This window comes from Streptomyces sp. NPDC025721 (assembly GCF_055558595.1).
In genome coordinates this window covers 201,105-250,177 of the sequence record NZ_JBVHMF010000010.1, presented here as the reverse complement: position 1 = coordinate 250,177, position 49,073 = coordinate 201,105, and the positions used below count along the sequence as shown (strand labels likewise).

Sequence of the window (49,073 nt, the reverse complement as noted above, 5' to 3'; positions counted from 1 at the left end):
TCTCCCTCCCCCCGCCGCCCCCCCCCCCCCCCCCCCCACAACCACCCCCCCCCCCCCCCCCCCCCCCCCCCCCCCCCCCCCCCCCCCCCCGCCCCGGTGGAACCGACGGACGTCACTCAGTGGGAGTGACCGTGCCCACCGTGCCCCGCGTCAGCGGGCTCCTCTTCCTTCTTCTCCACGACCAGCGTCTCCGTCGTCAGCAGCAGCGACGCGATCGAGGCCGCGTTCTCCAGCGCGGAGCGCGTGACCTTGACCGGGTCGATGACGCCGGCCTTGACGAGGTCGCCGTACTCACCGGAGGCGGCGTTGAAGCCGTGGTTCTTCTCCAGCTCGGCCACCTTGGCGGTGATGACGTAGCCCTCGAGACCGGCGTTCTCGGCGATCCAGCGCAGCGGCTCGACGGCGGCGCGGCGGACGACGGCGACACCGGTCGCCTCGTCGCCGGTCTTGCCGAGGTTGCCCTCCAGGACCTTGACGGCGTGGACGAGCGCGGAGCCGCCGCCGGAGACGATGCCTTCCTCGACCGCGGCGCGGGTCGCGGAGATGGCGTCCTCCAGACGGTGCTTCTTCTCCTTGAGCTCGACCTCGGTGGCCGCGCCGACCTTGATGACGCAGACGCCGCCGGCGAGCTTGGCCAGGCGCTCCTGGAGCTTCTCGCGGTCCCAGTCCGAGTCGGTGGTGCCGATCTCGGCCTTGATCTGGTTGACGCGGCCCTCGATCTCGGCCTTGTCACCGGCGCCGTCGACGATCGTGGTGTCGTCCTTGGTGACGGTGATGCGGCGGGCGGTGCCGAGCAGGTCGAGACCGGCCTGGTCGAGCTTGAGGCCGACCTCCTCGGCGATGACCGTGGCGCCGGTCAGCGTCGCGATGTCGCCCAGCATGGCCTTGCGGCGGTCACCGAAGCCGGGCGCCTTGACGGCGACGGCGTTGAACGTGCCGCGGATCTTGTTGACCACCAGGGTCGACAGGGCCTCGCCCTCGACGTCCTCGGCGATGATCAGCAGCGGCTTGGACGCGCCGGACTGGATGACCTTCTCCAGCAGCGGCAGCAGGTCCTGGATCGAGGAGATCTTGCCCTGGTGGATGAGGACGTAGGGGTCGTCGAGGACCGCTTCCATCCGCTCCTGGTCGGTGACGAAGTACGGCGACAGGTAGCCCTTGTCGAACGCCATGCCCTCGGTGAAGTCCAGCTCCAGGCCGAAGGTGTTGGACTCCTCGACGGTGATGACACCGTCCTTGCCGACCTTGTCCATCGCCTCGGCGATCAGGTCGCCGACCTGCTTGTCCTGCGCGGACAGCGCGGCGACGGCGGCGATGTCCTCCTTGCCCTCGATCGCGCGGGCGGTGGCGAGCAGCTCCTCGGACACGGCCTTGACGGCGGCGTCGATGCCCTTCTTCAGGGCGGCCGGGGAGGCGCCCGCGGCCACGTTGCGCAGGCCCTCGCGGACCAGGGCCTGGGCCAGCACGGTCGCGGTGGTGGTGCCGTCACCCGCGATGTCGTTGGTCTTGGTCGCCACCTCCTTGACGAGCTGGGCGCCCAGGTTCTCGTAGGCGTCCTCCAGCTCCACCTCACGGGCGATGGTCACGCCGTCGTTGGTGATGGTGGGGGCGCCGAACTTCTTGTCGATGACGACGTTGCGGCCCTTGGGACCGATCGTCACCTTCACGGTGTCGGCGAGCTTGTTGACGCCGCGCTCAAGGGCGCGACGGGCGTCCTCGTCGAACTTCAGGGTCTTGGCCATGCCTGTGAACTACCTCGTCTACTCGTCAAATCACGTCGTCAAGGACGGCAGGAGCAGGCAACGAAACCACCCCGGGCGCCCGGTCCGTAGGACGCGGAAACCCGGGGTGGTTTCACTGCTGCGGTAAAAGCGGTGCTTACTTCTCGACGATCGCGAGGACGTCGCGAGCCGAGAGGACGAGGTACTCCTCGCCGTTGTACTTCACCTCGGTGCCGCCGTACTTGCTGTAGAGCACGACGTCGCCCACGGAGACGTCGAGCGGCAGGCGGTTGCCGTCCTCGAAGCGGCCCGGACCGACGGCCAGGACGACGCCCTCCTGGGGCTTCTCCTTGGCGGTGTCCGGGATGACCAGGCCGGAGGCCGTGGTCTGCTCGGCATCCAGCGGCTGGACCACGATGCGGTCCTCGAGCGGCTTGATGGCAACCTTGGTGCTGGCGGTCGTCACGATCCGACCTCCCCCTTCAAAGGGCTCACGGAAGAGTGTCTGTCTGGGTCGGCGACCTGGTAGGCCCGTCGTCGCGGGTGCCGGACCTGCCCGTCGCTGAGTGCTGGCACTCAGCGGTGCCGAGTGCCAGAACCGAGACTAGGACGCGCTTAGCACTCGGTCAAGCGGAGTGCCAGGCGACGCCCTCCAAAGGGGTACCCCTCGGGGGTACCAGGCCCCGTCGTCCGGCGCATGGCGGGCGGGGACAATGGCCGGGTGGACCTCCAAGGATTTGCCGGGCTGCTGTCCGGCGACGGACAGGCGCTGCTCGCGGAGTTGCGGGAGCACAGCCCCGCCGACGAGCTGGCGGCGGCCACCCGGCTGCGGCGCACGTACGACGCCGGGCTGGTGTCGGCGGCGCTGGGGCAGGCGCGGCTGCGGCAGCGGGCCGTGGCGAAATTCGGCGAGGAGGACGCGTACCGGATGTACTTCACGCCGAACGGCGTGGAGCAGTCCACCCGGAAGAGTGTCGCGACGCACCGCGCGGAGCGCTTCAGGGCGCTCGGCGTGCGGCGGCTGGCGGACCTGTGCGGGGGCATCGGCGGGGACGCCCTCGCGCTGGCGCGGGCCGGGATCGAGGTGCTGGCCGTGGACCGGGACCCGCTGGCGTGCGCGGCGGCGCGGGCGAACGCGGCGGCGCTGGGCCTGGCCGACCTGATCGAGGTGCGCTGCGCGGACGTGACGGAGGTGGACACCGCCGGGTTCGACGCGGTGTTCGTGGACCCGGCGCGCCGGACCGGCGGACCGGGCGGGGCCGCGCGCGGCACGTCGATGAGGGGTGGCGGCCGGGCGACGGGCGGGCGGACCTTCGACCCCGAGGCGTACGCGCCGCCGCTGTCCTGGGCGTTGGCCGCGGCCCGTGCGGTGCCGTTCGCCGCGGTGAAGGTCGCGCCCGGCATTCCGCACGAGGCGGTGCCGCCGGAGGCCGAGGCGGAGTGGGTCTCGGACCGCGGTGACGTGAAGGAGGCGGCGCTGTGGTTCGGCACCGAGCCCGGCGCCGTACGCGCCACGCTGCTGCCCGGCGGGGCCAGTCTGCGCACGGCGGCGCCGCTGCCCGACCCGGAGGTCCGCCCGGTCGGCCGGTATCTGTACGAGCCGGACGGCGCGGTGATCCGCGCGCATCTGGTGGCGGAGGCGGCGGCCCCGCTGAACGGCGGCCTGATCGACGAGACCATCGCGTACGTGACGGCGGACGAGCTGCGGCCGACGCCGTACGCGACGGCGTACGAGATCGGCGATGTGCTGCCGTTCGGGCTGAAGCGGCTCAAGGCGCTGCTGCGGGAGCGCGAGGTCGGCGTGCTGACGGTGAAGAAGCGCGGGTCGGCGGTGGAGCCCGAGGAGGTGCGGCGCCGGGTCAAGCCGCGGGGGCCGCACGCGGCGACCGTGTTCCTGACCCGGGTGGCGGGCGCGCCCTCGATGCTGCTCGGGCGGCCGGTGACCGGGACCTCTCAGACGTAGTCCTCCAACCGGGCCACGGTGAAGCCCTGTTGGGCGATCTGCCGGAGCATGTTCGCGGTCATCTTCGTCATCGACTCGCCCTTGAGCTCACTGGGCCCGCGGAAGTGCGCCAGGATGATGTCGCCGGGGTGGAACGTGTGGTCGGGCCGCTGGAACTGCACCTTCTTGATCTGCATCGACTCGCGCCACAGGATGATCGCGCGCAGGCCACCGCAGGACCGCACCGCCTCCTTGGTGGCGGCGTTGTGGTTGCCGTAGGGCGGGCGGAAGAGGCCGGGCGCGGTGCCGTACTCGTGGGTGAGTTTCGTCTGCTGGCCGCAGATCTCGTGCTTCTGCGCGGCGAGCGACTCGGTGTTCAGGTTGGGGTGGGTCAGGGTGTGGTTCTCGATCGAGTTGCCCAGCGCCTGGAGCGGTTTGAAGAAGCCGTAGTCGTTCTGGATGATCGCGTTCGTCAGGAACATGGTGAAGGGGATCTTCAGGTCCTGCATCATCCGCACGAACTTCGGGTCCTTCTCCGCGCCGTCGTCGAAGGTGACGAAGACGATCTTCCGCGTCGTCGGGACGTCGCTGACCACCGGCAACAGCCCCTTGCCGGTCTTGACCGGCTTCACCGCGGGCGGCGGGGGCGGGTCCGCGAGCACGGGTATGCCCCACTTGCGGAAGGCGGCGGCGCGCTCGGCCTGCGCGGAGCCGGCCGGCGTGGTGGGCTTCCCGGTGCCGCCCGCGCTCGTGGCCGTGCCCGTCGGCGCGGACGGGCCGGGCGTCGAGGCGGACGTCGAGGTGCTGCCCGAGCAGCCCGCGACGAGCAGCAGGCAGGCCGCCGCCAGCAGCGGGAGAGCGGCCCTGCTGCCGGTACGGCCCGGGCGACCGCCGGGGCGGCGACGGGCGCGGGTGGGGACGGGGGTCAGGGGATCGTGGTGCACACCCTGGCTGATGCGACTTTCAGGCGCCGGGTTCCACCGACACCGAGGTGAAGCGCCAGCGGTGCACCTGGCGGCGCACCAACGTCCCGTCCGGGTCGGGCAGTTCCGGCAGTACGGCGTCGTAGGGCGCGTCCCACCACGTGAGGATGAGCACCCGGTCGTCGGGCGCGGTGAGGAATTCGCGGCGGGTCGGCGTGCCGGGGAGCGTACGGGCCTGCTTCCTGGCCCAGTCGAGGAGGTCGGGGCCGCGGCCTTCTGCGGCGGCGGCCTCCCACATCAGCGTGACGGTCATCCGTACAGGTTGTCCTTGCTCAGCTCGTGCACATGGTCGTGGTCGTGCGCGTGGCCCGGCCCGTGGTCGTGTGCGTGCGGGTGCGCGTGGCCCGGCCCGTGGCCGTGCGGGCCGGGGTGGGTGTGGCCGGGCACCGACACCTCCGTGACCGGCAGCGAGGAGTCGGCGGGCAGGTCGAGGGTGGAGGAGGCCCGGCCGCGCGCGACCATCTCGGCGCCGAGGGCCGCGACCATCGCGCCGTTGTCGGTGCACAGGCCGGGGCGCGGCACCCGCAGCCGGATGCCCGCGTCCTCGCAGCGCTCCAACGCCAGTGACCGCAGGCGGGAGTTGGCGGCGACACCGCCGCCGATCATCAGGTGGTCGACGCCGTTGTCCCGGCAGGCGCGGATCGCCTTGCGGGTCAGCACGTCCACCACGGCCTCCTGGAAGGACGCGGCCACATCGGCGATCGGCACGTCCTGGCCGTCCCTGCGCCGGGCCTCGACCCAGCGCGCCACGGCGGTCTTCAGGCCGGAGAAGGAGAAGTCGTAGACCGGGTCGCGCCCGCCGGTCAGGCCGCGCGGGAAGGCGATGGCCCCGGGGTCGCCCTCGCGGGCGTGCCGGTCGATCGCCGGGCCGCCGGGGAAGCCGAGCCCCAGCACCCTGGCGACCTTGTCGAACGCCTCGCCCGCCGCGTCGTCGATGGTCGCGCCCAACGGCCGTACGTCGCTGGTGATGTCGGGCGCGAGCAGCAGCGACGAGTGCCCGCCGGACACCAGCAGCGCCATCGTCGGCTCGGGCAGCGCGCCGTGTTCGAGCTGGTCGACGCAGATGTGCGAGGCCAGGTGGTTGACGCCGTACAGCGGCTTGCCGAGCGCGTACGCGTACGCCTTCGCCGCCGACACCCCGACCAGCAGCGCGCCCGCGAGCCCGGGGCCCGCCGTGACCGCGATGCCGTCCAGGTCGCTCGCGGCGACCCCGGCGTCCTTCAGCGCGCGCTGGATGGTGGGGACCATCGCCTCCAGGTGCGCGCGGCTGGCCACTTCGGGGACCACACCGCCGTACCGGGCGTGCTCGTCGACGCTGGAGGCGACCGCGTCGGCCAGCAGCGTGTGGCCGCGCACGATGCCGACGCCGGTCTCGTCGCACGAGGTCTCGATGCCGAGGACAAGGGGTTCGTCAGCCATGGATCTCAGTTTCCTGTACGGGTGGGAGGCGGGGCGGCCGGGTCGGTTTCGTCGGTCTGCGCGAAGGCGGCGGGGGCGACGGGGGTGGCGGCCGGGTCGGCGAGCCGCATGACGAGGGCGTCCACGTTGCCCGGCTGGTAGTAGCCCTTGCGGAAGCCGATCGGCTCGAAGCCGAAGCGCTGGTAGAGCCGCTGGGCGCGGGTGTTGTCGACCCGTACCTCCAGCAGCACCTCGTGGCACTCGGCGTCGGTGGCGGCGCGCAGCAGCGTGCTGAGCAGCCGGGCGCCGAGCCCGGTGCCCCAGTGGTCGCGGGCGGCGGCGATGGTCTGCACATCACCCGTTCCGGCGATGGCGGCGAGCCCCGCGTAGCCGACGAGCCGTCCCCCGGCGTCCTGCGCGACCACGTAGAAGCGGGTCGCGGCCGGGTGCCGGGCGTCGGCCAGCTCCGACCAGAACATCGCGCGCGACCAGGCGTCCTCGGGGAACAGGTCGTGTTCCAGGGCCAGTACGGCGTCCAGGTCCCACCAGCGCATCTCGCGCAGCGTCACGGCGGTGGCGCTCCCGTGAGCGGCCCCGGTCACTTCGGCAGTACCGCCTTGTACCCGGCGGGCACCTGCGCGTCCGGCCGCCGCAGGTACAGCGGCAGCGGCGGGTCGAAGGGCTCGTCGGCGGCCAGCCGGTACGCGGCCAGCGCCGCGAGCGCGCCCGCCGACTGGTCCTCGGTGCCCTGACGGCGGTCGGTGAAGACCTCCGGGTACAGCGCGGCGCCCGCGCCGACCGACGGCAGGCCGCGTACCGCGTCCGCGATGTCGGCCGGGCGGTCCACGGCGGGCTCGGTGGCGCGGTGCCGCGGGTCGTCGTAGCGCGCCCAGTACACCTCTTTGCGGCGGGCGTCGGTGGCCACGGTGAACGGCCCGTCGAGCCCGGCCGCGCCCGCGGCCCAGGCCAGCCCGTCCAGGGTGCACACGCCGTGCACGGGGACGCCCAGCGCGTCCCCGAAGGACGCGGCCGTCACCAGGCCGACCCGCAGCCCGGTGTACGGTCCCGGGCCGACGCCGACCACGACGCCGGTGACGTGGGCGAGCGTACGGTCGGCGGCGACCAGGACCCGGTCGATCGCGGGCATCAGCAACTCGCCGTGCCGGCGCGCGTCGACGACGGTCGACTCGGCGAGGACCCGCTCCCCGTCGTGCAGGGCGGCGGTGACGGCGGGTGTGGCGGTATCGAAGGCAAGCAGCAGCACGTCCCCAAGGGTACGGCGCGCGCCCGTACGGTCGTGGCCGCGGGCGGCGCGGCTGCTACCGTCAACCGGGAGCATGTGCGAACCCCATCCGGAGGACAACCGTGGCGCGGATCAAGTCGAGCACCCTGGTCTCGGGGCTCACTGCGGCTGCCCTGGTCGTCATCGCCGTGCTCGCCGCGCAGGCGGCGGGCTCCGCGCCCGACCAGCCGCCGCAGGCCAGGCCCTCCACCTCGGCCGTGAAGTCGCCCAGCACCAAGCCGACGCCGAAGACGTATCCGCTGCCCGCCGCCTCCGGCACCGGCAGGCGCGTGGTCTACAGCATCTCCGCCAAGCGGGTGTGGCTGGTCGGTGACGCGGAGAAGGTCGACCGCACCTACGCGGTGGTCGCGGGCAATGTGGCGCCGAGCGTGGGGATACACCGCGTCTTCTCGCGGCGCGCCTCCGGCATAGGAGGCGACGGCGCCCAGGTCGAGCACGTGGTGCTCTTCGCGACGACCGACGGGATAAACGTCGGCTTCAGCGCGGCCGCGGACGGGTCGCTGGCGAAGCCTGATCCCTCGAAGCAGACGGCGGCGATCCGCGAGACGCGGCTCGACGGCACGGCGCTGTGGCAGATCGCGACGATCGGCAGCAGTGTTTTCGTCGTGAAGTAGGCGCGCGGTGAAGTAGCCGCGCGGAGTGGCTGCGCCGTGAAGTGGCCGCGTCGTGAAGTAGCCGCGTCGTGAAGTAGCCGCCCTGTGGAGTAGCCGCGCGTCTCACGCGCCGGTTTCTGGCTCCGGCGCGTCCGTCGTCCTGCCCGTCGCCGTGGTGACCGGCGCGTCCGCCGGCGCGGGCTCCTCGCCGTCGTCCGGCGGGGTCGACAGTGTGCGGGCCGCGGCTCCGGCGGCCAGCAGGGCGCCGACGTTGGGCGGCGGGGTGTCCCGCCGCGGGTCCCGCGTGTCCTGGGTCCGGATCTGGGCCGGCATGTGCGCCTCCCCGAAGAGACGTAGTTAGGGCGCCCTAACCAGGTACCCGCAACCAGCAGACCACGCCCGGCCGCCCTCGCGCAACATCTTGCCGACAGCCTGTCGGAACGGAGGGCGGAGCGGGGGCCGAACGGGGGATCGGAGCGAGGGTCAGGCGCGCAGCGCGGTGAGGTCCTGGCCGGTCCAGCGCGGGCCGACGCCGGTGACGGTCACCTCGCGTACGTCGTCGCCCTCGCCGTCCCCGTCCGCCGGGCCGCCGACCGTACGGGCGATGACGACCTGGAGCCGCGCCTCCGACAGTTCCTCGACCTTGCCGTCGCCCCACTCCACGACGACCACGGACTCGGGGAGCGACACGTCGAGGTCCAGGTCCTCCATCTCGTCCAGGCCGCCGCCCAGGCGGTACGCGTCCACGTGCACCAGCGCGGGACCCGCGGTCAGGGAGGGGTGGACGCGGGCGATCACGAAGGTCGGGGAGGTGACGGCGCCGCGTACGCCCAGACCCTCGCCGAGGCCGCGGGCCAGCGTGGTCTTGCCCGCGCCCAGCTCGCCGCTGAGCAGCACCAGGTCGCCGGGGGCGAGCAGCGCGGCCAGGCGGCGGCCCAGGTCGCGCATCAGGTCGGGGGTGGGGACGGTGATCCCCACGGAGCCCGGTTCGTGCGGTGTCGCCCCGCGCCGCACCGCCTCGTGCTCGGCGGCGTTCTGCGCGGCGGTCTCGTGCGGGGGCGTGGCATCGTGCGGTGTGGCCATGAACGCGAATGTTACGCGTCGGCGGCCGTCGTACGGGTCGACGCCCGCGCCGCCGCCAGGTCGCGCAGCACCTGCGGGACCGGTGCGCGCACCGAGTCCGCGGCCTGCGCGATCAGCAGCGCGAGCGCCGCGTTCACCACCTCGGGGCGCTCCATGATGACCAGGTGCCCCGCGCCCTCCACGATCACCAGTTCGGCGTCCGGCAGCTTCTCGGCGATCTCCGTACTGTGCGCGCTCGGCGTCAACAGGTCCTTGTCCCCCGCCAGTACGAGACCGGGCAGCCCGTCGAGCACCGACAGCGCGTCGCCCTTGTCGTGGTCGGTGAACGCCGGATAGAACTCGGCGACCACGTCGATCGGCGTCGACTCGATCAGCCGCTCGGCGAACCGGCCGACCGCCGGGTCCACGTCGGAGCCGAACGAGTACCGCTTGATGATCCCCGCGAACAGGTCGGCGGTGGCCTGCCGCCCCCGCTCGACCAGATCCGCCTGGCTGCCCAGCGCCCGCAGCACCGCGGGCGCCAGCGCCCGGAACGCCCGCGCGCCCGCGGCGGGCAGCCCCAGCGTCACCGCGGCCAGCTTCCCCGCCGACGTCGAGACGAACGCGACGCCGACGACCCGCTCCTCGACGTACTCGGGGAACTGGTCGGCGAACGCCATCACCGTCATCCCGCCCATCGAGTGCCCGACCAGCACCACCGGGCCCTCGGGCACCGCCGCGTCCAGCACCGCCTTCAGGTCGCGGCCCAGCTGGTCGATGGTGGCGGGCCCGCCCGCCACCTGGTCCCGGCCGCGCTCGCTGCGGCCGTGACTGCGCTGGTCCCAGTACACCGCCCGTACGGTGCCGCGCAGCGCCGCCCGCTGGAAGTGCCAGGAGTCCTGGTTCAGGCAGTACCCGTGCGAGAACACCACCGTCACCGGCTGCGGCGCCTCGGCGCGGCGGCGCAGCCAGCCGCGGCTGCGGCGCGAGGGCGGTGTCTGCGGCTCGGGCTCGGGCGGCGCGACGTCCTCGGTCTCGTAGTACAGCTCCGTGCCGTCCTCCGCCGCGACCGTGCCGGGCTGTCCGCGCAGCGTTCCGTACGGGCCCGCCGAGTCCAGCGCCAGCCGGGCGCGGCGGCGCATCCCGCGGCCGACGGTCACCCGCTCGATCGCCACGCCCGCGGCGGCGCCCGCCGCGACCACCCCGATCGCCGCGCCGACCAGCCCTGCCTTCTCCCACTTCACGCCTTCTGGCACGGTGCTCCATCGCTGTCGCCTGCGCCGGGACCGGCGCCTTCCCCCACGTATACCCGCGGGACCCGCGCGCCGATGCGGGTGACGATCTCGTACGCGACCGTGCCGCACGCCCGTGCCCAGTCCTCGGCGGTCGGCTCGCCCTGGTCGCCGGGGCCGAACAGCACCGCCTCGTCGCCGGGCTCGGCCGCGTCGCCGCCGAGGTCCACCACGAACTGGTCCATCGCGACCCGGCCCGCGACCGTCCGCCACTTGCCCGCGACCAGCACCGGGCCCGTGCCCGAGGCGTGCCGCGGCACGCCGTCCGCGTAGCCCAGCGGCACCAGCGCCAACGTCGTCTCGCCCGGCGTCACGTACTTGTGCCCGTAGCTCACCCCGTGCCCGCCCGGCACCCGCTTCACCGATGCCAGGCGGCCGACGACCGTCATCACCGGCCGCAGCCCGAAGTCCGCGGAACCGCCGATCTCGGGCACCGGCGAGATGCCGTACATCGCCACGCCCGGCCGCACCAGGTCGAAGTGCGCCTCCGGCAGCGTCAAGGTGCCCGGCGAATTCGCGAGGTGCCGCACCTCGGGGGTGAGGCCCGCCGCCTCGGCCTGCGCCAGGGCCTCCTTGAAGACGTTCAGCTCCCGCTCGATGGAGGGGTGGCCCGGTTCGTCGGCGCAGCTGAAGTGCGCCCACACTCCTGTCACCCGGATGAGGCCGTCGCGCTCGGCCACGCGGGCCCGTGCGACCAGTTCGGGCCACTGGGCGGGCTGGGCGCCGTTGCGGCCGAGGCCCGCGTCGATCTTGAGCTGCACTCTGGCCGGGCGGCCTGCCGCCTCGGCCGCCGCCGTGGCTTCGCGGAGCGCCCACATCGCGCTCACCGTCACGTCGATGTCGGCTTCGACGCACTCCCGCCAGGGCCCTCCGGGGGTCCACAGCCAGCACAGGGTGCGGGCCTTCAGGCCCGCTGCCCGCAGGGTCAGGGCTTCCTCGGGGGTGGCCACGCCGAGCCAGGTCGCTCCGGCCTCGACGGCCGCCTTGGCGCACGGGACCATTCCGTGGCCGTAGGCGTCGGCCTTCACGACGGCCATGAACGCGGCCGTGGGTGCCTTTGCGCGCAGCGCTCTCACGTTTGCTCGCAGCGCGGTCAGGTCCACTTGTGCCCAGCCGCGCATCCGCTTCTCGTCCATTGCGGTCAGTGTCTCAGGTCGGGTGCTGGGCGTGTCTTTCCCGCCCGCCCGCCCACCCGTGCGGGTGTTTTCTTCGTCTGCGGGTGCCGCTTGTGCCTGGGTCGGTGCCGGTCCGGGGCACCTCCTCGGGCGACGAACGTGCACCCACTTCGAAAACGTCCAGCCCCTGTCTGTTCGTCCCCCTGCGGGGGCACCCCGGCCCGTCCCCTCCCGGTACGTCGGCGTCCGCCTGTCCGGTGGGGGTGGGGGGGGGAGGGGGTGGGTGGGCTCGGGTACGTCAGTGTCCGACGGTGCGCTGTGGTGGCCGGGGAGGGGGTGGGCTCGGGTACGTCGGCGTCCGCCTGTCCGGTGGGGGTTGCCGGGCGGGGCAGGGGCCGCGGGGGCCGTTCGTGATTCGTCGGACAGGCGCTAGGTGGGGCGGCGGAGGCCGTTGTAGAGGAGTGAGGCGATGCGTACGGCGTCGTCCTGCCAGCCTTCGGAGCGCAGGCCGCAGATGCCGCCGAGGGCGCGGAGGAGGAGGAGGCCGCTGACGTCCTCGCGGATGAGGCCGGCGGCGGCGCCGGCGGTGAGGAGGTGGTCCAGGGCACGGGCCATCTCGGCGCGGGTGTCGTCGAAGACGGGCGAGTCGGTCGCCATGATGCTCTCCAGCACTTCGCCCATGCCGCGGCCGACCGCCGCGTGCTCCACGAGCAGCAGGAGGAAGGCGCGCAGGGCTTCGTCGGGGGCGTGCTGGGCGAGCAGCCGGGAGGGGGCCGCGCAGAGGTCGGCGACCTCTTGGCGGTACACGTCGGCGACAAGGGCTTCGCGGGTGTCGAAGTGGCGGTACAGCGTGCCGACGGCCACACCGGCACGGCGGGCGATCTCCTCGACGTGGGCGTCGTCGTCGGAGAGGAGTGCTTCGCGCGCGGCGGCGAGGAGCGCTTCGCGGTTGCGGCGGGCGTCGGCGCGCAACGGGCGTGGTGACGGCAACAGTCCTCCATAAGGTGAATCGGACTCCGCTTGTGTACAGTTTCCGGAGTCGGGTTCACTTTACTGGGGAGAACGTCCGTGACGATCGAGAACGAGGGGCTTGACGGCCTGCGTGTGCTGGTGACCGGCGGCAGCCGAGGGCTCGGGGAGGCGACAGCCCGCCGCTTCGCCGCCGCGGGCGCCACGGTGCTGACGGCCTCGCGCACCGCGCCGCCGGACGACCTGAACGCCGCCTTCATCCCGGCCGACCTGCGGTCCGAGGAGGGGGTGCGGGAGCTGGGGCAGCGCGTGCTGGACAGCGTCGGAGGCGTTGACGTCCTGGTGAACAACGCGGGAGCCGCGACCGGGCCGATGCCGACTCTGGAGCGGTCCGACGCGTCGTGGCTCGCCGACCTGGAGATGAATCTGCTCAGCGCGGTCCGGCTCGACCGGGCGTTGGTTCCGGGGATGGTCGAGCGCGGCTCGGGCGTCGTGGTGCACGTCTCGTCCATCGCCAGCCACCTCCCCCAGCCCGCCGAGGCGTCGTACGCCGCGTCGAAGGCGGCGCTCAACGCCTACAGCCGCGAACTGGCGACGGCGGTGGGCGGCCACGGCGTACGCGTGGTGTGCGTGCTGCCGGGCTTCGTCGTCACCGAGGGAGCCGCCGGCCACCTCCGGCGGATGGCCGACAGTGAGGGCATCGGCGTCGACGACGTCACGCAGCGGATCGTGGAGCACCTGAAGCTGCCGATGGGACGGCCCGGCGAACCCGAGGACGTCGCCGAGATGATCGCGTTCCTCGCGTCCGACCGCGCCAAATGGCTCACCGGCGCCCAGTTCAGGGTCGACGGCGGCATCATCCCCACCGTCTGAGCCCCAGCGATTCCGAGGAGAGACACCGTGACCTTCAGCCTGACGTCACTGATCGTGGACGCCGCGGACCCGGAGAGCGAAGGCGCGTTCTGGCACCGCCTGCTCGGCGGCTCGGTCACCCGGACGGCCACGCACCACTTCCTGCGCAGCGACGGATTCCCCGTGCTCGTGGTCCAGCGGGTTCCGGGGCATGTCATGCCGCGGTGGCCCGACGGGACCTCCCAGCAGATGCACTTCGACCTCGCGACGGACGACATGGAGAGCGCCGACACGCGGGTGCTCGCGGCCGGCGGCCGACGGCTGCGGCCGACCGGCGACGTCGGCCCCGCCGACCGCGAGGGCGCCCGGGTCTACGCCAGTCCGGCCGGGCACCCCTTCTGCGTTCGCCCGGCCTGACCCCCGCGACGGCTACGGGACGACCTCCCGGTCGGCGGCGGCGAGGAGCGTGCGGAGGGGGGCCGTGTCGGGCGTGTCGGCGATGGCCGCGTCGATGGCGTCATCCATGCCGTTCTCCCAGGCCGGGGGGAGAACGAGTCCGGGGCGGCCCGTCCAGGCGATGTCGGGGGCGGCGAGGCCGGACTCGATGAGACGGAGCTGGATGAGACCGGCCAGCCCGTCGAAGACCACGGGCCGGATGAAGTTGCGCGCCGACGCGCCGGTCAGGCGCCCCGCCTGCGGCGGCTTGGGGATACGGTCGGCGACCGCCATCCACAGCAGGCCGTGGTCGAAGGCGTCGAGCACGTCCTCCAGGGTGGGCAGATCGGTGTCCGTCACCGTCTCGGAGGACGCGCGGCGGGACGTACGGGCCGCGCCGTCCTGGTCCGGCGACTCCGCGCGCAGCGCCCTGGCGACCGCGAGCAGCAGCGGTCGGGACCAGCCCTCGGCATCCGCCGAGGCGCGGGCCATGACCAGGTCGTCCCAGGCCAGACGCGGGCGCTCGGCCGCCTCCGGGGGCAGCGTGCGCGCCTCCAGAGCGGCGAACACCTGACCCTGGTCCCGCAGCAGGGACAGCGCGTTCGCCTCCCCCTCAGCTTCATCCGTCGCACCGTCGGCGGGCAGCCGCTCGATCCGGGCTATCCGATCCTGGAGCGGCGGGTGGGAGTCGTACGGGTGCGGCTTCGGCGGACGCCGACCGTCCGCGAGCGCGGCGAGCCTCTCCCCCGGCCGGGCGGCGAGCAGTCGCGAGAATCCGCCGAGGACCTCGCCGACCGGAGGCAGCGCCCCCACGGGGCCGCCCATCCCGGCGTACGTGTCCACGTAGTGGTCGTACGCGGCGTCGATGACCGGCATGGCGCGCAGTGCGCCGACCGTCGCGTCACGGCCCGCGTACCGGGCGGCCGACTCATCGGCGGCGAACTCCTGCTGGCGGGCGACGGACTGCGAGGTCCGCAGGAACATCCGGGCGTAGCCGACGTAGACGGCCCCGACCACGTAATGCATCCGCGTGGTGCCCTCGCTGAACACCTCCACCGTGTGCAGTACGGCCGCCCGGCCGCGCAGGGTGAGGCCGCCGAGCCGGGTGTCGCGATTGCCGTAGTGGCCGAACTCATGCGCCAGAACGGCCCGCAGCCGGGGCACGGTCAGCCCCGCGAGCAGCGGCAGGCCCAGCAGCATACGGCGCCGCCCCGGCAACAGGCCCAGCAGACGGCTCTGTTCCGCCACCCCCGCGTTGACCTCGGAAACCAGGTACAGCTCGTCCGGCGCCCGCTCCCCCGCCACCTCCGCCGCCGCCCGCACCTGCTCCCACAACTCGGGCTGCTCCTGCGCCGTGACCGCCACCCCGCCCGGCTCCGACCCCAGCCGCCCGGCCCGCAGAAACGCCAGCATCCCCCGCACGATCGCCACCGCCACCAACGCCGTGACCATCAAAATCGTGCCCTCGAACCACGCCGCCCCCGCCGCGAACCACCGCGTCACCAGCAGCCAGTCCAGCGCCGCCATCGCCGCCAACAGCACAAACCCCAACAACACGAACCCGACCAGCAACACCAACGCGCGCACAGCACGCAGCCGGAACGTCATCGACAATCCCCCCACAGGACCAGCCCACCCCCACCGGCACACCCCGACAAGGCCCGCAGATCCTACCCCCCACCCCAAGCCCCCCCGATCCCCCGCCTCACCTGCCCCCCCCCGGACCGTCGGCCGCCGACGCACCGGAAGCAGCCGCACCCCCACCCACCCCCTCCGCCCACCCCCACGGACAGGCGGACGCCGACGTACCCAAGCCCACCCACCCCGCCCGGCAACCCCCACCGGACAGGCGAACACCGACGCACCCATGCCCACCCACCCCCCTCCGCCCACCCCCACCGGACCGTCGGACACCGACGCACCCGAGCCCACCCACCCCCCTCCCCGGCCACCCCCACCGGCGGGCGGACGCCGACGTACCGGGAGGGGACGGGCCGGGGTGCCCCCGCAGGGGGACGAACAGACAAGGGCTGGACGTCATCGAAGTGCGGACACGTTCGTCGCCCGAGGAGGTGCCCCGGACCGGCACCGACCCAGGCACAAGCGGCACCCGCAGACGAAGAAAGCACCCGCAGGGGTGGGCGGGCGGGAAAGACAAGCTAAAGGCTGCGCCACGCAGTGGGAACGGCGGCGGCCACATCCAACGCCGCAAGCGGCGCTCCCCCCGACCCCAGCCGCGCAGCGAGCCCATGCAGGTACGCCCCACAAGCAGCCGCGTCCATCGGCGCAAGCCCCGCCGCGAGCAACGACCCCGTAAGCCCGGACAGCACGTCCCCACTCCCCGCCGTCGCCAGCCACGCGACCCCCGTCGGATTGACGCGAACGGCCGCCCGGGGCGACGGCGAAGCCACCAACGTGGTGGCCCCCTTGAGCAGAACGGTGGCACCGAACCGCCCGGCCAGCCCCCGCACGGCGTCGAGGCGCCGCGCCTCGACCTCCTCCCGCGCCCAGCCGAGCAGCGCGGCGGCCTCCCCGGCGTGCGGGGTGAGGACGGTGGGGGCGCTCCGCTCCCGTACGGCGGCGGGCGAGAGGAAGCGCAAGGCGTCGGCGTCGACGAGGACCGGCACCGAGGTGGCGAGCACGTCGGTGACGGCCTGCCGCGCCTCCGGGGAGTCGCCGATGCCGGGCCCGACCACCCAGGACTGAACGCGCCCGGCGCTGTGCGGGGACCCGGTGGACACCAGCACCTCGGGGTGCCGGGCGAGCACGGCGTCGCCGCCGGGCCCGACGTAGCGCACCGCACCGGCGCCGCCCCGCAGCGCGCCGGAGACGGCGAGGACGGCGGCCCCCGGATACCGCCCGGACCCGGCGACGACGCCGACGACACCGCGCCGGTACTTGTCGCTCGACTCCCCCGGCCGCGGCAGCGCGGCGGCGACGTCCGCGTGCTGGAGCGCCTCCAGTTCGGGTTCGCCGAGGTACGGCCCGAGGCCGATGTCGACGAGCCGGGGCGCCCCGGCGAAGGTGGCGGCCGGGTCGACGAGCAGCCCCGGCTTGTACGTACCGAAGGTGACGGTCGCGTCGGCGTGCACGGCGTCCCCGAGGACTTCCCCGGTGTCGGCGTCGACGCCGCTGGGCAGGTCGACGGCGACGACGAGGGCGCGGGAGGCCCCGGCGGCCTCGGCGAGCGGTACGGCGCCGGGCCGCAGCCCGCCCTTGCCGCCGATGCCGACGATCCCGTCGAGCACGAGGTCGGCCCGCCCGATCAGCGCCTCGGCGTCCGCCGCGGCGGCGGCGCGGCCCCCGGCGGCCAGCAGGGCGGCGAGGCCCCCGCGGTGGGCGCGTTCGGGGGCCAGCAGCACGGCGTGCACGGCGGCGCCGCGGCGGGCCAGCCGGGCACCGGCGTACAGCGCGTCACCGCCGTTGTCGCCGCTCCCGGCGAGGACGACGACGCGCGCGCCGTACGTACGCCCGAGCAGGTCCCGGCACGCCGCCGCGAGCCCGGCCGCCGCGCGCTGCATGAGCGCGCCCTCGGGCAGCCGGGCCATCAACTCGCCCTCGGCGGCCCGTACGGTCTCCACCGCGTGCGCGTACCTCATGGAAAGTCCTCCGGCAGGGCTCGACGAAAACAGCCTCAACGGACACTACGCGCCCGGCGCGCACCCAGCCCCCCGACCAGGCGGACCGGCGCACCCAGCCCCCCGACCAGGCGCACCGGACGCGCCCGGCGCATCCGCCCGCGGGTCAGCCCTCCGCGATGACCACCGCGGACGCGACCCCGGCGTCATGGCTGAGGGAGACGTGCCAGCCGCGTACCCCCAGCTCCGCGGCCCGCGCGGCCACGGTCCCGGTGACGGTCAGCCGGGGCCGGCCGGACGGCTCCGTGGTGATCTCGGCGTCGAGCCAGTGCAGCCCGGCGGGGGCGCCCAGGGCTTTGGCGAGCGCTTCCTTGGCCGCGAACCGGGCGGCCAGCGAGGCGACACCGCGCCGCTCGCCGGTCGGCAGCAGCAGTTCGCCGGGGAGGAAGAGCCGGTCGGCCATGCCGGGCGTGCGCTCCAGGGCGGCGGCGAAGCGGTCGATCTCGGCGACGTCGATCCCGACCCCGACGATCACTGGCCATCCCCTTCGCCCGACGTGCCGTTCATGCCGGCCAGCTTAGGCCGTGCCCCCACCCGCCGTGCCCCCGGCCGCACGCCGCACCCCCGGCCGCGCTCCACACCCCGCCCGCGCGCCGCACCCCCCGCCCGCGCTCCGTACACGCACGTCTGGACAATGGGGCCCGTGCCGACGACCCCAGCCGCGACCAGCCCCTATGTCGACCTGACCCGCGAGGAGTGGAGTGCGCTGCGCGAGCGCACGCCGCTGCCGCTGACCGCCGAGGAGGTGGAGCGGCTGCGCGGCCTGGGCGACGTGATCGACCTGGACGAGGTGGTGGACGTCTATCTGCCGCTGTCCCGGCTGCTGAATCTGTACGTGGCCGCGCACAACCGGCTGCGCGGCGCGCTGAACACCTTCCTGGGGGACGCGGTGGGGGCGCCTCCGCCGAAGGCAGGGGGAGGGCACCACGCGCAGCCGGGGACGCCGTTCGTGATCGGGGTGGCGGGCAGTGTGGCGGTGGGCAAGTCGACCACGGCCCGGCTGCTCCAGGCGCTGCTGGCCCGCTGGCCCGAGCACCCGCGGGTCGAACTGGTCACCACCGACGGCTTCCTGCTGCCCAACGCGGAGCTGCACCGGCGCGGCCTGATGTCCCGCAAGGGCTTCCCCGAGTCGTACGACCGCCGCGCGCTGACCCGCTTCGTGGCGGACGTGAAGGCCGGCCGCGACGAGGTCACCGCGCCGGTCTACTCGCACCTGATCTACGACATCGTGCCCGGCGAGACGCTGACGGTGCGCCGCCCGGACATCCTCATCGTGGAGGGCCTGAACGTCCTCCAGCCGGCGCTGCCCGGCAAGGACGGCAGGACGAGGATCGGCCTGGCCGACCACTTCGACTTCAGCGTGTACGTGGACGCGCGCACCGAGGACATCGAGCAGTGGTACCTGGGACGGTTCAGGAAACTGCGCGAGACGGCCTTCCAGGACCCGCACTCGTACTTCCGCAAGTACACCCAGGTCTCGGAGGACGAGGCGCTGGAGTACGCCCGGCTGATGTGGCGCACCGTCAATCAGCCCAACTTGCAGCAGAATGTGCTGCCCACCCGCAGCCGGGCGACGCTGGTGCTCCGCAAGGGACCGGGGCACAAGGTGCAGCGCCTGTCGCTGCGCAAGCTCTGACGCCGGTCACCCGGCGCCGGTCACATGACGCGGCTCGCCCGACGCGGGCCGCCAGATGTCGAGGAAACGGGAGCCCCGCCGTGCTGCACCTGCGGATGATCGTGCCCGCCGACCGCACCGAGGAGGTCGCGCGACTGGTCGGCGCGACCCTCGGCGCCACCCATCTGACGGTGATGCGCGGCGCCGCGTACGACCCGCTCGGCGACGTGCTGACCTGCGACGTGGCACGGGAGGCGGCCGACGGCCTGCTGGTCGGGCTGCGTGAGCTGGGCGTGGCGGAGACCGGTTCGATCGCGGTCGAGAACATCGACCTGACGCTGTCGACGAGCGCGGAGAAGGCCGAGGAGGACGCGCCGGGCGAGGGCGCGGACGCGGTGCTGTGGGAGTCGCTGGTCGAGGAGACCCACGAGGAGTCGACGCTGACGGTCACGTACATCGCGTTCCTGACGGTGGCGACGATGCTGGCCGCGTACGGCGTGATGCTGGACAGCTCGATCCTGATCGTCGGCGCGATGGTGGTCGGGCCGGAGTTCGGGCCACTGGCCGGGATCTGTACGGGGGTGGTGCGGCGTCAGCGCCGCCTGGTGGGGCGGTCGGTGGCGGCGCTGCTGATCGGCTTCCCGGTGGCGATGCTGATCACCGGCGGGTTCAGCGACCTGATGAGCCTGTTCGGGCTGTTCACGCAGGCGCGGTTCGACGCGCCGCACCCGGCGACGGAGTTCATCTGGCAGCCGACGTGGGATTCGTTCGTCGTCGCGTTCCTCGCCGGGATCGCCGGAATCCTCTCCCTGACCTCGTCCAAGTCGGGCGCGCTGGTGGGCGTGGCGATCTCGGTGACGACGGTGCCGGCCGCCGCGAACGCCGCCCTGGGGATCAGCTACGCGGCCTGGGGCGAGGCGTGGGGTTCCACCTTGCAGCTCGTGATCAACCTGGCGGGCATCGCGGTGGCGGGCACGTTGACGCTGCTCGCCCAGAAGTGGCTCTGGGCGAAGCGGCACGTACCCGCCGCCTGACGACGTAGGGTCGGCCCCCGCGCGGGGCGGCTCAGCCCAGGGTGGACTTGACGACGTCGGCCAGCCGCCCGGCGACGGACTGGGCGTGGTCGATGTCGGCGGCCTCGACCATCACGCGCACCAGCGGCTCGGTGCCGGAGGGCCGCAGCAGGACCCGGCCGGTGGTGCCCAGCTCGGTCTCGGCCTCGGCGACGGCGGTCAGCAGCTCGGGCGTGGAGTCGACGCGGCTCTTGTCGACGTCCGGCACATTGACCAGCACCTGCGGCAGCCGCACCATGACCCCGGCCAGGTCGGCCAGGGTGCGCTTGGTGGCGGCGACGCGGGCGGCCAGCAGCAGACCGGTCAGGGTGCCGTCGCCGGTGGTGGCGTGGTCGAGCACGATGACGTGCCCGGACTGCTCGCCGCCGAGCGCGTACCCGTGCTCCTTCATCGCTTCCAGGACGTAGCGGTCGCCGACGGCGGTCTGCACCATCTCGATGCCTTCGCGTTCCATCGCCAGCTTGAAGCCGAGGTTGGACATCACGGTGCCGACGACGGTGTTCTCGCGCAGGGCGCCGCGCTCGCGCAGCGACAGGGCGAGGATCGCGAGGATCTGGTCGCCGTCGACCTCCTCACCGGTGGCGTCGACGGCCAGGCAGCGGTCGGCGTCGCCGTCGTGCGCGATGCCGAAGTCGGCGCCGTGCTCGACCACGGCGGCCTTCAGCAGCTCCAGGTGGGTGGAGCCGCAGCCGTCGTTGATGTTGAGCCCGTCGGGCTGGGCGCCGATGGTGATGATCTCGGCACCGGCGCGCGAGAACGCCTCGGGCGAGACGCGGGAGGCCGCGCCGTGCGCCTCGTCCAGGACGACCTTCAGGCCGTCGAGGCGGTTGGGCAGCACCGCGATGAGGTGGGCCACGTACTGGTCGAAGCCCTCGTCGTAGTCGCGGACCCGGCCGACGCCGCCGCCGGTCGGGCGGTTCCAGGGGGCGCCGGTGCGGTGCTCCTCGTAGATCGCCTCGATCCGCTCCTCCAGCTCGTCGTCGAGCTTGTGGCCGCCGCGCGCCAGGAACTTCACGCCGTTGTCCGGCATCGCGTTGTGGCTCGCGGAGAGCATCACGCCGAGGTCGGCGCCCAGCGCGCCGGTGAGATACGCCACCGCCGGGGTGGGCAGCACACCGACCCGCAGGACGTCCACGCCCGCGCTCGCGAGGCCCGCCACGACGGCCGCCTCCAGGAATTCGCCCGAGGCGCGCGGGTCGCGCCCCACGACCGCCACCGGCCGGTGGCCCGCGAAGCTGCCCGCTTCGCCGAGCACGTGTGCCGCCGCGACCGACAGGCCGAGAGCAAGCTCGGCGGTGAGGTCGGCGTTGGCCATGCCCCGCACGCCGTCGGTGCCGAAGAGTCGTCCCACAGTGTTTCCTCCGATGATCCGTGCGGTCGTGCGGCCGTCCCGGGACACGACGATCCCTGTGCCGCCGGGCCTCCCGTGCCCCGCGGTCCGCGCCCCCGGTGCGGGGACATGGCTCCACCATCCAGGGCTCAGAGCCATATCAACAGACAAATGTGCCGATTCCCAGGAATGCGAACGCCTCGGAGGCACAAAGTGTCTCCGAGGCGTTCGATGCGCCCGGCGCGGGTTTGGTTCCCGCGCCGGAGGCGACTTAGCGCTTGCTGAACTGCGGGGCCTTGCGGGCCTTCTTCAGACCGGCCTTCTTCCGCTCGACCGCGCGGTCGTCACGGGTCAGGAAGCCGGCCTTCTTCAGCGGGCCGCGGTTGTTGTCCACGTCCGCCTCGTTGAGCGCGCGGGCGACGCCCAGGCGCAGGGCACCGGCCTGGCCGGAGATGCCGCCGCCGCTGATGCGGGCCACGACGTCGTACCGGTTGTCCAGCTCGAGCACCTTGAAGGGCTCGTTGACTTCCTGCTGGTGCACCTTGTTGGGGAAGTAGCCCTCAAGGGTGCGGCCGTTGATCTTCCACTTGCCGCTGCCCGGAACGATCCGGACACGGGCGATGGACTGCTTGCGGCGGCCGGTGCCGGCGGCCGGCTGCGGGTCGCCGAAGCGCGAGGCGAGCGACTCGGAGGTGTACTCCGACTCGGGGGTCTCGGACTCGAAGGTCGTGATCTCCTCGAAGGTCTCTTCACCCTCGACGACGGTCTCGGCAGTGGTCTCAGCCACGATTCTCCTCAGATTCTTTCTGGTAGCTGGTGGCCGGTACTACTGCGCGACCTGGGTGATCTCGAACGGCACCGGCTGCTGGGCAGCGTGCGGGTGCTGGTCGCCCGAGTAGACCTTCAGCTTCGAGAGCATCTGACGGCCCAGGGTGTTCTTCGGGAGCATGCCCTTGATGGCCTTCTCCACGGCCTTCTCCGGGTTCTTGTCGAGCAGCTCGTCGTAGCGCACGGAGCGCAGGCCGCCCGGGTACCCGGAGTGGCGGTACGCCATCTTCTGGGTCTTCTTGTTGCCCGACAGGTGCACCTTGTCGGCGTTGATGATGATGACGAAGTCACCGGTGTCGACGTGCGGGGCGTAGATGGGCTTGTGCTTGCCCCGCAGGAGGGTCGCGGCCTGGGTGGCCAGACGGCCCAGGACAACGTCCTGCGCGTCGATTACGTGCCACTGGCGGGTGACATCGCCGGGCTTGGGGCTGAACGTACGCACGGTCGCCTTCGCTTCTTCAGTGATGGTGTCTCCACGAGCCCGTGAGGGGCCGGGGAAACGGGTCCTTGTACAAGGCCACCCGGACGATCAGGCCAGCCCTGGCGGCATTCGGGGACGCAACCCGTCTGCCTGCCGCTGGTCATCGGCCCGGTGGACCGGCGTAAGGGCCCCTCACGTGAGATAGAGCAAGCCAATACGCATAACGACATCGAAGAATACCCGCGCGCCCCCGTACGGGTCAAAACGCGTCGGATTCCCGGGCCGGGAGGGGCCGTTCGGGACCCGTGGGGACCGGGCGTCCGCCGGGCCCTACCGCTTGCGCTCGACCCGCCGCTCGTCCCAGACCGGCTCGATGGACTCCCTGACCAGACCGTCGGACCCGAAGACCAGATAGCGGTCGAAACTGCGCGCGAACCACCGGTCGTGCGTCACCGCGAGCACCGTGCCGTCATACGACTCCAGGCCCTCCTGAAGGGCCTCGGCGCTCTCCAGGTCGAGGTTGTCCGTGGGCTCGTCCAGCAGCAGCGCGGTGGTCCCGGCCAGCTCCATGAGCAGGATCTGGAAGCGGGCCTGCTGCCCGCCGGAGAGCTTGTCGAAGGGCTGGTCGCCCTGCCGCTCCAGCTCGTACCGCCGCAGGACGCCCATGGCGCGGCCCCGGTCGTGCGCGTGGTCGCCCCACAGGATGTCGACCAGGGTGCGGCCGAGCAGTTCCGGGTGCGCGTGGGTCTGCGCGAAGTGGCCGGGCACCACCCGCGCGCCGAGCTTGAACGCCCCGGTGTGCGCGACGCTCCCGTCCCCGGCGAGCAGCCGCAGGAAGTGCGACTTCCCCGAGCCGTTGGAGCCGAGCACCGCGACCCGCTCGCCGTAGTAGACCTCCAGGTCGAACGGCTTCATCAGACCGGTCAGCTCCAGCTTCTCGCAGGTCACCGCCCGTACGCCGGTACGTCCGCCGCGCAGCCGCATCCGGATGTCCTGCTCGCGCGGCGGCTCCTGCGGGGCGCCCGCGTCCTCGAACCGCTTCAGCCGGGTCTGCGCCGCGTGGTAGCGGGACGCCATATCGGGGCTGTTCGCCGCCTGCTGGCGCAGCCGCAGCACCATCGCCTTGAGCTTGGCGTGCTCCTCCTCCCAGCGCCGCCGCAGCTCCTCGAAGCGCGCGAAGCGCTCCTTGCGGGCCTCGTGGAAGGTGTCGAAACCGCCGCCGTGCACCCACACCGTGGACCCGGCCGGGCCGGTCTCGACGGCGACGATCTTCTGCGCGCTGCGGGCCAGCAGCTCCCGGTCGTGGCTGACGAACAGCACCGTCTTCTTGGTGAGGGCGAGCTGCTCCTCCAGCCAGCGCTTGCCCGGCACGTCCAGGTAGTTGTCCGGCTCGTCGAGCAGCAGCGTCTCGTCGGGGCCGCGCAGCAGGGCCTCCAGAACCAGCCGTTTCTGCTCACCGCCCGAGAGCGTCTTCACCTCGCGCCACTGCGCCCGCTCGTACGGCACGCCGAGCGCGGCCATCGTGCACATGTCCCACAGGGTCTCGGCCTCGTAGCCGCGCGCCTCGGCCCATTCGGCCAGGGCGTGCGCGTACGCCATCTGCGCCGGTTCGTCGTCCTGCGCCATGATCGCCAGCTCGGCCGCGTCGACCGCCTTGGCGGCGGTCCGGATCCGCGGGTGCGCGACGGAGACCAGCAGGTCACGTACGGTGCGGTCGTCGCGGACGCTGCCGACGAACTGCCGCATCACGCCGAGGCCGCCGCTGACCGTGACCGTGCCGCCGTGCGGCTTGATCTCGCCGGAGATCAGCCGCAGCAGCGTGGTCTTGCCCGCGCCGTTGGCGCCGACCAGCGCGACCACGGCGCCGTCGCCCACCCGGAACGAGACGTCGCCGAGCAGCGCCCGCCCATCCGGCAGGTAGTACTCCAAGTGCGCTGCTTCCACATGTCCCATGTCCTGGATTCTCCCTGTGGGGCGCGATCCGCCCCAACTCGTTTTCGTGAGGTCTCCACCGGCGCGTTCACCGGTGCGTTCTCCGGTGTGTTCACCGGAATATGTGCGCGGCCTGACCGGCAATATGATGCGCGGCATGACTGATGGGCCCGGACAGCAGCCGCAGCCTCCGCAGGAACCCCCCACGAGCGCCCCCGAGGGCGAGCGCGAGGTCCTTGAGGGACGCGTCATCCCCTCTCGGCCCCAGCCGCGCCACGCCGCCGCCCAGGCACCACCGCAGCAGCCGTCGCCGTACGACGCGCAGGCGCCGCAGGGCCCGCAGCCGCCGTCGGGCCCGGCCGCCGACCAGCCGGCCGGGCCGCCGGGGGGCTACGCGGACGACCCGCGGCGCGGGTTCCGCCACGAGCCGGGACAGTCGCAGCCGCAGGCGCCGTCGTCCGGTCCCGCGTGGTCGCCGCAGGCCGAGCAGCCGGGCGCGTACCAGGTACGGCCCGGCGTCCCCGGCCAGGGCGCGGCCCGGCCGCACGCCTCGCTGCCGCCCGCCGCCGCGGCGCCGGGTGCCGCCGAGACCCCCGCGGCTCCCGCGCCGCCGCCCGGCCCCGCCCCCGCGCGGCCCACCGGCCCGACAGGCCCGCGGCCGGCCGCCCAGGCCGCGCCCCGGAGCACGCCCCAGGCCCCCGCCCAGGGCGCACCCCGAAGCCCGTCGCAGAGCCCCCAGGGCGCCCCGCAGGGCGCGCCCGGCATGGGCACCCACCGTCAGCCCTTCCCGCGCCAGCAGCGCGGCGCGGGACAGCGTCGGCAAGGGGCGCACACGCCCGCCTCAGGGCCGGGCGGCCCGCCCTCGGGCGGGACACCCGACTGGGGCGCGCTCGCCGAGCAGCAGGCCGCCAGCGGCGCCAAGCGGCGCAAGCTGATGATGCTCGGCGGCGGGATCGTCGCCGTCGCGGTGATAGCGGGCGGCGTCGCCACCGCCGTCGTCATGTCGGGCGGCTCGGACGACGAGCCGGTGGCCGGGCCGTCCTCGGCCACCAGCGGCGCCACGTCGCAGTCGCCGCTGCCGCCCGCGCCCTCGTTCTCCTCGGTCGCTCCCCCGCCGCCGCCCAACCCGCTGGACTTCATCTCCACCGCCGCCAAGGACACCGCCCCGATCACCGTGGGCGGCCTCTTCCCCGGCAAGCAGTTCCGGATCGGCGGCAACGTCTACTCCCAGACCGCCGCCGCCACCACCGCCAAGTGCGCCGACGGCGCCCGCAGCGAGCTGGCCGCCGCCCTCACCGCCAACGGCTGCCGCAAGCTGATCCGCGCCACCTACGTACGCGGCGGCGTGGCCGTCACCGTCGGCGTCGCCGTCTTCGACGACACCGCCCACGCGGCGAAGGTGCAGAAGACCGCCCACTACCTCGGCCCGCTCAACGGCGGCGGCATCAAGGACTTCTGCCACGCCGTCGCCTGCCAGATGACGTCCAACGCCGTCGGCCGCTACGCCTACTTCACCATCTCCGGCTTCAGGACCGGCAAGACCCTCACCAAGGCCGACACCACCGCCAGGCAGGCCGCCAACGACGCCTCCGACTTCGCCTTCCAGCGCGTCATCCAGCGCGGCCGCGACGCCGCGAGCGCCGCTACCCCTTGACGGCGGCGGCGGGCGCGGCGGGGGCGCACGGCAGGGTCCGTCTGTTGCGGGCCTCCACCGAGCGGGCGGCCAGCTGGTCGTCCGCCGGGTAGCCGACCTCTTCCAGGGTGAGGCCGTGCGGACGCAGGACCTTGACGGCGGAGTGGCGCTCGCGCCCGGCCAGGACCTCGCCGGGGAAGCCGACCGGGCGGTGGCCGTCACCGACCAGGATCATCGCGCCGATCAGCGCGCGCACCATGTTGTGGCAGAAGGCGTCGGCGCGGACCGTGGCGACCGCGAGACCGTCGGCCGTACGCTCCCAGCGCAGGTCGAGCAGGGTGCGGATGGTCGTGGCGCCCTCGCGCTTCTTGCAGTACGCGGCGAAGTCGTGCTCGCCGAGCAGGAGTTCGGCCGCCGCGTTCATCCGGTCGACGTCCACCGGACGGTCGTGCCACAGCACGTGGCCGCGCAGCAGCGGGTCCACACCGCCGGGGTGGTCGCCGACGCGGTAGGCGTACCGCCGCCAGACCGCCGAGAACCGCGCGTTGAACCCGGCGGGTGCCGCCGAGACGTCCCAGACGCGTACGTCCCACGGCAGCCGTCCGGCCAGCCGCCGGCGCAGATTGCCGCCCTCGGCCGCCCACACGTCCGCGGGCAGGTCCACGTGCGCCACCTGCCCGCGCGCGTGCACCCCGGCGTCGGTGCGCCCCGCGACGGTCAGCTCCACCGGCTCCGCCATCCGCAGCACCGTCGGGATCGCCGCCTCCAACTCCCCCTGCACGGTCCGCCGGGTGCGCTGCTTGGCCCACCCGGAGAAGTCCGTACCGTCGTAGGCCAGATCCAGCCGCACCCGTACGGCGCCGGGCGCCACCTCGTCGCTCACGCGCGCATTCCTCTCAGCGGGATCAGGGAACTCTGGGGACTCTGGGGACTCTGGGGACTTCGGGGGCCGGGATCGCGGGGACCAGCGGAACGGGCCCGTACCCCTCCGGCAGAGGGGTACGGGCCCGCGGGGTCGCTCCCGGGGTCTCAGAACGCTCAGGCGTCCTTGGACTCCTTGGGCTCCTCGTCGGCCGGAGCGGCGTCCTCGACCGCGTCGTCCGCGGTCTCGGGCGTGGCGTCCGCCGGCTCGGAGTCCTTCTTGAGGTCGGCCAGAGCCTCGTCACCGGCGCGGTCCTTGGCGGAACGCTTGGTGGCGGCCTCGGCCTCGCCCGTGGCGGCCTGCGCCACGGTCAGCGCCTCGACCAGCTCGATGACGGCCATCGGCGCGTTGTCGCCGCGGCGGTTACCGACCTTGGTGATCCGGGTGTAGCCACCCGGGCGGTTCTCGTACCGCGGCGCGATCTCGGTGAAGAGCGTGTGGACGACGCTCTTGTCCGTGATCGTCTGCAGCACCTGGCGACGGTTGTGCATGTCGCCCTTCTTCGCCTTCGTGATCAGCCGCTCCGCGACCGGACGCAGACGGCGCGCCTTGGCCTCGGTGGTCTTGATCCTGCCGTGCTCGAACAGCGACTTCGCGAGGTTCGCGAGCAGCAGCTTCTCGTGCGCGGCGCCGCCGCCGAGGCGGGCACCCTTCGCGGGCTGAGGCATGGTCTTTCTCCTTCTCCGCTGCACCGGCCGTACGAGGTACCGATGTCAGTGCGAACTGGCGGCTGCCAGCTCGATGGGGGTCCGGGGCGGGCCCCGGTGCCCTCCCCGTTCGGTGCGAACCGGGAAGGCGCCCGGCGACGGCCGGGACCAGGGGTCCCGGCCGCGCCGGAGGCGATCAGTACTGCTCGGTCTCCACGAAACCGGCGTCCACGTCGTCGTCGGCGCCGAAGGCGTCGGCGGCGGCGGTGGGGTCGAATCCGGGCGGGCTGTCCTTGAGGGCCAGGCCCATGCCGGCCAGCTTCGCCTTGACCTCGTCGATCGACTTCGCGCCGAAGTTGCGGATGTCGAGCAGGTCGGCCTCGGAGCGTGCCACGAGCTCACCCACGGAGTGGATGCCCTCGCGCTTGAGGCAGTTGTAGGAGCGGACGGTGAGTTCCAGCTCCTCGATCGGCAGCGCCAGGTCAGCGGCCAGGGCGGCGTCCGTGGGGGACGGGCCCATGTCGATGCCCTCGGCGTCGACGTTCAGCTCGCGGGCCAGGCCGAACAACTCGACCAGGGTCTTGCCCGCGGACGCCATGGCGTCACGGGGGCGCATGGCCTGCTTGGTCTCGACGTCGACGATCAGCTTGTCGAAGTCGGTGCGCTGCTCGACACGGGTCGCCTCGACCTTGTAGGTGACCTTGAGCACCGGGCTGTAGATGGAGTCGACCGGGATGCGGCCGATCTCCTGGCCCTGCTGCTTGTTCTGCACCGCGGAGACGTAGCCGCGACCGCGCTCGACGGTCAGCTCCATCTCCAGCTTGCCCTTGGCGTTCAGCGTCGCCAGGACCAGGTCGGGGTTGTGCACCTCGACACCGGCCGGGGGCGCGATGTCGGCGGCGGTGACGACACCCGGGCCCTGCTTGCGCAGGTACATCACGACCGGCTCGTCGTGCTCCGAGGAGACGACGAGCTGCTTGATGTTGAGGATGACGTCGGTCACGTCCTCCTTGACGCCCGGCACGGTGGTGAACTCGTGCAGGACACCGTCGACCCGGATGCTGGTGACAGCGGCACCGGGGATCGAGGAGAGGAGCGTACGGCGGAGCGAGTTGCCGAGGGTGTAGCCGAAGCCCGGCTCCAGCGGCTCGATCACGAACCGGGAGCGGAATTCGTCGACGACCTCTTCGGTCAACGAGGGACGCTGAGCGATCAGCATGAGTGTCGGTCCTTCATTCGTGGGCGCCCGCTATTTGACGCCCCCTGTACTACGAGGATACGGGCGGTACGACGGTCGCCCGTCGTACCGCCCGGCATCGCCTCGGTCCGTACGCCGAAGTAATTGCTTACTTCGAGTACAGCTCGACGATGAGCTGCTCCTGCACCTGGGTGTCGATCACCTGGCGCTCGGGCAGGCTGTGCACGAGGATCCGCAGCTTGCCGGCGTTGGCTTCGAGCCACGCGGGCACGGTCTTGTCGCCGGCCTCGCCCTGGGCCACCGCGAACGGGGTCAGGTTGCGGGACGACTCGCGGACCTCGACGATGTCGCTCACGGACACACGGGCCGACGGGATGTCGGTCTTGCGGCCGTTGACGGTGATGTGTCCGTGACGGACGAGCTGCCGCGCGTGGTCGCGGGACTTGGCGAAGCCGGCCCGGTACACCACGTTGTCGAGGCGGGTCTCAAGGATGCGCAGAAGGTTCTCACCGGTCTTGCCGGACTTCTGGTTCGCTTCCTTGTAGTAGTTCACGAACTGCTTCTCGAGGACACCGTAGATGCGCGCGCACTTCTGCTTCTCACGAAGCTGGAGAAGGTACTCGCTGTCCTTGGTGCGCCCGCGTCCGTGCTCACCCGGGGGGTAAGGACGGATCTCGATCGGGCACTTCGCGCTCTCGCACTTGCTCCCCTTGAGGAAGAGCTTCTGCTTCTCCCGACGGCAACGCTTGCAGTCGGCCCCGGTGTAACGCGCCATTGTCTCGTGTCTCCTGTATCAGCTTGTCAGACGCGGCGGCGCTTGGGCGGGCGGCAGCCGTTGTGCGGGGTCGGGGTGACGTCCTGGATCGAACCGACCTCGAGGCCCGTGGCCTGGAGGGAGCGGATCGCGGTCTCGCGGCCGGAGCCGGGACCCTTCACGAAGACGTCGACCTTGCGCATGCCGTGCTCCTGCGCCCGGCGGGCGGCCGACTCGGCGGCCATCTGCGCGGCGAAGGGGGTGGACTTGCGCGAGCCCTTGAAGCCGACGTGGCCGGCGGAGGCCCAGGAGATCACGTTGCCCGCGGGGTCGGTGATCGAGACGATCGTGTTGTTGAACGTGCTCTTGATGTGGGCGTGCCCATGAGCGACGTTCTTCTTTTCCTTGCGGCGCACCTTCTTGGCTGCGCCCTGACGGCCCTTAGGAGGCATGTGTCAACTTCTCCCGGTGGAGGTGGTCGGTCCTACAGCGAAGACCGCTGATGAGCGTCCGCTGAGGACTACTTCTTGCCCGGCTTCTTCTTACCGGCGATGGCGCGACGCGGACCCTTGCGGGTACGGGCGTTGGTGTGAGTGCGCTGACCGTGGACCGGCAGGCCACGACGGTGGCGCAGACCCTGGTAGCAGCCGATTTCCACCTTGCGGCGGATGTCGGCCTGCACCTCGCGACGGAGGTCACCCTCGGTCTTGAAGTTGGCATCGACGTACTCGCGCAGCTTGACGAGGTCTTCCTCGGCCAGGTCGCGGACGCGGATGTCGGGGTTCACACCGGTCTCCTTCAGCACCTGCTGGGAGCGGGAGCGCCCGATGCCGAAGACGTAGGTGAGGGCGATCTCCACGCGCTTCTCACGCGGGAGGTCAACGCCTGAAAGGCGTGCCATTTTCTTGGCTCCTGATGGTTTCGGAGGTCTTCCGCAGTGCCGGCTCCTGACCGCCGACCGCTCGTGTGCTGAGCGGTGGTACGACCAGGTCCCCGGCCTCCGCCGGAGGTGTCATCCCCTTGTGGCAGGAGATGGGCACTGCGTATGTACGTGTGTGCGTCGCGCGAAGTTCTGCGGATGCAGGTAGGTCGGCGTGCGTCAGCCCTGGCGCTGCTTGTGGCGCAGGTTGTCGCAGATGACCATGACCCGGCCGTGACGGCGGATCACCTTGCACTTGTCGCAGATCTTCTTGACGCTCGGCTTGACCTTCATGAGGTGAGGTTCTCCGGGTCTTGAGATCTACTCGTTGCTACTTGTATCGGTAGACGATCCGTCCGCGCGTCAGGTCGTACGGAGAGAGCTCCACAACGACCCGGTCATCCGGAAGGATGCGGATGTAGTGCATCCGCATCTTGCCGCTGATGTGCGCGAGGACCTTGTGACCGTTCTGCAGCTCCACCTTGAACATCGCGTTCGGCAGAGACTCGATCACGGTGCCCTCGATTTCGATGGCGCCTTGCTTTTTGGCCATGTCCTGCTTTCGGGATCGGCTACCTTGGTCGGCCCCAGACATGCCAAAAGACACGCGAGAGCCGACGTGTCAGTCTACGTCACGCCACCCGGAAAGACGAATCAGGGATGTATGCCCTGCCCCGAAGATCCTTAAGCAAGCGGGTCTGGGGCGGTCGTGATGCCGTACTCGGCCAGTTTGGCCTTGCCGCAGTCCTCGGCGGTCAGGACGAGGGGGCCGTCCTCGGTGAGGGCGATGGAGTGCTCCCAGTGGGAGGACCAGGAGCCGTCGTCGGACTTGACCGTCCACTCGTCGGCGAGGACGTGGGTGCGGGGGGTGCCGAGGGTGACCATCGGCTCGATGGCGAGGCAGACGCCGGGGATCAGCTTGATGCCGCGCCCGCGCTTCTTGGTGACGTAGTTCAGCAGGTGCGGGTCCATGTGCATCTGGGTGCCGATGCCGTGGCCCCCGTAGTCCTCGACGATGCCGTACTTGCCGGAGGCGGGCCGCGGCTGGCGGCGGATGTAGCCCTCGATCGCCTTGGAGATGTCCTCCAACCGGTTGCCCTTGCGGAAGGCGGCGATGCCCGCCCACATGGACTCCTCGGTGACCCGGCTCAGCTCGATCAGCTCCGGCGCGTGCCCGCTGCCCACGAAGCACGTGAAGGCCGCGTCGCCGTGCCAGCCGTCGACGATGGCGCCGGCGTCGATGGCGATCATGTCGCCGTCCTTGAGCACCGTCTCGCGGTCCGGGATGCCGTGCACCACCACGTCGTTGACCGACGTGCAGATGTTGCCGGGGAAGCCGCCGTACCCCAGGAAGTTCGGCTTGGCGCCGTGGTCGGCGATCACCTTCGCGGCGACCTCGTCAAGGTCCTTGGTGGTGGCGCCGGGCACCGCCGCGGCGCGCGTCGCCCGGTGGATCGCCGCCACGACCAACCCGGCCTCGCGCATCTTGGCGATCTGCTCGGGGGTCTTGATCTCCACCATGACGGCTGGCGCCTTCCTTGTGTACGTCAGTGCTCGGGCACCGCTCGTCCCCTCGGGGACGGCATGTGCCCACTCAACGATACGGCCGTGGCGCCCGTCAGGGCACCACGGCCGATGCCGTGCTCTGCGGCGGCTACCGCCGCTCGCCCGCGCGCAGCGCGTCCATCGCGCGCTGCGTGACCTCGGCCACCGGGCCGAGCGCCGAGATCGTCACCACAAGGTCCTGCTGCTTGTAGTAGTCGATGATCGGCTCGGTCTCGCGGTGGTAGACCTCGATCCGGTTGCGGACCTTGTCCTCCGCGTCGTCGCTGCGCTGGTACAGCTCGCCGCCGCAGACGTCGCAGACGCCCTCGGTGGCGGGCTTGCTGTACTCGACATGGAAGACGTGCGCGCTGTTGTTGCGGCACACCCGGCGGCCGGCGATCCGCTTGACGACCTCGTCCTCGGGGACCTCCAGGTCGAGCACACCGTCGAGCGCGATCCCGTGCCCGGCCATGTACGCGTCCAGCGCGCGGGCCTGGAACTCGTTGCGCGGAAAGCCGTCGAGCAGGAAGCCCTCCGCCGCGTCCGCCTGCTCTAGGCGGTCCTCCGCCATGCCGATGGTGATCTCGTCAGGTACCAGGTCACCGGCGTCCATGAACGCCTTCGCCTGCTTGCCCAGGTCGGTCCCTTGACTGATGTTGGCGCGGAACAGGTCTCCCGTGGAGATGTGCGGGATCGACAGGTTCTTGGCGAGGAACGCGGCCTGCGTCCCCTTGCCCGCGCCGGGGGGACCGACCAGGACGATTCGCATCAGCGGAGGAACCCTTCGTAGTTACGCTGCTGGAGCTGGCTCTCGATCTGCTTCACCGTCTCCAGACCGACACCCACGATGATCAGGATGCTGGTGCCGCCCAGCGGGAAGCTGCCGTTGCTCCCGTTGAAGACCGCGATGGCGACCGTTGGCACGAGAGCGATGAGACCCAGATACAGCGATCCCGGCCACGTGATGCGATTCAGCACGTAACTCAGGTACTCCGCGGTGGGGCGGCCGGCCCGGATGCCGGGGATGAAGCCACCGTACTTCTTCATATTATCCGCCACTTCCTCGGGGTTAAACGAGATAGCGACGTAGAAGAAGGCGAAGAACACGATCAGCAGGAAGTAGGCGGCCATGTAGATCGGGTGGTCGCCCTTGGTCATGTTGCGGCTGATCCACTGCGCCCAGCCCGCGGTCGACCCGGAGAACTGCACGATCAGCGCCGGGATGTAGAGCAGCGACGACGCGAAGATGACCGGGATCACACCCGCCTGATTGACCTTCAGGGGGATGTACGTGGAGGTGCCGCCGTACGAGCGGCGGCCGATCATGCGCTTCGCGTACTGCACCGGAATTCGGCGCTGGGCCTGTTCGACGAAGACCACCAGGCCGACCATCGCGAGACCGACGGCGATCACCGCGAGGAACTCCACCCAGCCGCCGGCGATCTTGCCGGAGACCTTGATCGCCCACAGCGAGCCGGGGAATCCGGCGGCGATGGCCACGAACATCAGGATCGACATGCCGTTGCCGATGCCCTTGTCGGTGATCAGCTCACCGAGCCACATGATCATCACGGTGCCCGCGGTCATGGTGGTCACCATGGTCACGGTGGTGAAGATCGACTGGTTCGGCACGATGTCGAACTTGTTCTGGCAACTGGAGAACAGGCTGCCGGAGCGGGCGGTGGCGACGAGGCCGGTGCCCTGGAGGACCGCGAGCGCGACGGTCAGGTACCGGGTGTACTGCGTGATCTTGGTGGTGCCCGCCTGGCCCTCCTTCTTGAGGGCCTCCAGGCGTGGGATCACCACCGTGAGGAGCTGCAGGATGATGCTCGCCGTGATGTACGGCATGATCCCGAGCGCGAAGATCGTGAGCTGGAGAAGAGCGCCGCCGCTGAACATGTTCACCAGGCCGAAGAGGCTGTTGCTGCTCTTCGTGTCCTTGATGCACTGGTTGACCACCGAGTAGTCGATCCCCGGCACCGGAACATGCGCACCGAGGCGATAGATCACCACGATGCCCAACGTGAACAGCAGCTTCTTCCGCAGGTCGGGCGTCCTGAACGCCCGTGCGAACGCGGTGAGCACGGTGCCTCCTGCACCCCCCGCGCACGGCGGAAGGACGGTCTGATGAGGTACTGACTGATACGGGCAGATACGGCGCTGGCCATACGGCTGTACCACCCGCGAAAGCACACAGGCTCTGCGAACAGTAACAACCGACGTCACCCTACCCGCGAGGCGGGCTCCCTAGGAATGACCAATCGGCCAAGGAAATACAAGGAAACAACGACCGGGGATGCCCCTAGGTGCTGGGCATCCCCGGTCGTCGTGTGACATCTGACTCAGATGAGTTCGGTCACGGTACCGCCGGCGGCGGTGATCTTCTGCTGGGCGGACCCGGAAACCGCGTCCACGGTCACCTGGAGCGCCACGGTCACCTCGCCGGTGCCGAGCACCTTGACGAGCTGGTTCTTGCGTACCGCGCCCTTGGCGACCAGATCGGCCACCGTGACCTCGCCACCCTCGGGGTAGAGGGTCGCGAGCTTGTCCAGGTTGACGACCTGGTACTCGGTGCGGAACGGGTTCTTGAAGCCCTTGAGCTTCGGGAGACGCATGTGGAGGGGCATCTGCCCGCCCTCGAAGCGCTCCGGAACCTGGTAGCGGGCCTTGGTGCCCTTGGTGCCACGACCGGCCGTCTTGCCCTTGGACGCCTCGCCACGACCCACACGGGTCTTGGCGGTCTTGGCGCCGGGGGCCGGACGGAGGTTGTGGATCTTGATCGGGCTTTCGTTACCCATGATCAGTCGACCTCCTCGACCGTGACGAGGTGGCGGACGGTCTGGACCATGCCGCGGATCTCCGGCCGGTCCTCCTTGACCACCACGTCGTTCAGCCGCTTCAGGCCGAGCGACCGCAGGGTGTCACGGTGGTTCTGCTTGCTGCCGATGTAGGACTTGGTCTGGGTGACCTTGAGGCGAGCCATTACGCACCCACCCCGGCACGCGCACGCAGCAGGGCGGCGGGCGCGACGTCCTCGATCGGCAGACCGCGGCGGGCGGCGATCTCCTCGGGGCGCTGAAGCCCCTGGAGCGCGGCCACCGTGGCGTGCACGATGTTGATCGCGTTGTCCGAGCCGAGGCTCTTGGACAGCACGTCGTGGATACCGGCGCACTCCAGAACGGCGCGCACCGGGCCACCGGCGATCACACCGGTACCGGGGGAAGCGGGCTTGAGCAGGACGACGCCCGCGGCCTTCTCGCCCTGGATCGGGTGCGGGATGGTGCCCTGGATACGGGGGACCTTGAAGAAGTGCTTCTTGGCCTCCTCCACACCCTTGGCGATGGCGGCCGGCACCTCCTTGGCCTTGCCGTAACCGACACCCACGGTGCCGTCACCGTCGCCCACCACGACCAGCGCGGTGAAGCTGAAGCGACGACCACCCTTCACAACCTTGGCGACGCGATTGATCGCGACGACACGCTCGACATAGGCGGTCTTCTCGGCCTGCTGGCCGCCGTCCCGCCGGTCCTTACGGTCCCGTCGCTCGCCGCCACCGGCACCGCTTCCGCGGCGCTGGGGTCCAGCCATTGGAATTACCTCTCTTCGTTTTCCGCTAGCTACGGAACCGGATCAGAACTTCAGTCCGGCTTCGCGGGCGGCGTCCGCCAGGGCGGCGATGCGCCCCGCGTACTGGTTGCCGCCACGGTCGAACACGACAGCCTCGACGCCCTTGGCCTTCGCACGCTCGGCCACGAGCTGGCCGACCTGCTTGGCCTTGGCGCTCTTGTCGCCTTCGCCGCCGCGGATGGACGCGTCGAGGGTCGACGCGGACGCGAGCGTGTGGCCCGCGAGATCGTCGATGACCTGCGCCACGATGCCACGGTTGGAACGGGTCACGACCAGACGCGGACGCGCCTCCGTGCCCGAGACCCGCTTGCGGACGCGGATGTGGCGACGCTTGAGTGCCGCACCCTTGTACGCCTTGCCCTTGGCGATCTTCACACCGTATGCCATGGCTACTTACCAGCCTTTCCGACCTTGCGGCGGATGACCTCGCCGGCGTACTTGACGCCCTTGGCCTTGTACGGGTCGGGCTTCCGCAGCTTGCGGATGTTGGCGGCCACCTCGCCGACCTTCTGCTTGTCGATGCCCTCGACGGAGAACTTCGTCGGGTTCTCGACCTTGAAGGAGATCCCCTCGGGGGCCTCGACGAGAATCGGGTGGCTGTAGCCCAGGGCGAACTCCAGGTTGGAGCCCTTCGCCTGGACGCGGTAGCCGACACCGCTGATTTCGAGCTGCTTGCTGTAGCCCGCGGTCACGCCGGTGATCATGTTCGCCACCAGCGTGCGGGACAGGCCGTGCAGGGCCTTCGAGACACGCTCGTCGTTGGGGCGGGTGACCAGCAGAGTGCCGTCCTCGCCCTTGGCGATCTCGATCGGCGCGGCAACGGTGTGCGAAAGGGAACCCTTGGGGCCCTTCACAGCGACCGTGCGGCCGTCGATGGTGACGTCCACTCCGGCGGGAACCGAGATGGGCAGCTTGCCGATGCGCGACATTGCTATACCTCGCTTTCCCGGTTACCAGACGTAGGCGAGGACTTCCCCACCCACGCCCTTCTTCTGCGCCTGCTGGCCGGTGAGCAGCCCGTGGGACGTGGAGATGATCGCCACGCCCAGGCCGCCGAGCACCTTCGGCAGGTTGGTGGACTTCGCGTAGACCCGCAGACCAGGCTTGCTGATCCGCTTGATCCCGGCGATGGAGCGCTGCCGCTCCGGACCGAACTTCAGCTCGAGGATGAGGTTCTTGCCGACCTCGGCGTCCTCGACCTTCCAGCCGGTGATGTAACCCTCCTGCTGGAGGATCTCCGCGATGTGCGACTTGATCTTGCTGAACGGCATCTCGACGTCGTCGTGGTACGCCGAGTTGGCGTTACGCAGACGGGTCAGCATGTCCGCGATGGGGTCGGTCATGGTCATGAGTTGGCCCTGGGCCTCTCTCGCCGGGGTTTCCTATCTGTGCCATCCCTCTCCCCGAGAGGTGCGCCGCGCGGTGGCGGACACGTCGGGACGGGTGCGGTACGGGGACCTACGGCGTAGTAAGTCGAATCGGGCGGCGGACGCCCAACCCTTCTACCTTACGGGAAAAAGGTTGGGCCCCCGACCGTCCAGATGCTTACCGAGAGTTCCTGGTGATCCGGATTGCCCGGACTACCAGGAGCTCTTGGTCACGCCCGGCAGCTCGCCACGGTGGGCCATCTCACGAAGGCACACGCGGCACAGGCCGAACTTGCGGTAGACGGAGTGCGGCCGGCCGCAGCGCTGGCAGCGGTTGTACGCGCGCACAGCGAACTTCGGCTTACGAGCGGCCTTGGCAATGAGAGCCTTCTTCGCCACGGCTCACGCCTCCTTGAACGGGAAGCCGAGGTGACGAAGGAGGGCGCGGCCCTCATCGTCGTTGGTCGCCGTGGTGACCACGGTGATGTCCATACCCCGGACGCGGTCGATCTTGTCCTGGTCGATCTCGTGGAACATGACCTGCTCCGTGAGACCGAAGGTGTAGTTGCCCCGGCCGTCGAACTGCTTCGGCGACAGACCGCGGAAGTCGCGGATACGCGGGAGCGCGAGCGACAGCAGGCGGTCCAGGAACTCCCACATGCGGTCACCGCGGAGGGTGACGTGGGCGCCGATCGGCTGACCCTCACGCAGCTTGAACTGCGCGATGGACTTCCGGGCCTTGGTGACCTGCGGCTTCTGGCCGGTGATCGTGGCGAGGTCGCGGATGGCGCCCTCGATCAGCTTGGAGTCGCGGGCGGCGTCGCCCACACCCATGTTGACCACGATCTTGGTGAGACCGGGAATCTGCATGACGTTCTCGTACGAGAACTCGTCGCGCAGCTTGCCCGCGATCTCCTCGCGGTAGCGCGTCTTGAGACGCGGCTGTGCGTGCGTCGTAGCGGTGTCAGTCATCAGATGTCCTCACCGGTCCGCTTGGCAACGCGGATCTTGTTGCCCTCGTCGTCGAACCGGTAGCCGACGCGGGTCACGACCTTGTTGCCGTCCTTCTCAACAACGAGCTGCACGTTGCTGACGTGGATGGGCGCCTCGGTGGTGATGATGCCGCCGGTCTTCGAACCGCGGTCGGTCTGGCCGGCCTTGGTGTGCTTCTTGACCCGGTTGACACCCTCGACGAGGACACGGTCGAGCGCGGGGTAGGCAACGATGACCTTGCCCTGCTTGCCCTTGTCCTTACCGGTGATGACCTGGACCAGGTCGCCCTTCTTGATCTTCATCGGTTACAGCACCTCCGGCGCGAGCGAGACGATCTTCATGAACTTCTTCTCGCGCAGCTCACGGCCCACCGGGCCGAAGATACGGGTGCCGCGGGGGTCGCCGTCGTTCTTGAGGATGACGGCGGCGTTCTCGTCGAACCGGATGTACGAGCCGTCGGCGCGACGGCGCTCCTTGACGGTCCGGACGATGACCGCCTTGACGACCTCGCCCTTCTTCACGTTGCCACCGGGGATCGCGTCCTTGACGGTGGCGACGATGACGTCACCGATTCCCGCGTAGCGGCGACCCGAGCCACCGAGAACACGGATGCAAAGGATCTCCTTGGCACCAGTGTTGTCGGCGACACGAAGTCGCGACTCCTGCTGGATCACGTCTATCTCCTGTTTGTCGCGTCGGTTCCCGGCGGGGCCCACTCACGGGGAGCGGGCCACCGCCGAGCCTGACGGAACGGTCCTGAGGGAGTGCCCTCAGGGATTACTTGGCCTTCTCGAGGATCTCGACGACGCGCCACCGCTTGGTCGCGGAGGTCGGCCGGGTCTCCATGAGGAGGACCCGGTCGCCGATGCCCGCGGCGTTCTGCTCGTCGTGCGCCTTGAGCTTGTTGGTGCGGCGGATGACCTTGCCGTACAGGGCGTGCTTCACACGGTCCTCGACGGCGACCACTACGGTCTTGTCCATCTTGTCGCTGACCACAAGGCCCTCGCGGGTCTTGCGGAAGCCGCGCTGCTCGTCGGTCGTCTCAGTCACATTCTTCTCGCTCATCAGGCGCTCTCCACCGTCTCCACAGTCTCGATGCCCAGCTCACGCTCGTGCATCAACGTGTAGATCCGGGCGATGTCCTTGCGGACCACCTTGAGCCGGCTGTTGTTCTCGAGCTGCCCGGTGGCCCCTTGGAAGCGGAGGTTGAACAGCTCCTCCTTCGCCTCGCGCAGCTTGTTGACGAGCTCCTCGTCACCAAGCTGGCGCAGCTCGGAAGCCTTGGTACCGGCCGCCATCACGACTCACCTGCCTCGCGCCGCACGATGCGGCACTTCATCGGAAGCTTGTGCGCGGCGCGGGTCAGCGCCTCACGAGCAACCTTCTCGTTCGGGAATGACAGCTCGAACATCACCCGACCGGGCTTGACGTTCGCGATCCACCACTCGGGAGAACCCTTACCGGAACCCATGCGGGTCTCGGCGGGCTTCTTGGTCAGCGGGCGGTCCGGGTAGATGTTGATCCAGACCTTGCCGCCGCGCTTGATGTGACGGGTGATGGAGATACGAGCGGACTCGATCTGCCGGTTGGTCACGTAGGCGGGCGTGACGGCCTGAAGGCCGTACTCGCCGAACGCCAGCTCCGTGCCGCCCTTGGCCATTCCGTCGCGCCCGGGGTGGTGCTGCTTGCGGTGCTTGACCCTACGGGGGATCAGCATGGTACTTAGCCTTCCGTTCCGGGGGTCTCCGCGGCTGCTGCCGGGGCCTCGACGGCAGGAACATCCGTCTTGGAGGCCGGGGAGCCGGACGCGCCGTCGGTCTGAGGACGACGGCCGCCACCGCCACCGCGGCCACCGCGCTCGCCACCGCGGCGCTGCGGACGCTCGTTGCCGCCACCACGCGCCGGGCGGTTGCCCGCACGGGCCGCGGCGTTGTCGGCGCGGACCTCGGCGATGTTCTTGACGTCGCCCTTGTAGATCCACACCTTGACACCGATACGGCCGAAGGTGGTCTTGGCCTCGAAGAAGCCGTAGTCCACGTTGGCGCGCAGGGTGTGCAGCGGGACACGGCCCTCGCGGTAGAACTCGGAGCGGGACATCTCGGCGCCGCCGAGGCGGCCACCGCACTGGATCTTGATGCCCTTGGCGCCGGCCTTCATGGTGCCCTGCATGCTCTTGCGCATGGCACGGCGGAAGGAGACGCGCGAGGAGAGCTGCTCGGCGACGGCCTGGGCCACCAACTGAGCGTCCATCTCCGGGTTCTTGACCTCGAGGATGTTGAGCTGGACCTGCTTGCCGGTCAGCTTCTCCAGGTCACCGCGGATGCGGTCGGCCTCCGCGCCGCGACGGCCGATGACGATGCCCGGCCGGGCGGTGTGGATGTCGACGCGGACGCGGTCACGGGTGCGCTCGATCTCCACCTTGGAGATACCGGCGCGCTCCATGCCCTGCGTCATCATCTTGCGGATGGCCACGTCTTCCTTGACGTAGTCCTTGTACAGCTTGTCGGCGTACCAGCGGGACTTGAAGTCCGTGGTGATGCCGAGGCGGAACCCGTACGGGTTTACCTTCTGGCCCATTACCGGGTCTCTCCCTTGCTGGCGACGACCACGGTGATGTGGCTGGTCCGCTTGCGGATGCGGTAGGCGCGGCCCTGGGCGCGCGGCCGGAACCGCTTGAGGGTCGGACCCTCGTCCACATACGCCTCGCTGATGAACAGCGACTCGGCGTCGGTGTGGTCGTAGTTGTGCGCGGCGTTGGCAATGGCGCTGTCCAGCACCTTGCCGACCGGCACGCTCGCGGCCTGCGGGGTGAAACGCAGGACCGCCTGAGCCTCCGTGGCGTCCATGCCACGGATGAGGTCCACCACGCGGCGGGCCTTCATGGGCGTGACGCGGATGTACCGCGCCTGGGCCCTGGCTTCCATGGTTGTCCCTTCAGTGTCTGTCTTCGTCGTCACGGTTCAGCCCGCTCAGCGACGCCGCGACTTGCGGTCGTCCTTCTCGTGCCCGCGGAAGGTGCGGGTCGGTGCGAACTCGCCGAGCTTGTGGCCGACCATCGACTCAGTGACGAACACCGGGACGTGCTTACGGCCGTCGTGCACCGCGATCGTGTGACCCAGCATCGCCGGGATGATCATCGAGCGGCGGGACCAGGTCTTGATGACGTTCTTGGTGCCTGCTTCGTTCTGTACGTCCACCTTCTTGATCAGGTGGTCGTCGACGAAGGGCCCCTTCTTGAGACTGCGCGGCATCTAAACCCGCTCCTAGCGCTTCTTGTTCGTCTTGCGGCGGCGGACGATGTACTTGCTCGATGCCTTCTTCGGCGAGCGAGTACGACCTTCCTTCTGACCCCACGGGGAGACCGGGTGGCGACCACCGGAGGTCTTGCCCTCACCACCACCGTGCGGGTGGTCCACCGGGTTCATGGCGACACCGCGGACGGTCGGGCGGACGCCCTTCCAGCGCATGCGGCCGGCCTTGCCCCAGTTGATGTTCGACTGCTCGGCGTTGCCGACCTCGCCGATCGTGGCGCGGCAGCGGACGTCGACCATGCGGACTTCACCGGACGGCATGCGAAGGGTGGCCATGGTGCCTTCCTTCGCCAGTAGCTGGACGGAAGCGCCCGCGGAGCGGGAGATCTTCGCGCCGCCACCGGGCCGCAGCTCGATCGCGTGGATCGTCGTACCCACCGGGATGTTGCGCAGCGGCAGGTTGTTGCCCGGCTTGATGTCGGCGTTGGGGCCGTTCTCGATCCGGTCACCCTGCTGGAGCTTCGCGGGGGCGAGGATGTAGCGCTTCTCGCCGTCCGCGTAGTGCAGCAGCGCGATGCGCGCGGTGCGGTTGGGGTCGTACTCGATGTGCGCGACCTTGGCGGGCACGCCGTCCTTGTCATGGCGACGGAAGTCGATGACACGGTAGGCGCGCTTGTGGCCACCGCCTTGGTGGCGGACGGTCACACGACCGGCGTTGTTACGGCCGCCCTTGCTGTGCAGCGGGCGGACCAGCGACTTCTCCGGCGTGGACCGCGTGATCTCGACAAAGTCGGCGACGCTGGAGCCACGACGGCCCGGAGTCGTCGGCTTGTACTTGCGGATACCCATTTCTCAGTCCTCGGATGAATTCAGGACTTCGACACGATCCGGCCTCCGTTAGGAGACCGGGCCGCCGAAGATGTCGATTCGGTCGCCCTCGGCAAGGGTCACGATGGCGCGCTTGGTGTTGGCGCGCTTGCCGAAACCGGTGCGGGTGCGCTTGCGCTTGCCCTGCCGGTTGATCGTGTTGACCCCGGTGACCTTGACCGAGAAGACCGCCTCGACGGCCTGCTTGATCTGGGTCTTGTTCGCGCGCGGGTCGACGACGAACGTGTACTTGTTCTCGTCCAGCAGCGCGTAGCTCTTCTCCGAGACCACCGGCTTGATCAAGAGGTCACGGGGGTCCGTGTACGTCTTGCTGGTGATCACGGGTCCGGTGGTGGTCGTGTCGTCGCTCATCAGGCTTCGCTCCCTTCGAGCTCATCCTCGGAGGCGACGGCCTTGCCGGAGGCCGACTCAGGACCGGATCCCGCCACGAAACGCTCGAAGGCGTCCTTGGTGAAGACCACGTCGTCGGAGACGAGCACGTCGTACGTGTTGAGCTGGCCTGCGTCCAGGATGTGCACCTGGGGCAGGTTGCGGGCGGAAAGCCACGCGGCCTCGTCGGCGCGCTCGATGACCAGGAGCACGTTCTTGCGCTCGCTGATCTTGCCGAGCAGGCTCTTGGCGGCCTTCGTCGACGGGGCGGAGCCCTCGACGACGCCGGAGACGACGTGGATGCGGTTGTGCCGCGCACGGTCGGTCAGGGCGCCGCGGAGGGCGGCCTTGACCATCTTCTTGGGGGTGCGCTGCGAGTAGTCACGCGGTACGGGACCGTGGACGACGCCACCGCCGGCGAACTGCGGGGCGCGGGTCGAGCCCTGACGGGCGCGGCCGGTGCCCTTCTGGCGGTACGGCTTGCGGCCACCACCGCGGACCTCGCCACGCGTCTTCACCTTGTGCGTGCCCTGGCGGGCGGCGGCGAGCTGCGCGACGACGACCTGGTGGATCAGCGGGATGCTGACCTTGGCGTCGAAGATCTCGGCCGGGAGTTCTACGGTCCCGGCGGTGTCGCCCGACGGCGACAGGACGTTGATGGTGCTCATAGCCTTCAGGCCCCCTTGGCCGCGGTGCGGACCAGGACGAGGCCGCCGTTCGGACCGGGGATAGCGCCCTTGATGAGCAGCAGTCCCTTCTCCGCGTCAACGGCGTGGACGGTCAGGTTCTGGGTGGTGACCCGCTCGTTGCCCATGCGGCCCGCCATGCGCATGCCCTTGAAGACACGGCCGGGGGTGGCGCAGCCACCGATGGAGCCCGGCGAGCGGTGCTTGCGCTGCACGCCGTGCCCGGCGCCGAGGCCCTTGAAGTTGTGACGCTTCATGACACCGGCGAAGCCCTTGCCCTTGCTCTTGCCGGTCACGTCGACCTTGACGCCTGCCTCGAACACCTCGGCGGTGATCTCCTGGCCGAGCGTGTACTCCGCGGCGTCCGCGGTGCGCAGCTCCACCAGGTGGCGGCGGGGGGTGACGTCGGCCTTCGCGAAGTGGCCCTTGAGGGGCTTGTTCACCTTGCGCGGGTCGATCTCGCCGAAGGCGAGCTGAACCGACTCGTAACCGTCGGCGTCGTTCGTACGGACCTGGGTCACAACGTTCGGACCGGCCTTGACGACAGTCACTGGGACGACACGGTTGTTCTCGTCCCAGACCTGGGTCATGCCGAGCTTCTCGCCCAGGATGCCCTTGATCTGCTTGGTCATCTTCTCCGCGCCTCTCAGAGCTTGATCTCGATGTCGACGCCGGCCGGAAGGTCCAGGCGCATCAACGAGTCAACGGTCTTGGGCGTCGGGTCGAGGATGTCGATCAGGCGCTTGTGCGTGCGCATCTCGAAGTGCTCGCGCGAGTCCTTGTACTTGTGCGGCGACTTGATGACGCAGTACACGTTCTTCTCAGTGGGCAGCGGCACCGGGCCCGCGACCTGCGCACCAGTACGCGTCACCGTCTCGACGATCTTCTTCGCCGAGGAGTCGATGACCTCGTGGTCGTAGGCCTTGAGCCGGATGCGGATCTTCTGTCCCGCCATGGCTACTCCGTAGTCCTTGTCTCTGTTTACGCTCTGACATCCGCTTCGCCGACCCACGCGGTCGGGCGTGTCGCGCCCCTTCCGTGAATTTCCGCATGCGGAAATCCCTCTTCAGGGGGTTGCGTGGGAGATAACACCCACCGGATGCCTGGTCGGAACCGCGCTCACGCTTCCCGGAAGATTCCCGTACGTCCGCCCCAGCGCTGCCCCGAGGGGCAGTTAAGGCGACGAGTACTGTGGGACTCGCTTCCGGTCCTCCCGACGGGAGGCGCGCAGCATCGGCGCTCGACCGAGCAACTTGGACAGTGTGCCATATGGGGCATGGCCGTGGCCAATCGGGCCGGAAAGCTTACCCCTCCGCGTTCAGCCGCCAAACCTGGGCTCGTTGAGGCGTGCGGCGGCGGCCCTCACAGCGAGTGGGTCGCGGTGATACGTCCTGTTCCGTCCGCTTGCACGTCGGCCGTGCCGTTGCCGCCGGTGACGGTCACCCGGATCACCACGGCCCTGGTCTTCGCGTCGCGGGCGATGTCGATCCTCCAGGAGCCGGCGCCCGCGCCCGTGACCCCGAGATTGGTCCTGGCCTCCCTGACGAGTTCCGGCATCCGCTCGTACGGCAGGTCGGTCAGCACCACGGGCAGTTGGCCCGGTGCCCACTCGTCCGGCTTCGTGCCGCGGGCCGTCATGCGGCGGTCGGTGACGCTGACGCTGACGGCGGTGGACACCCCGGCCTTGAGCAGCGCGTCGGAGGTGGCGCGCAACTGCCCTCCGATGAGGATCGAGGTGCTGACGTCGGCCGTGGTCACGCTCCGCGAGACGGTCGTGCTCGTGGCGCCGGAACCGCCGGAACGGCCGGAACCGCCGAAGGCGCCGGGGCTCGTCGCGGACGAGGAGGGCTTCGCCGGGTCGTCCGTGAAGAGGTCGCCGCGGAAGACCAGGACGACGACCGCGGCGCCGGCCAGCATGCCGAGGACGGCGATCGCGCACCAGGGTCCGGCCTTCTCCGGATTGCGGACCCGCGTGGACTCCGGCGCCGAGTCCAGCGACGCCCGCGCCGCCCGGCTCGCCCACTCCGCGTCCGGCTCGCTGACGATCGTGACGTCCCACGGCCTGTCGGGCCGGTACTCGACCACCACGATGCCGCGCACCGGGAAGTCGGGGAGGTCGACCAGATTCACCGACCGGTGGACGTGGGCCCGGAACGCGGGCCGGTCGTCCGGCGCCACGGTCAGGTCGAAGGCCACCGGCACGTCCGCGTACTCCCCGCTGGTGGCGCGCCTGCTCTCGATCATGGCGACGGCCTTGACCCGCTCCACGACCGGCCGCCGCACCCGGCGCCGCGCGCTGAACGCGGCCGTGGTCAGGACCAGCAGCGCCAGGGCCGCGATGCCGCTGCCCCACACCGCGACCTTGCCGATGGTGCCGCCGACCACGATCGCCGCCACCCCGGCGCCGAACGCCCCGCCGACCAGCAGCCCGCGCAGCAGCGCCGCAGGGCCGTTCCCGCTGGCATGAGCGGTCTCCGTGGCATCCGTCATCGTCACGAGGGGTGATTCTGTCCTGAACGAACCACCGCAGGAAGACGTTCGGGTGTCGTACCGGTGACGACCGGGGGCGGGCCCGCGCCGCGCCCCCGGTCCCGTGCCGCCGGTGAGCCCGGTGGGATCAGCGGGTCCGCGGGGTCACGGGGTCAGTGCGTGTAGAGGTACACGAAGCCGTTGGCCTGGGAGCAGAAGTAGTTGGGACCCCAGAGCGCGACGCCCGCGGCGCCCGCCGCCTGGCACTGTTCCTGCGTGTAGTAGACGCCCGAGACGTGGAATTCGCCCGCGGCGCTGGCGGAGGTCGCGGCGCCGAGCGGGGCCAGGATCGCCACCGCGGCGGCGGCGAGCAGTCCGATGCGTTGTCTCACGTTCCAACTCCTTGAACAGGGTGATTCCCTGACAGATAGTCAGGGACCGTGCGGAGGTGGTGCGATTGCGCTCGCATGCTATCCGGGCGACCCGCTATAGGTCTATACCAATGCGGCGGCGCTGTGCCGACCGGCGGCCGGGCCGCCGTACCCGTCGTACTAAGGTCACGACGTATCCACCCACCTCGGCACGGAGGCCCCGCATGAAGGCGACCAAGGGTGCGGGCGCGCTCCTGCGACTGCGGAAGGTGAGCAGGACCTACGGGGAACGCAAGGCGCTGCTGCCGCTCGACCTGAGCCTGGCGCCGGGCCGCTGCACGGCCCTGTTCGGCCACAACGGCTCCGGCAAGTCCACCCTGCTGCGGATCGCCAGCGGCCGGGACGCGCCCACCTCGGGAGAGGCGCTGTTCGCGGGCCGCACCATGAGCGAGGACGACCCCGAGGTACGCGCCAGGGTCGCGGTCGTCGGCGACACCGTCGCCTGCTACCCGGACCTGACCGTCCGCGAGCACCTGGAGCTGGTCACCGTCGCGCACGCCGTGGACGACGCAGCCGCCTGGATCGACCAGGTGCTGGCCGACCGGCGGCTGTCCGACCACGCCAACGCCCTGCCGGGCTCGCTCTCCTCCGGCCAGATGCAGTCCCTGCTCCTGGCCGCCGCCCTCGTCCGCCCCCGCGACCTGCTCGTGCTCGACGAGCCCGAGCAGCGCCTCGACCCCGACGCCAGGCGCCGCCTGGCCGAACTGCTCGTCGCGGAGAAGGCCGACGGCGTCGCCGTACTGCTCGCCACCCACCAGCCCGACCTCGCCGAGGCCGTCGCCGACCGCATGATCGCCCTGGAGGACGGCCGTGTGATCGCCACCGGCGCGCCCGCCACGGTCCTGCGCGAGCTGGGGCTGCGCCCGTGACGGCCGCGTCGATCCCGCCGCAGGCGGACGGCCGGGACCCGGTGGACGACGGCGACGACTCCGGCGTCGCAACCGACGTCGCGTCCGACCTCGCGTCCGACATCGGGGACCCGGACCCCGACGACGTCTGGAGCGAGGAGGACGACGACCGGACGGCCGAGACGCTGGCCTGGCTGAAGCGCAAGCGCCGGGCACACCGCAGGGAACAGGGCCGGGACCTGGCCGTCCTGCTGTACTCCGTGCTGCTCGGCGGCATCGGGTACGGCAGCGGGGTGGCCGTGCACTTCCTGCGGGAGCTGGAGAACGGCGCGGACTACAGCGGGGTCGGCCGGGACCTCCAGCGCGGGCTGCCCGCGCTGTTCACGACCCTGACCGTCGCCCTCGCGCTCTTCGCGGCGCGCGACGCGCTGTGGCGCGGCCCGGTCGTCGTGCCGGGCCCGACCGTGGGCTGGCTGCTGGCCCAGCCGGTACGGCGGGCGGCGGTGCTGCGCCCGTGGTTCCGGCTCTCCGCCGGGATCGCGCTGATCCCCGGCCTGCTGGTGGGGGTCGCGGGCGGCGTCGTACTGCGCGTCACCGGGCGCGCGGCGATCGGTCCCGCCCTGCTCGGGGTGCTCCCGGCCGCGCTGTGCCTGCCGCTGCTCGCGGTCGCGCTCGGCATGGCCGTCGAGCGGCGGCCCCGGCTGATCCGGGCCGTCCAGCGGTGGACCGCGCCCGCCGTCCTGCTGCTGGGCGCGCTGACCGCCCAGACCGTCCTGGCCGCGACCGGCCACCGCTCGTCGGTCCTGGAGTGGATCGAGCTGTGGTCGGGGCCGTGGGGCTGGGCCGCGCAGCCGGTCGTACGGGCCACCGGCGGCTCGGTGCCCGGCTGGCCCGCCGCGGTCGTGCTGCTGGTGGCGCTCACCGCCGTCGCCACCGTCCGCGCGTACGGGGACGCGGCCCGCGTGCCGACCACGCAGCTCAGGGAGCGGGCGGCGACGGCCACCACCGTGTCCTCCGTGATGTGGTCGATGGAGCTGCGCGCCGCCAAGCTGGCGATCATGGAGGCGGGCGGCGCGTCCACCGCCCGCGGGCTGCGGCTGCGTCCGCCGCGCGGGCGGCTCGGCCGGCACTTCGTCGTCGAGTGGCGCGACCTGCTGGCGCTGCTGCGGGCTCCCGGGCGGCTCGGCAAGGCCGCCGTCTGGACCGCGTGCGGCGCCGCCACCGCGGGGCTCGGCGTGGACCTCGGCGGGGAGCGGCGGGTCGTCGGCCTCGTCCTCGGGCTGCTCTTCGGCTACATGGCGGTCGGCGCGCTCGCCGAGGCCGCGCGGCTGGAGACCGACGACGTGCGGCGGGCCGCCTGGGCGCCGTTCCGCTTCCGTACGCTGATGCTGCACCACGCCGTCGTGCCCGCCGTCCTCGGCGCGCTCCTCGGCCTGCTCGCCGCGGTTCCCTTCGCCGTGACCGGCACCCCCTCGGCGCTGCTGCTCATGCCCCTGTGCGCCCCGCCCTTCACCGCCGCCGCCCTCTTCTCCGCGTGCCGCGGCCCCGCCCGCACCCAGCTCCTCTTCCTCGGCGGCGGCTCCCCCGTCGGCGGGCCCGGCCCGCTGATCTTCCTCGCCTGGTACGCCGCCGGGCCCCTCGTCTCCGTCACCGCCCTCGCCCTCCTCCTCGACCCGCCCCTCGTCCACGGCCTCCACCCCGGCTCCGCCGCCCAGCTCCTCCTCCCCACCGCCCTCCTCACCGCCCTCCTTCTCCTCCTCACCACCCGCGCCGCCGACCGCCTCATCCGCCACTGACCCTTACGGCGCCAATGCGAAGGCGGGTTCGCCCCAAAGGGGCGCGAGGAACTGCGCGCTCAGCCACCACGCCCCCGCACGACACCACCCGCCCCAGCGGGGCAGACCGGTTGTCCCCGGACCACCCGCCGGTGATGGGTTACCCGCGCAGTTCCCCGCGCCCCTAACGGGGCCCACCCCCTTTCGCCCGGACGGCGAGCCGATCCTTCAAGGGGCGCGAGGAACTGC

Annotated in this window: 62 protein-coding genes; 9 read left to right on the top strand and 53 right to left on the bottom strand. The window is 71.1% G+C overall.

Features of this window, described 5'->3' with window-relative positions:
- Positions 1–116: 116 nt before the first annotated feature.
- Together groL and groES are read right to left on the bottom strand one after the other, a co-directional pair.
- A complete protein-coding gene (gene groL / locus ACZ4EF_RS17355) occupies positions 117–1,742 on the bottom strand; it encodes a chaperonin GroEL (protein WP_355336791.1) in 1,626 nt (541 codons plus the stop codon).
- 136 nt (positions 1,743–1,878) lie between these two features.
- The gene (groES, locus tag ACZ4EF_RS17350; RefSeq protein ID WP_093740451.1) at positions 1,879–2,187 is read right to left on the bottom strand and encodes a co-chaperone GroES; all 309 of its coding nucleotides are present in this window, start codon (positions 2,185–2,187) and stop codon (positions 1,879–1,881) included.
- Between the two features lie 231 nt (positions 2,188–2,418).
- On the opposite strand from groES, the gene ACZ4EF_RS17345 reads away from it, so the two are divergent.
- The gene (locus tag ACZ4EF_RS17345) at positions 2,419–3,684 is read left to right on the top strand and encodes a class I SAM-dependent methyltransferase (RefSeq protein WP_467346721.1); all 1,266 of its coding nucleotides are present in this window, start codon (positions 2,419–2,421) and stop codon (positions 3,682–3,684) included.
- Here the strand turns inward: ACZ4EF_RS17345 and ACZ4EF_RS17340 are convergent.
- The 5 genes from ACZ4EF_RS17340 to tsaB are packed head-to-tail and all read right to left on the bottom strand — an operon-like array spanning position 3,675 to position 7,308.
- Entirely contained in the window at positions 3,675–4,607 is a 933-nt protein-coding gene (locus ACZ4EF_RS17340) for a polysaccharide deacetylase family protein (RefSeq protein ID WP_401723472.1), read from the bottom strand. The two genes, ACZ4EF_RS17345 and ACZ4EF_RS17340, sit on opposite strands and share 10 nt — an antisense overlap.
- A gap of 19 nt (positions 4,608–4,626) precedes the next feature.
- Positions 4,627–4,899, bottom strand: a complete 273-nt coding sequence (locus ACZ4EF_RS17335) for a hypothetical protein (protein WP_391050434.1) — start codon at positions 4,897–4,899, stop codon at positions 4,627–4,629.
- A complete protein-coding gene (tsaD, locus tag ACZ4EF_RS17330) occupies positions 4,896–6,065 on the bottom strand; it encodes a tRNA (adenosine(37)-N6)-threonylcarbamoyltransferase complex transferase subunit TsaD (protein WP_401855570.1) in 1,170 nt (389 codons plus the stop codon). Before tsaD ends, ACZ4EF_RS17335 begins: the two co-directional genes overlap by 4 nt.
- Before the next feature lie 5 nt (positions 6,066–6,070).
- A complete protein-coding gene (gene rimI / locus ACZ4EF_RS17325; protein WP_401309506.1) occupies positions 6,071–6,598 on the bottom strand; it encodes a ribosomal protein S18-alanine N-acetyltransferase in 528 nt (175 codons plus the stop codon).
- A 44-nt stretch (positions 6,599–6,642) separates the two neighbouring features.
- Positions 6,643–7,308 carry a tRNA (adenosine(37)-N6)-threonylcarbamoyltransferase complex dimerization subunit type 1 TsaB gene (tsaB, locus tag ACZ4EF_RS17320; protein WP_355336786.1) on the bottom strand — a complete coding sequence of 222 codons (666 nt, stop codon included), beginning with the start codon at positions 7,306–7,308 and terminating at the stop codon, positions 6,643–6,645.
- Between the two features lie 101 nt (positions 7,309–7,409).
- On the opposite strand from tsaB, the gene ACZ4EF_RS17315 reads away from it, so the two are divergent.
- Entirely contained in the window at positions 7,410–7,961 is a 552-nt protein-coding gene (locus tag ACZ4EF_RS17315; RefSeq protein WP_355336785.1) for a hypothetical protein, read from the top strand.
- Between the two features lie 102 nt (positions 7,962–8,063).
- On the opposite strand, the gene ACZ4EF_RS17310 is transcribed toward ACZ4EF_RS17315, so the two are convergent.
- The 5 genes from ACZ4EF_RS17310 to ACZ4EF_RS17290 form a co-directional block, all read right to left on the bottom strand.
- Positions 8,064–8,273: a hypothetical protein gene (locus ACZ4EF_RS17310; protein WP_467505127.1), complete on the bottom strand. Its 210-nt coding sequence runs from the start codon at positions 8,271–8,273 to the stop codon at positions 8,064–8,066.
- Between the two features lie 150 nt (positions 8,274–8,423).
- Positions 8,424–9,023, bottom strand: a complete 600-nt coding sequence (gene tsaE / locus ACZ4EF_RS17305) for a tRNA (adenosine(37)-N6)-threonylcarbamoyltransferase complex ATPase subunit type 1 TsaE (protein WP_391163421.1) — start codon at positions 9,021–9,023, stop codon at positions 8,424–8,426.
- Positions 9,024–9,034: 11 nt separating this feature from the next.
- A complete protein-coding gene (locus tag ACZ4EF_RS17300) occupies positions 9,035–10,258 on the bottom strand; it encodes an alpha/beta fold hydrolase (protein WP_355336783.1) in 1,224 nt (407 codons plus the stop codon).
- Positions 10,243–11,430: an alanine racemase gene (alr, locus tag ACZ4EF_RS17295; RefSeq protein WP_467505124.1), complete on the bottom strand. Its 1,188-nt coding sequence runs from the start codon at positions 11,428–11,430 to the stop codon at positions 10,243–10,245. The genes ACZ4EF_RS17300 and alr overlap by 16 nt, the downstream gene beginning before the upstream one ends.
- Before the next feature lie 408 nt (positions 11,431–11,838).
- A complete protein-coding gene (locus ACZ4EF_RS17290; RefSeq protein ID WP_467505122.1) occupies positions 11,839–12,399 on the bottom strand; it encodes a TetR/AcrR family transcriptional regulator in 561 nt (186 codons plus the stop codon).
- Between the two features lie 78 nt (positions 12,400–12,477).
- Between ACZ4EF_RS17290 and ACZ4EF_RS17285 the strand changes: the two genes are divergently transcribed.
- Together ACZ4EF_RS17285 and ACZ4EF_RS17280 are read left to right on the top strand one after the other, a co-directional pair.
- Entirely contained in the window at positions 12,478–13,251 is a 774-nt protein-coding gene (locus ACZ4EF_RS17285; protein WP_467505121.1) for an SDR family oxidoreductase, read from the top strand.
- A 27-nt stretch (positions 13,252–13,278) separates the two neighbouring features.
- Positions 13,279–13,647 (top strand): VOC family protein, encoded by a 369-nt coding sequence (locus ACZ4EF_RS17280; RefSeq protein WP_401309246.1) that lies wholly within the window; start codon positions 13,279–13,281, stop codon positions 13,645–13,647.
- Between the two features lie 12 nt (positions 13,648–13,659).
- On the opposite strand, the gene ACZ4EF_RS17275 is transcribed toward ACZ4EF_RS17280, so the two are convergent.
- The 3 genes from ACZ4EF_RS17275 to ACZ4EF_RS17265 all read right to left on the bottom strand — a co-directional run bounded on the left by ACZ4EF_RS17275 (position 13,660) and on the right by ACZ4EF_RS17265 (position 17,778).
- Positions 13,660–15,273, bottom strand: coding sequence for a M48 family metallopeptidase (locus ACZ4EF_RS17275; RefSeq protein ID WP_467505119.1), 1,614 nt, complete (start codon positions 15,271–15,273; stop codon positions 13,660–13,662).
- Positions 15,274–15,824: 551 nt separating this feature from the next.
- Positions 15,825–17,264 (bottom strand): NAD(P)H-hydrate dehydratase, encoded by a 1,440-nt coding sequence (locus tag ACZ4EF_RS17270; protein ID WP_467505117.1) that lies wholly within the window; start codon positions 17,262–17,264, stop codon positions 15,825–15,827.
- 145 nt (positions 17,265–17,409) lie between these two features.
- On the bottom strand, positions 17,410–17,778 hold the full coding sequence (locus ACZ4EF_RS17265) for a holo-ACP synthase (RefSeq protein ID WP_355340163.1): 369 nt from the start codon (positions 17,776–17,778) through the stop codon (positions 17,410–17,412).
- A 159-nt stretch (positions 17,779–17,937) separates the two neighbouring features.
- Between ACZ4EF_RS17265 and coaA the strand changes: the two genes are divergently transcribed.
- Both coaA and ACZ4EF_RS17255 read left to right on the top strand, forming a co-directional pair.
- Positions 17,938–18,939, top strand: coding sequence for a type I pantothenate kinase (gene coaA / locus ACZ4EF_RS17260; RefSeq protein ID WP_391050427.1), 1,002 nt, complete (start codon positions 17,938–17,940; stop codon positions 18,937–18,939).
- 80 nt (positions 18,940–19,019) lie between these two features.
- Positions 19,020–19,952 carry a DUF389 domain-containing protein gene (locus ACZ4EF_RS17255; protein ID WP_467505114.1) on the top strand — a complete coding sequence of 311 codons (933 nt, stop codon included), beginning with the start codon at positions 19,020–19,022 and terminating at the stop codon, positions 19,950–19,952.
- A 31-nt stretch (positions 19,953–19,983) separates the two neighbouring features.
- On the opposite strand, the gene glmM is transcribed toward ACZ4EF_RS17255, so the two are convergent.
- The 4 genes from glmM to ACZ4EF_RS17235 all read right to left on the bottom strand — a co-directional run bounded on the left by glmM (position 19,984) and on the right by ACZ4EF_RS17235 (position 24,523).
- Positions 19,984–21,342 (bottom strand): phosphoglucosamine mutase, encoded by a 1,359-nt coding sequence (gene glmM / locus ACZ4EF_RS17250; protein ID WP_355340172.1) that lies wholly within the window; start codon positions 21,340–21,342, stop codon positions 19,984–19,986.
- A gap of 250 nt (positions 21,343–21,592) precedes the next feature.
- Positions 21,593–22,108 (bottom strand): 30S ribosomal protein S9, encoded by a 516-nt coding sequence (gene rpsI / locus ACZ4EF_RS17245; RefSeq protein ID WP_188283331.1) that lies wholly within the window; start codon positions 22,106–22,108, stop codon positions 21,593–21,595.
- 39 nt (positions 22,109–22,147) lie between these two features.
- A complete protein-coding gene (gene rplM, locus ACZ4EF_RS17240) occupies positions 22,148–22,591 on the bottom strand; it encodes a 50S ribosomal protein L13 (protein WP_355340175.1) in 444 nt (147 codons plus the stop codon).
- A 309-nt stretch (positions 22,592–22,900) separates the two neighbouring features.
- Positions 22,901–24,523, bottom strand: coding sequence for an ABC-F family ATP-binding cassette domain-containing protein (locus ACZ4EF_RS17235; protein ID WP_467505112.1), 1,623 nt, complete (start codon positions 24,521–24,523; stop codon positions 22,901–22,903).
- 136 nt (positions 24,524–24,659) lie between these two features.
- On the opposite strand from ACZ4EF_RS17235, the gene ACZ4EF_RS17230 reads away from it, so the two are divergent.
- The gene (locus tag ACZ4EF_RS17230; RefSeq protein WP_467505110.1) at positions 24,660–26,156 is read left to right on the top strand and encodes a hypothetical protein; all 1,497 of its coding nucleotides are present in this window, start codon (positions 24,660–24,662) and stop codon (positions 26,154–26,156) included.
- Here ACZ4EF_RS17230 and truA read toward each other — a convergent pair.
- The 34 genes from truA to ACZ4EF_RS17060 form a co-directional block, all read right to left on the bottom strand.
- Positions 26,146–27,018 carry a tRNA pseudouridine(38-40) synthase TruA gene (truA, locus tag ACZ4EF_RS17225; protein ID WP_467505108.1) on the bottom strand — a complete coding sequence of 291 codons (873 nt, stop codon included), beginning with the start codon at positions 27,016–27,018 and terminating at the stop codon, positions 26,146–26,148. The genes ACZ4EF_RS17230 and truA overlap by 11 nt on opposite strands.
- A gap of 155 nt (positions 27,019–27,173) precedes the next feature.
- Positions 27,174–27,725 (bottom strand): 50S ribosomal protein L17, encoded by a 552-nt coding sequence (gene rplQ, locus ACZ4EF_RS17220; RefSeq protein WP_355340186.1) that lies wholly within the window; start codon positions 27,723–27,725, stop codon positions 27,174–27,176.
- A gap of 175 nt (positions 27,726–27,900) precedes the next feature.
- Positions 27,901–28,923, bottom strand: a complete 1,023-nt coding sequence (locus ACZ4EF_RS17215; RefSeq protein WP_033177813.1) for a DNA-directed RNA polymerase subunit alpha — start codon at positions 28,921–28,923, stop codon at positions 27,901–27,903.
- A gap of 127 nt (positions 28,924–29,050) precedes the next feature.
- Positions 29,051–29,677 carry a 30S ribosomal protein S4 gene (rpsD, locus tag ACZ4EF_RS17210; protein ID WP_355340190.1) on the bottom strand — a complete coding sequence of 209 codons (627 nt, stop codon included), beginning with the start codon at positions 29,675–29,677 and terminating at the stop codon, positions 29,051–29,053.
- A 26-nt stretch (positions 29,678–29,703) separates the two neighbouring features.
- On the bottom strand, positions 29,704–30,108 hold the full coding sequence (gene rpsK, locus ACZ4EF_RS17205; protein ID WP_006376016.1) for a 30S ribosomal protein S11: 405 nt from the start codon (positions 30,106–30,108) through the stop codon (positions 29,704–29,706).
- Between the two features lie 68 nt (positions 30,109–30,176).
- The gene (gene rpsM / locus ACZ4EF_RS17200; protein WP_188284659.1) at positions 30,177–30,557 is read right to left on the bottom strand and encodes a 30S ribosomal protein S13; all 381 of its coding nucleotides are present in this window, start codon (positions 30,555–30,557) and stop codon (positions 30,177–30,179) included.
- Between the two features lie 198 nt (positions 30,558–30,755).
- Positions 30,756–30,869 carry a 50S ribosomal protein L36 gene (rpmJ, locus tag ACZ4EF_RS17195; protein ID WP_003956441.1) on the bottom strand — a complete coding sequence of 38 codons (114 nt, stop codon included), beginning with the start codon at positions 30,867–30,869 and terminating at the stop codon, positions 30,756–30,758.
- Between the two features lie 37 nt (positions 30,870–30,906).
- A complete protein-coding gene (gene infA / locus ACZ4EF_RS17190; RefSeq protein ID WP_003956442.1) occupies positions 30,907–31,128 on the bottom strand; it encodes a translation initiation factor IF-1 in 222 nt (73 codons plus the stop codon).
- Positions 31,129–31,259: 131 nt separating this feature from the next.
- Positions 31,260–32,096 carry a type I methionyl aminopeptidase gene (map, locus tag ACZ4EF_RS17185; protein WP_355340194.1) on the bottom strand — a complete coding sequence of 279 codons (837 nt, stop codon included), beginning with the start codon at positions 32,094–32,096 and terminating at the stop codon, positions 31,260–31,262.
- A 133-nt stretch (positions 32,097–32,229) separates the two neighbouring features.
- Positions 32,230–32,889, bottom strand: a complete 660-nt coding sequence (locus tag ACZ4EF_RS17180; RefSeq protein WP_355340197.1) for an adenylate kinase — start codon at positions 32,887–32,889, stop codon at positions 32,230–32,232.
- Positions 32,889–34,205 carry a preprotein translocase subunit SecY gene (gene secY / locus ACZ4EF_RS17175; RefSeq protein WP_093713225.1) on the bottom strand — a complete coding sequence of 439 codons (1,317 nt, stop codon included), beginning with the start codon at positions 34,203–34,205 and terminating at the stop codon, positions 32,889–32,891. The genes ACZ4EF_RS17180 and secY overlap by 1 nt, the downstream gene beginning before the upstream one ends.
- Before the next feature lie 257 nt (positions 34,206–34,462).
- On the bottom strand, positions 34,463–34,918 hold the full coding sequence (gene rplO, locus ACZ4EF_RS17170; RefSeq protein WP_355340200.1) for a 50S ribosomal protein L15: 456 nt from the start codon (positions 34,916–34,918) through the stop codon (positions 34,463–34,465).
- Between the two features lie 2 nt (positions 34,919–34,920).
- Positions 34,921–35,103 (bottom strand): 50S ribosomal protein L30, encoded by a 183-nt coding sequence (rpmD, locus tag ACZ4EF_RS17165; RefSeq protein ID WP_030890715.1) that lies wholly within the window; start codon positions 35,101–35,103, stop codon positions 34,921–34,923.
- A complete protein-coding gene (gene rpsE, locus ACZ4EF_RS17160) occupies positions 35,103–35,708 on the bottom strand; it encodes a 30S ribosomal protein S5 (protein ID WP_093713222.1) in 606 nt (201 codons plus the stop codon). Before rpsE ends, rpmD begins: the two co-directional genes overlap by 1 nt.
- A gap of 42 nt (positions 35,709–35,750) precedes the next feature.
- A complete protein-coding gene (rplR, locus tag ACZ4EF_RS17155) occupies positions 35,751–36,134 on the bottom strand; it encodes a 50S ribosomal protein L18 (RefSeq protein WP_188284655.1) in 384 nt (127 codons plus the stop codon).
- 2 nt (positions 36,135–36,136) lie between these two features.
- Positions 36,137–36,676: a 50S ribosomal protein L6 gene (gene rplF / locus ACZ4EF_RS17150; protein WP_188284654.1), complete on the bottom strand. Its 540-nt coding sequence runs from the start codon at positions 36,674–36,676 to the stop codon at positions 36,137–36,139.
- A gap of 21 nt (positions 36,677–36,697) precedes the next feature.
- Positions 36,698–37,096, bottom strand: a complete 399-nt coding sequence (gene rpsH / locus ACZ4EF_RS17145) for a 30S ribosomal protein S8 (protein ID WP_355340206.1) — start codon at positions 37,094–37,096, stop codon at positions 36,698–36,700.
- A 231-nt stretch (positions 37,097–37,327) separates the two neighbouring features.
- A complete protein-coding gene (locus ACZ4EF_RS17140) occupies positions 37,328–37,513 on the bottom strand; it encodes a type Z 30S ribosomal protein S14 (RefSeq protein ID WP_030890724.1) in 186 nt (61 codons plus the stop codon).
- A 3-nt stretch (positions 37,514–37,516) separates the two neighbouring features.
- Entirely contained in the window at positions 37,517–38,086 is a 570-nt protein-coding gene (gene rplE, locus ACZ4EF_RS17135; protein ID WP_188284652.1) for a 50S ribosomal protein L5, read from the bottom strand.
- Positions 38,086–38,409: a 50S ribosomal protein L24 gene (rplX, locus tag ACZ4EF_RS17130; protein WP_188284651.1), complete on the bottom strand. Its 324-nt coding sequence runs from the start codon at positions 38,407–38,409 to the stop codon at positions 38,086–38,088. Before rplX ends, rplE begins: the two co-directional genes overlap by 1 nt.
- A gap of 3 nt (positions 38,410–38,412) precedes the next feature.
- Positions 38,413–38,781, bottom strand: coding sequence for a 50S ribosomal protein L14 (rplN, locus tag ACZ4EF_RS17125; protein ID WP_031524788.1), 369 nt, complete (start codon positions 38,779–38,781; stop codon positions 38,413–38,415).
- 103 nt (positions 38,782–38,884) lie between these two features.
- Positions 38,885–39,172 carry a 30S ribosomal protein S17 gene (gene rpsQ / locus ACZ4EF_RS17120; protein ID WP_188284650.1) on the bottom strand — a complete coding sequence of 96 codons (288 nt, stop codon included), beginning with the start codon at positions 39,170–39,172 and terminating at the stop codon, positions 38,885–38,887.
- A complete protein-coding gene (gene rpmC / locus ACZ4EF_RS17115; RefSeq protein WP_093713214.1) occupies positions 39,172–39,405 on the bottom strand; it encodes a 50S ribosomal protein L29 in 234 nt (77 codons plus the stop codon). The genes rpsQ and rpmC overlap by 1 nt, the downstream gene beginning before the upstream one ends.
- The gene (gene rplP, locus ACZ4EF_RS17110) at positions 39,405–39,824 is read right to left on the bottom strand and encodes a 50S ribosomal protein L16 (protein ID WP_188284648.1); all 420 of its coding nucleotides are present in this window, start codon (positions 39,822–39,824) and stop codon (positions 39,405–39,407) included. The genes rpmC and rplP overlap by 1 nt, the downstream gene beginning before the upstream one ends.
- Before the next feature lie 5 nt (positions 39,825–39,829).
- The gene (rpsC, locus tag ACZ4EF_RS17105) at positions 39,830–40,684 is read right to left on the bottom strand and encodes a 30S ribosomal protein S3 (protein WP_355340213.1); all 855 of its coding nucleotides are present in this window, start codon (positions 40,682–40,684) and stop codon (positions 39,830–39,832) included.
- Complete coding sequence (rplV, locus tag ACZ4EF_RS17100) at positions 40,684–41,031, bottom strand: 50S ribosomal protein L22 (RefSeq protein ID WP_188284646.1); 348 nt, start codon at positions 41,029–41,031, stop codon at positions 40,684–40,686. Before rplV ends, rpsC begins: the two co-directional genes overlap by 1 nt.
- Positions 41,032–41,076: 45 nt before the next feature.
- Positions 41,077–41,358 carry a 30S ribosomal protein S19 gene (rpsS, locus tag ACZ4EF_RS17095; RefSeq protein ID WP_033177798.1) on the bottom strand — a complete coding sequence of 94 codons (282 nt, stop codon included), beginning with the start codon at positions 41,356–41,358 and terminating at the stop codon, positions 41,077–41,079.
- 12 nt (positions 41,359–41,370) lie between these two features.
- Entirely contained in the window at positions 41,371–42,207 is an 837-nt protein-coding gene (gene rplB / locus ACZ4EF_RS17090) for a 50S ribosomal protein L2 (RefSeq protein ID WP_073492405.1), read from the bottom strand.
- Between the two features lie 48 nt (positions 42,208–42,255).
- Positions 42,256–42,597, bottom strand: coding sequence for a 50S ribosomal protein L23 (gene rplW / locus ACZ4EF_RS17085; RefSeq protein ID WP_188284643.1), 342 nt, complete (start codon positions 42,595–42,597; stop codon positions 42,256–42,258).
- On the bottom strand, positions 42,597–43,283 hold the full coding sequence (rplD, locus tag ACZ4EF_RS17080; protein ID WP_355340218.1) for a 50S ribosomal protein L4: 687 nt from the start codon (positions 43,281–43,283) through the stop codon (positions 42,597–42,599). The genes rplW and rplD overlap by 1 nt, the downstream gene beginning before the upstream one ends.
- A 5-nt stretch (positions 43,284–43,288) precedes the next feature.
- Positions 43,289–43,933, bottom strand: coding sequence for a 50S ribosomal protein L3 (gene rplC / locus ACZ4EF_RS17075; protein ID WP_188284641.1), 645 nt, complete (start codon positions 43,931–43,933; stop codon positions 43,289–43,291).
- A 14-nt stretch (positions 43,934–43,947) separates the two neighbouring features.
- A complete protein-coding gene (gene rpsJ / locus ACZ4EF_RS17070; RefSeq protein WP_014144312.1) occupies positions 43,948–44,256 on the bottom strand; it encodes a 30S ribosomal protein S10 in 309 nt (102 codons plus the stop codon).
- 407 nt (positions 44,257–44,663) lie between these two features.
- Positions 44,664–45,797 carry a hypothetical protein gene (locus ACZ4EF_RS17065; protein ID WP_467346690.1) on the bottom strand — a complete coding sequence of 378 codons (1,134 nt, stop codon included), beginning with the start codon at positions 45,795–45,797 and terminating at the stop codon, positions 44,664–44,666.
- 146 nt (positions 45,798–45,943) lie between these two features.
- Entirely contained in the window at positions 45,944–46,162 is a 219-nt protein-coding gene (locus tag ACZ4EF_RS17060; protein WP_355340225.1) for a hypothetical protein, read from the bottom strand.
- Positions 46,163–46,365: 203 nt separating this feature from the next.
- Between ACZ4EF_RS17060 and ACZ4EF_RS17055 the strand changes: the two genes are divergently transcribed.
- Positions 46,366–47,070 carry an ABC transporter ATP-binding protein gene (locus tag ACZ4EF_RS17055; protein WP_355340228.1) on the top strand — a complete coding sequence of 235 codons (705 nt, stop codon included), beginning with the start codon at positions 46,366–46,368 and terminating at the stop codon, positions 47,068–47,070.
- Positions 47,067–48,845 carry a hypothetical protein gene (locus tag ACZ4EF_RS17050; RefSeq protein WP_467505096.1) on the top strand — a complete coding sequence of 593 codons (1,779 nt, stop codon included), beginning with the start codon at positions 47,067–47,069 and terminating at the stop codon, positions 48,843–48,845. Before ACZ4EF_RS17055 ends, ACZ4EF_RS17050 begins: the two co-directional genes overlap by 4 nt.
- Positions 48,846–49,073: the final 228 nt, after the last annotated feature.

What these genes read in the sequence shown, in the direction of transcription:
- rplR (WP_188284655.1), bottom strand. Translation starts at nt 36,134, where the DNA reads ATGGCATACGGTGTGAAGATCGCCAAGGGCAAGGCGTACAAGGGTGCG.
- rpsC (WP_355340213.1), bottom strand. Translation starts at nt 40,684, where the DNA reads ATGGGCCAGAAGGTAAACCCGTACGGGTTCCGCCTCGGCATCACCACG.
- rplV (WP_188284646.1), bottom strand. Translation starts at nt 41,031, where the DNA reads ATGGAAGCCAGGGCCCAGGCGCGGTACATCCGCGTCACGCCCATGAAG.
- rpmC (WP_093713214.1), bottom strand. Translation starts at nt 39,405, where the DNA reads ATGGCGGCCGGTACCAAGGCTTCCGAGCTGCGCCAGCTTGGTGACGAG.
- ACZ4EF_RS17055 (WP_355340228.1), top strand. Translation starts at nt 46,366, where the DNA reads ATGAAGGCGACCAAGGGTGCGGGCGCGCTCCTGCGACTGCGGAAGGTG.
- rplD (WP_355340218.1), bottom strand. Translation starts at nt 43,283, where the DNA reads ATGAGCACCATCAACGTCCTGTCGCCGTCGGGCGACACCGCCGGGACC.
- rpmD (WP_030890715.1), bottom strand. Translation starts at nt 35,103, where the DNA reads ATGGCTCGCCTCAAGGTCACCCAGACCAAGTCCTACATCGGCAGCAAG.
- rpsH (WP_355340206.1), bottom strand. Translation starts at nt 37,096, where the DNA reads ATGACCATGACCGACCCCATCGCGGACATGCTGACCCGTCTGCGTAAC.
- rplX (WP_188284651.1), bottom strand. Translation starts at nt 38,409, where the DNA reads ATGAAGATCAAGAAGGGCGACCTGGTCCAGGTCATCACCGGTAAGGAC.
- rplO (WP_355340200.1), bottom strand. Translation starts at nt 34,918, where the DNA reads ATGGGTAACGAAAGCCCGATCAAGATCCACAACCTCCGTCCGGCCCCC.
- ACZ4EF_RS17310 (WP_467505127.1), bottom strand. Translation starts at nt 8,273, where the DNA reads ATGCCGGCCCAGATCCGGACCCAGGACACGCGGGACCCGCGGCGGGAC.
- map (WP_355340194.1), bottom strand. Translation starts at nt 32,096, where the DNA reads ATGGTGGAGATCAAGACCCCCGAGCAGATCGCCAAGATGCGCGAGGCC.
- rplE (WP_188284652.1), bottom strand. Translation starts at nt 38,086, where the DNA reads ATGACTGACACCGCTACGACGCACGCACAGCCGCGTCTCAAGACGCGC.
- ACZ4EF_RS17270 (WP_467505117.1), bottom strand. Translation starts at nt 17,264, where the DNA reads ATGAGGTACGCGCACGCGGTGGAGACCGTACGGGCCGCCGAGGGCGAG.
- rpsQ (WP_188284650.1), bottom strand. Translation starts at nt 39,172, where the DNA reads ATGAGCGAGAAGAATGTGACTGAGACGACCGACGAGCAGCGCGGCTTC.
- rpsM (WP_188284659.1), bottom strand. Translation starts at nt 30,557, where the DNA reads ATGGCACGCCTTTCAGGCGTTGACCTCCCGCGTGAGAAGCGCGTGGAG.
- rpsK (WP_006376016.1), bottom strand. Translation starts at nt 30,108, where the DNA reads ATGCCTCCTAAGGGCCGTCAGGGCGCAGCCAAGAAGGTGCGCCGCAAG.
- rpsJ (WP_014144312.1), bottom strand. Translation starts at nt 44,256, where the DNA reads ATGGCGGGACAGAAGATCCGCATCCGGCTCAAGGCCTACGACCACGAG.
- rpsD (WP_355340190.1), bottom strand. Translation starts at nt 29,677, where the DNA reads ATGGCGCGTTACACCGGGGCCGACTGCAAGCGTTGCCGTCGGGAGAAG.
- rplW (WP_188284643.1), bottom strand. Translation starts at nt 42,597, where the DNA reads ATGAGCGACGACACGACCACCACCGGACCCGTGATCACCAGCAAGACG.
- rplP (WP_188284648.1), bottom strand. Translation starts at nt 39,824, where the DNA reads ATGCTGATCCCCCGTAGGGTCAAGCACCGCAAGCAGCACCACCCCGGG.
- rimI (WP_401309506.1), bottom strand. Translation starts at nt 6,598, where the DNA reads ATGCGCTGGTGGGACCTGGACGCCGTACTGGCCCTGGAACACGACCTG.
- ACZ4EF_RS17180 (WP_355340197.1), bottom strand. Translation starts at nt 32,889, where the DNA reads ATGCGAATCGTCCTGGTCGGTCCCCCCGGCGCGGGCAAGGGGACGCAG.
- rplC (WP_188284641.1), bottom strand. Translation starts at nt 43,933, where the DNA reads ATGACCAAGCAGATCAAGGGCATCCTGGGCGAGAAGCTCGGCATGACC.
- ACZ4EF_RS17275 (WP_467505119.1), bottom strand. Translation starts at nt 15,273, where the DNA reads ATGACGTTCCGGCTGCGTGCTGTGCGCGCGTTGGTGTTGCTGGTCGGG.
- alr (WP_467505124.1), bottom strand. Translation starts at nt 11,430, where the DNA reads ATGGACGAGAAGCGGATGCGCGGCTGGGCACAAGTGGACCTGACCGCG.
- rplB (WP_073492405.1), bottom strand. Translation starts at nt 42,207, where the DNA reads ATGGGTATCCGCAAGTACAAGCCGACGACTCCGGGCCGTCGTGGCTCC.
- rplQ (WP_355340186.1), bottom strand. Translation starts at nt 27,725, where the DNA reads ATGCCTCAGCCCGCGAAGGGTGCCCGCCTCGGCGGCGGCGCCGCGCAC.
- rpmJ (WP_003956441.1), bottom strand. Translation starts at nt 30,869, where the DNA reads ATGAAGGTCAAGCCGAGCGTCAAGAAGATCTGCGACAAGTGCAAGGTG.
- tsaE (WP_391163421.1), bottom strand. Translation starts at nt 9,023, where the DNA reads ATGGCCACACCGCACGATGCCACGCCCCCGCACGAGACCGCCGCGCAG.
- coaA (WP_391050427.1), top strand. Translation starts at nt 17,938, where the DNA reads ATGGGGCCCGTGCCGACGACCCCAGCCGCGACCAGCCCCTATGTCGAC.
- ACZ4EF_RS17230 (WP_467505110.1), top strand. Translation starts at nt 24,660, where the DNA reads ATGACTGATGGGCCCGGACAGCAGCCGCAGCCTCCGCAGGAACCCCCC.
- infA (WP_003956442.1), bottom strand. Translation starts at nt 31,128, where the DNA reads ATGGCCAAAAAGCAAGGCGCCATCGAAATCGAGGGCACCGTGATCGAG.
- rplF (WP_188284654.1), bottom strand. Translation starts at nt 36,676, where the DNA reads ATGTCGCGCATCGGCAAGCTGCCCATCTCGGTTCCCGCCGGAGTGGAC.
- rpsE (WP_093713222.1), bottom strand. Translation starts at nt 35,708, where the DNA reads ATGGCTGGACCCCAGCGCCGCGGAAGCGGTGCCGGTGGCGGCGAGCGA.
- rpsS (WP_033177798.1), bottom strand. Translation starts at nt 41,358, where the DNA reads ATGCCGCGCAGTCTCAAGAAGGGGCCCTTCGTCGACGACCACCTGATC.
- ACZ4EF_RS17335 (WP_391050434.1), bottom strand. Translation starts at nt 4,899, where the DNA reads ATGACCGTCACGCTGATGTGGGAGGCCGCCGCCGCAGAAGGCCGCGGC.
- ACZ4EF_RS17345 (WP_467346721.1), top strand. Translation starts at nt 2,419, where the DNA reads ATGGCGGGCGGGGACAATGGCCGGGTGGACCTCCAAGGATTTGCCGGG.
- ACZ4EF_RS17215 (WP_033177813.1), bottom strand. Translation starts at nt 28,923, where the DNA reads ATGCTGATCGCTCAGCGTCCCTCGTTGACCGAAGAGGTCGTCGACGAA.
- ACZ4EF_RS17235 (WP_467505112.1), bottom strand. Translation starts at nt 24,523, where the DNA reads ATGGGACATGTGGAAGCAGCGCACTTGGAGTACTACCTGCCGGATGGG.
- tsaD (WP_401855570.1), bottom strand. Translation starts at nt 6,065, where the DNA reads ATGGCTGACGAACCCCTTGTCCTCGGCATCGAGACCTCGTGCGACGAG.
- groL (WP_355336791.1), bottom strand. Translation starts at nt 1,742, where the DNA reads ATGGCCAAGACCCTGAAGTTCGACGAGGACGCCCGTCGCGCCCTTGAG.